The sequence below is a fragment of the Polyangiaceae bacterium genome, assembly GCA_016715885.1.
Taxonomy (GTDB): Bacteria; Myxococcota_A; Polyangia; order Polyangiales; family Polyangiaceae; genus Polyangium.
Genome location: JADJXL010000002.1, coordinates 57,672 through 115,342, shown reverse-complemented (window position 1 = coordinate 115,342; position 57,671 = coordinate 57,672). Strand labels below are relative to the sequence as shown.

Annotated in this window: 49 protein-coding genes and 2 pseudogenes (2 of these 51 cut by a window edge); 28 read left to right on the top strand and 23 right to left on the bottom strand. The window is 61.0% G+C overall.

Features of this window, described 5'->3' with window-relative positions; genetic code table 11:
• The 12 genes from IPM54_03920 to IPM54_03865 form a co-directional block, all read right to left on the bottom strand.
• Positions 1–1,325 carry the beginning of a hypothetical protein gene (locus tag IPM54_03920; protein ID MBK9258961.1) on the bottom strand. The gene continues 2,383 nt to the left of window position 1, outside the view, so only the first 1,325 of its 3,708 coding nucleotides appear in the window; the start codon lies at positions 1,323–1,325; its stop codon lies beyond the left edge, outside the window.
• A 946-nt stretch (positions 1,326–2,271) separates the two neighbouring features.
• Positions 2,272–2,781, bottom strand: a complete 510-nt coding sequence (locus IPM54_03915; GenBank protein ID MBK9258960.1) for a hypothetical protein — start codon at positions 2,779–2,781, stop codon at positions 2,272–2,274.
• A 57-nt stretch (positions 2,782–2,838) separates the two neighbouring features.
• Entirely contained in the window at positions 2,839–4,719 is a 1,881-nt protein-coding gene (locus IPM54_03910; protein ID MBK9258959.1) for a hypothetical protein, read from the bottom strand.
• Positions 4,697–6,136, bottom strand: a complete 1,440-nt coding sequence (locus IPM54_03905) for an alkaline phosphatase family protein (GenBank protein ID MBK9258958.1) — start codon at positions 6,134–6,136, stop codon at positions 4,697–4,699. The genes IPM54_03910 and IPM54_03905 overlap by 23 nt, the downstream gene beginning before the upstream one ends.
• A gap of 43 nt (positions 6,137–6,179) precedes the next feature.
• Positions 6,180–8,486, bottom strand: coding sequence for a transglycosylase SLT domain-containing protein (locus IPM54_03900; protein MBK9258957.1), 2,307 nt, complete (start codon positions 8,484–8,486; stop codon positions 6,180–6,182).
• Between the two features lie 60 nt (positions 8,487–8,546).
• Complete coding sequence (gene cheB, locus IPM54_03895; protein ID MBK9258956.1) at positions 8,547–9,677, bottom strand: chemotaxis-specific protein-glutamate methyltransferase CheB; 1,131 nt, start codon at positions 9,675–9,677, stop codon at positions 8,547–8,549.
• A 4-nt stretch (positions 9,678–9,681) separates the two neighbouring features.
• On the bottom strand, positions 9,682–10,599 hold the full coding sequence (locus IPM54_03890; GenBank protein MBK9258955.1) for a protein-glutamate O-methyltransferase CheR: 918 nt from the start codon (positions 10,597–10,599) through the stop codon (positions 9,682–9,684).
• Positions 10,599–12,821 (bottom strand): HEAT repeat domain-containing protein, encoded by a 2,223-nt coding sequence (locus tag IPM54_03885; GenBank protein MBK9258954.1) that lies wholly within the window; start codon positions 12,819–12,821, stop codon positions 10,599–10,601. The genes IPM54_03890 and IPM54_03885 overlap by 1 nt, the downstream gene beginning before the upstream one ends.
• 10 nt (positions 12,822–12,831) lie before the next feature.
• Positions 12,832–13,266 (bottom strand): purine-binding chemotaxis protein CheW, encoded by a 435-nt coding sequence (locus IPM54_03880; GenBank protein ID MBK9258953.1) that lies wholly within the window; start codon positions 13,264–13,266, stop codon positions 12,832–12,834.
• A gap of 91 nt (positions 13,267–13,357) precedes the next feature.
• Complete coding sequence (locus IPM54_03875; protein ID MBK9258952.1) at positions 13,358–13,897, bottom strand: chemotaxis protein CheW; 540 nt, start codon at positions 13,895–13,897, stop codon at positions 13,358–13,360.
• Between the two features lie 22 nt (positions 13,898–13,919).
• Entirely contained in the window at positions 13,920–16,304 is a 2,385-nt protein-coding gene (locus tag IPM54_03870) for a chemotaxis protein CheA (GenBank protein ID MBK9258951.1), read from the bottom strand.
• The gene (locus IPM54_03865; GenBank protein MBK9258950.1) at positions 16,301–16,747 is read right to left on the bottom strand and encodes a response regulator; all 447 of its coding nucleotides are present in this window, start codon (positions 16,745–16,747) and stop codon (positions 16,301–16,303) included. Before IPM54_03865 ends, IPM54_03870 begins: the two co-directional genes overlap by 4 nt.
• 48 nt (positions 16,748–16,795) lie before the next feature.
• Here IPM54_03865 and IPM54_03860 point away from each other — a divergent pair, with 48 nt between their 5' ends.
• The gene (locus tag IPM54_03860) at positions 16,796–18,025 is read left to right on the top strand and encodes a VWA domain-containing protein (GenBank protein MBK9258949.1); all 1,230 of its coding nucleotides are present in this window, start codon (positions 16,796–16,798) and stop codon (positions 18,023–18,025) included.
• A gap of 79 nt (positions 18,026–18,104) precedes the next feature.
• Here the strand turns inward: IPM54_03860 and IPM54_03855 are convergent, their stop codons facing one another.
• Positions 18,105–19,226 (bottom strand): 23S rRNA (adenine(2503)-C(2))-methyltransferase RlmN, encoded by a 1,122-nt coding sequence (locus IPM54_03855; protein MBK9258948.1) that lies wholly within the window; start codon positions 19,224–19,226, stop codon positions 18,105–18,107.
• Positions 19,227–19,366: 140 nt separating this feature from the next.
• Here IPM54_03855 and IPM54_03850 point away from each other — a divergent pair, with 140 nt between their 5' ends.
• The 10 genes from IPM54_03850 to IPM54_03805 all read left to right on the top strand — a co-directional run bounded on the left by IPM54_03850 (position 19,367) and on the right by IPM54_03805 (position 30,152).
• On the top strand, positions 19,367–21,007 hold the full coding sequence (locus IPM54_03850; protein MBK9258947.1) for a hypothetical protein: 1,641 nt from the start codon (positions 19,367–19,369) through the stop codon (positions 21,005–21,007).
• Between the two features lie 192 nt (positions 21,008–21,199).
• Positions 21,200–22,057, top strand: a complete 858-nt coding sequence (locus IPM54_03845; protein MBK9258946.1) for a hypothetical protein — start codon at positions 21,200–21,202, stop codon at positions 22,055–22,057.
• 66 nt (positions 22,058–22,123) lie between these two features.
• Positions 22,124–22,972, top strand: coding sequence for an SDR family oxidoreductase (locus IPM54_03840; GenBank protein ID MBK9258945.1), 849 nt, complete (start codon positions 22,124–22,126; stop codon positions 22,970–22,972).
• 3 nt (positions 22,973–22,975) lie between these two features.
• Positions 22,976–23,275, top strand: a complete 300-nt coding sequence (locus tag IPM54_03835) for a hypothetical protein (protein MBK9258944.1) — start codon at positions 22,976–22,978, stop codon at positions 23,273–23,275.
• A 110-nt stretch (positions 23,276–23,385) separates the two neighbouring features.
• The gene (mtnA, locus tag IPM54_03830) at positions 23,386–24,378 is read left to right on the top strand and encodes an S-methyl-5-thioribose-1-phosphate isomerase (GenBank protein ID MBK9258943.1); all 993 of its coding nucleotides are present in this window, start codon (positions 23,386–23,388) and stop codon (positions 24,376–24,378) included.
• Between the two features lie 18 nt (positions 24,379–24,396).
• The gene (gene lipA, locus IPM54_03825) at positions 24,397–25,488 is read left to right on the top strand and encodes a lipoyl synthase (protein ID MBK9258942.1); all 1,092 of its coding nucleotides are present in this window, start codon (positions 24,397–24,399) and stop codon (positions 25,486–25,488) included.
• 98 nt (positions 25,489–25,586) lie between these two features.
• Complete coding sequence (locus tag IPM54_03820) at positions 25,587–26,153, top strand: hypothetical protein (GenBank protein MBK9258941.1); 567 nt, start codon at positions 25,587–25,589, stop codon at positions 26,151–26,153.
• 303 nt (positions 26,154–26,456) lie between these two features.
• Positions 26,457–27,647, top strand: a complete 1,191-nt coding sequence (locus tag IPM54_03815; protein ID MBK9258940.1) for a thiamine pyrophosphate-dependent dehydrogenase E1 component subunit alpha — start codon at positions 26,457–26,459, stop codon at positions 27,645–27,647.
• Positions 27,648–27,695: 48 nt separating this feature from the next.
• Entirely contained in the window at positions 27,696–28,670 is a 975-nt protein-coding gene (locus tag IPM54_03810; GenBank protein ID MBK9258939.1) for an alpha-ketoacid dehydrogenase subunit beta, read from the top strand.
• Positions 28,671–28,673: 3 nt separating this feature from the next.
• Positions 28,674–30,152: a 2-oxo acid dehydrogenase subunit E2 gene (locus tag IPM54_03805; protein ID MBK9258938.1), complete on the top strand. Its 1,479-nt coding sequence runs from the start codon at positions 28,674–28,676 to the stop codon at positions 30,150–30,152.
• Here the strand turns inward: IPM54_03805 and IPM54_03800 are convergent.
• On the bottom strand, positions 30,138–30,587 hold the full coding sequence (locus IPM54_03800) for an STAS/SEC14 domain-containing protein (protein MBK9258937.1): 450 nt from the start codon (positions 30,585–30,587) through the stop codon (positions 30,138–30,140). The genes IPM54_03805 and IPM54_03800 overlap by 15 nt on opposite strands.
• Before the next feature lie 277 nt (positions 30,588–30,864).
• On the opposite strand from IPM54_03800, the gene IPM54_03795 reads away from it, so the two are divergent.
• The 5 genes from IPM54_03795 to IPM54_03775 all read left to right on the top strand — a co-directional run bounded on the left by IPM54_03795 (position 30,865) and on the right by IPM54_03775 (position 37,814).
• Positions 30,865–31,986, top strand: a complete 1,122-nt coding sequence (locus IPM54_03795; GenBank protein ID MBK9258936.1) for a cytochrome-c peroxidase — start codon at positions 30,865–30,867, stop codon at positions 31,984–31,986.
• 547 nt (positions 31,987–32,533) lie between these two features.
• Positions 32,534–33,680, top strand: a protein-coding gene (gene prfB / locus IPM54_03790; protein MBK9258935.1) for a peptide chain release factor 2 whose coding sequence is annotated in 2 segments (ribosomal slippage) — positions 32,534–32,602 and positions 32,604–33,680 — 1,146 coding nt in all. Because the reading frame shifts where the segments join, the coding sequence is not laid out codon by codon here.
• Positions 33,677–35,323, top strand: coding sequence for a lysine--tRNA ligase (gene lysS, locus IPM54_03785; protein MBK9258934.1), 1,647 nt, complete (start codon positions 33,677–33,679; stop codon positions 35,321–35,323). Before prfB ends, lysS begins: the two co-directional genes overlap by 4 nt.
• 116 nt (positions 35,324–35,439) lie before the next feature.
• Complete coding sequence (locus tag IPM54_03780; GenBank protein ID MBK9258933.1) at positions 35,440–37,017, top strand: ABC transporter permease; 1,578 nt, start codon at positions 35,440–35,442, stop codon at positions 37,015–37,017.
• 5 nt (positions 37,018–37,022) lie between these two features.
• Entirely contained in the window at positions 37,023–37,814 is a 792-nt protein-coding gene (locus IPM54_03775; protein ID MBK9258932.1) for an ABC transporter ATP-binding protein, read from the top strand.
• On the opposite strand, the gene IPM54_03770 is transcribed toward IPM54_03775, so the two are convergent.
• The 7 genes and pseudogenes from IPM54_03770 to ftsH all read right to left on the bottom strand — a co-directional run bounded on the left by IPM54_03770 (position 37,811) and on the right by ftsH (position 47,256).
• Positions 37,811–38,230 (bottom strand): hypothetical protein, encoded by a 420-nt coding sequence (locus tag IPM54_03770; GenBank protein ID MBK9258931.1) that lies wholly within the window; start codon positions 38,228–38,230, stop codon positions 37,811–37,813. The two genes, IPM54_03775 and IPM54_03770, sit on opposite strands and share 4 nt — an antisense overlap.
• Positions 38,227–39,399, bottom strand: coding sequence for a hypothetical protein (locus IPM54_03765; protein ID MBK9258930.1), 1,173 nt, complete (start codon positions 39,397–39,399; stop codon positions 38,227–38,229). The genes IPM54_03770 and IPM54_03765 overlap by 4 nt, the downstream gene beginning before the upstream one ends.
• Positions 39,400–39,480: 81 nt before the next feature.
• Entirely contained in the window at positions 39,481–40,608 is a 1,128-nt protein-coding gene (locus IPM54_03760; GenBank protein ID MBK9258929.1) for a DUF481 domain-containing protein, read from the bottom strand.
• Between the two features lie 293 nt (positions 40,609–40,901).
• Entirely contained in the window at positions 40,902–42,125 is a 1,224-nt protein-coding gene (locus tag IPM54_03755) for a hypothetical protein (GenBank protein MBK9258928.1), read from the bottom strand.
• A 72-nt stretch (positions 42,126–42,197) separates the two neighbouring features.
• Positions 42,198–44,201: a GMC family oxidoreductase gene (locus IPM54_03750; protein MBK9258927.1), complete on the bottom strand. Its 2,004-nt coding sequence runs from the start codon at positions 44,199–44,201 to the stop codon at positions 42,198–42,200.
• A 101-nt stretch (positions 44,202–44,302) separates the two neighbouring features.
• Positions 44,303–45,336 (bottom strand): annotated as a pseudogene (locus tag IPM54_03745) (arginine N-succinyltransferase).
• A gap of 93 nt (positions 45,337–45,429) precedes the next feature.
• The gene (gene ftsH, locus IPM54_03740) at positions 45,430–47,256 is read right to left on the bottom strand and encodes an ATP-dependent zinc metalloprotease FtsH (protein MBK9258926.1); all 1,827 of its coding nucleotides are present in this window, start codon (positions 47,254–47,256) and stop codon (positions 45,430–45,432) included.
• Positions 47,257–47,400: 144 nt separating this feature from the next.
• Here ftsH and IPM54_03735 point away from each other — a divergent pair, with 144 nt between their 5' ends.
• From IPM54_03735 to IPM54_03725, 3 genes are all read left to right on the top strand, one after another.
• Positions 47,401–47,931, top strand: coding sequence for a hypothetical protein (locus IPM54_03735; protein MBK9258925.1), 531 nt, complete (start codon positions 47,401–47,403; stop codon positions 47,929–47,931).
• A 62-nt stretch (positions 47,932–47,993) separates the two neighbouring features.
• Complete coding sequence (locus tag IPM54_03730) at positions 47,994–48,248, top strand: hypothetical protein (GenBank protein MBK9258924.1); 255 nt, start codon at positions 47,994–47,996, stop codon at positions 48,246–48,248.
• Complete coding sequence (locus IPM54_03725; protein ID MBK9258923.1) at positions 48,245–48,913, top strand: sigma-70 family RNA polymerase sigma factor; 669 nt, start codon at positions 48,245–48,247, stop codon at positions 48,911–48,913. The genes IPM54_03730 and IPM54_03725 overlap by 4 nt, the downstream gene beginning before the upstream one ends.
• Here the strand turns inward: IPM54_03725 and IPM54_03720 are convergent.
• A complete protein-coding gene (locus IPM54_03720; GenBank protein MBK9258922.1) occupies positions 48,897–49,310 on the bottom strand; it encodes a hypothetical protein in 414 nt (137 codons plus the stop codon). The genes IPM54_03725 and IPM54_03720 overlap by 17 nt on opposite strands.
• Positions 49,311–49,438: 128 nt before the next feature.
• Here IPM54_03720 and IPM54_03715 point away from each other — a divergent pair.
• From IPM54_03715 to IPM54_03675, 9 genes and pseudogenes are all read left to right on the top strand, one after another.
• Positions 49,439–50,202, top strand: a pseudogene (locus IPM54_03715) (SDR family oxidoreductase).
• Between the two features lie 127 nt (positions 50,203–50,329).
• Positions 50,330–50,566, top strand: coding sequence for a (2Fe-2S)-binding protein (locus IPM54_03710; GenBank protein ID MBK9258921.1), 237 nt, complete (start codon positions 50,330–50,332; stop codon positions 50,564–50,566).
• A 169-nt stretch (positions 50,567–50,735) separates the two neighbouring features.
• Positions 50,736–51,221, top strand: a complete 486-nt coding sequence (bfr, locus tag IPM54_03705; GenBank protein ID MBK9258920.1) for a bacterioferritin — start codon at positions 50,736–50,738, stop codon at positions 51,219–51,221.
• 203 nt (positions 51,222–51,424) lie between these two features.
• Entirely contained in the window at positions 51,425–52,774 is a 1,350-nt protein-coding gene (locus IPM54_03700; GenBank protein MBK9258919.1) for a sigma-54-dependent Fis family transcriptional regulator, read from the top strand.
• Positions 52,775–53,217: 443 nt separating this feature from the next.
• On the top strand, positions 53,218–53,595 hold the full coding sequence (locus IPM54_03695) for a response regulator (GenBank protein MBK9258918.1): 378 nt from the start codon (positions 53,218–53,220) through the stop codon (positions 53,593–53,595).
• 10 nt (positions 53,596–53,605) lie between these two features.
• Positions 53,606–54,691, top strand: coding sequence for a tRNA preQ1(34) S-adenosylmethionine ribosyltransferase-isomerase QueA (queA, locus tag IPM54_03690; protein MBK9258917.1), 1,086 nt, complete (start codon positions 53,606–53,608; stop codon positions 54,689–54,691).
• Positions 54,688–55,830 (top strand): tRNA guanosine(34) transglycosylase Tgt, encoded by a 1,143-nt coding sequence (gene tgt / locus IPM54_03685; protein ID MBK9258916.1) that lies wholly within the window; start codon positions 54,688–54,690, stop codon positions 55,828–55,830. The genes queA and tgt overlap by 4 nt, the downstream gene beginning before the upstream one ends.
• Before the next feature lie 20 nt (positions 55,831–55,850).
• Complete coding sequence (locus IPM54_03680) at positions 55,851–56,762, top strand: AgmX/PglI C-terminal domain-containing protein (GenBank protein ID MBK9258915.1); 912 nt, start codon at positions 55,851–55,853, stop codon at positions 56,760–56,762.
• A gap of 71 nt (positions 56,763–56,833) precedes the next feature.
• Positions 56,834–57,241 (top strand): cobalamin B12-binding domain-containing protein, encoded by a 408-nt coding sequence (locus IPM54_03675; GenBank protein MBK9258914.1) that lies wholly within the window; start codon positions 56,834–56,836, stop codon positions 57,239–57,241.
• Positions 57,242–57,399: 158 nt separating this feature from the next.
• Here IPM54_03675 and IPM54_03670 read toward each other — a convergent pair whose 3' ends face one another.
• On the bottom strand, positions 57,400–57,671 hold the 3' portion of the coding sequence (locus IPM54_03670) for a hypothetical protein (protein ID MBK9258913.1). It continues 229 nt past the right edge of the window; only the last 272 of its 501 coding nucleotides appear in the window; its start codon lies beyond the right edge, outside the window; it ends in the stop codon at positions 57,400–57,402.

The following is a 57,671-nucleotide window of genomic DNA, read 5'->3' as shown; positions in this document are numbered from 1 at the left end:
GTCCACACGCCCCCCGTGCGTGAAAAAATGTAGGCAGCACCGGCCCGATCGGCCTTGTCGTCGTCACCATGGGCTCCGATCAATGCGGTATCGCCAAAAAGCGCGACGGAAACGCCGAATATGTCGCCGGGGGCGATGTCGTTGGAAACGAGTTTTGCTTGAGGCACTGGGTCCCAAACCGTGCCATTTCGGACGTACACGTATGCTGCGCCCGACGGGAGTCGCGGTGGCCCATATATCCCGAACTCCATGTCGTTGGGCGCACTGACGATCGCGGTATCGCCGAACAATGCCACGGAATAGCCGAACCATTCGCGCTCTTCCCCGTCGCCGGCCGGTGGCAAGAGCTTGGCCTGCTGCGTCCAAACGCCGTTGTTCCGAACGTAAACATAGGCCGAACCAGCCTCGAACCCCATTTCGCTGCTCTTTGGCGCACCAATGAGCACGGTTTCGCCCGAAAACGCCAAACCATAGCCGAATTGTCCGCCAGGCACGTTGTCAGGCGTGGGGATTTTCTGTTGCAATATCGCAATCAAGGGATCGACGTTCAATGGATACGTCGCGCCGTGGTCGTCCACATGAATGGCGATCGCGCCCGACTTTACGGTCATCCACGCGGGCAAGGTTTTACCATCCGCATCGCTCACATACAGGTGCGACATGACGAGCACGGTTTTTCCGTCGACCCCGACGAGCTTGATCGTTTCACCACGGCTATCCGCGTCGTCGAGCTCCGGACGAAGATCCCCGCCCGTCATCATTTGAATGACTTTCGGCCCCTGGCAATTCGGTGCCTGGTCGAGGACAAACCCTTGCTCGATACCGAACGGCCCATTCAAATACCATTCTTGAATTTCTGGCCGCGAAAAACGAATTCGATTCCCTTCCGCGTCGACCGTGGGTTCGGCAAGTGAAACCAGCGCGTCTTCGCAACCGACAGCCGTCGTTCGGAGAGAAAAGGACCACGATGCATCGGGAGGCGAGAGATCGATACCGCCACTGTTCATCGCCCCTTCGAACCTGTGAACAGGGTTCGTTATGCGAAACTCACCCGCTCCGATGCTCCGCGCCGCATAACTTTCCGGAGCACCTTCTTGAATGCTGCGAATGTGCGCTGCTTGAAGCTCAGGAGGAATCTGCTTGGGTGACCGCAATACGGGACGGGGCAAAAACGGAGGCGCCGCAGACGTCTGCGATTCTTCGTCCCATTCCTCCGAAACCCAGTCGGGACTCTCCGCCCCACACGCCGCAATGGACGCCATTGCCGAAAACGCCAACGTCCAACGAAGAAAGCTTCGGCCTTCTAACCTTGTACGTCGAATCATGAGTCACCTCGCCGAAAATAACTGAATACCAAGGGAAAAGTGATCAAGACGACTCATCCTTTCCAAAGGTTCAGCATAGAGGTCGATGCAGTGCGTTGAAACGGGGACGCGATGTGACAAGTCACGGTAACAGATGAGTTGCAGGAGGCGCGAAGAAAATTCATTCGAAGTTGCCTGGATCCGTCGATTTCTTCAAACCCGCGGAAAATCCGCGAAAAATTGGGCCTCTGCCTTTCGCCCCGCATCCGACGACGACCAAGGTAGATTTCAGTTCTACGAGATCTCAAGATTGCAAGCAAAACCGGACGTGCACGTTTGTGCGGTAATTCGAGATTCCGGTCGCCGCTGAAAGCAATGCCACAGTTGGTACTCATTGACCCTCGACACATACCCTTCTCAATGCCGCCTGCTCGTATCCACCCATGCCGCGTGTGAACCGGCTTCTGCACATGCAAAAAGCGCCGACGGATCCCGTTCGATGGCTGCCGCCGACCGCCCACCATCGTTCGGCTCGATTCCTTAACTGCTCCATGCCTGTTCACTCGACCAGCCAGGGAGCACAAAAGCGCCCCCAAACCCCAGCCCAGGAGCAAATTCAGGCTCTTGCAGCGGGTGAAAACGGCTTCCCCGCAAACCCAGGCCCTGAATGAAAAATTGTTTCACCGTGGGCATTGTCCCCCGGAGAACCCCTCGAGGACCAAATTTTCGACGTCGCATTTCGCGAAAACACTTCGCCACCGCAGAAACCATCGATGTCAAAACCAATCCGAACGCCCCGCCGAGGGACGTCGAATCGTTTGCTGGTTCACGTAAAATGCATCACGCCGTGAATGGCCCGCCGGACGGCTCATGAACAAAATCGCACGCGACACGGCGCCCTGAAAGAAGCGGGGAGTGGCAACTTCTTCGTCGCAAAACGCGCGAACATGCGCGTGCCAATGCAGAATCAATCTTCGTCGTCAACGTCCTCGACGACTTTGCCGTCGCGAAGCACACATGCGACGTCGAACCCGTCGTCCTCGAACGCCTCCGCAACATCGTCCATCGACGCTCGCTCGTGAAATCCAAACTCGATGGCGTCGGTCGAACCAAGCACCATCTGCAGCGCATCGCTTTCGGCCGCGGCAAATGAACGCAACACATCCATGATGGATCGCGACAAAGCAGGGGGCACGGGCCTTTCAGGGTGCTTGTCGAAAAGCGTCATGAAGTCGGCATCGTCCTGAATCATGAACCAGACGGGCCGATCGCCATGCTTGCGAAGTAGCGCCGGATCACCAAACCCTTTGAGATCCGACAAACGCCCGAGAACCACGCAAGGAACGTCTTCGCCTTCGTCGCCTTCGTCGTCCAGCTCTTCGCCTTCGGCATCGCCGAGCGGCGCGTCGTCATCGTCGAGGATCACTCGTGATTTGTCAGGTTTTGCAGGGCCCATGAGCTCTTCGATGAATGCCACAAGTGCGAAGGTTCGTCGAGACGATAACACCCTCGAGCTCGCTCTTGGTCGCCGAAGCTAGGGCACGGGCAATCGTTTGACGACCAACTTGTCGGGCGGTGTTGCGTCGACGAGCGCGACGCGCATGAATTCGAGCAGGACACGCTTTTCGTCCACGGATAGGCTCAGCTTGCGTACGTCGGGATCTTGGTTCGGCACGGACAAACCGAGCCCTCGACCACCACCTCGATCGTAGAAGTCGACGACTTGTTCGAGCGTGCGGTACGCGCCGTGATGAAAGTAGGGAGCCGTGCGCACGACGTTGCGCACCGTGGGCGTTTTGAAAGCATGTTCGTCCGCGGCGCGATGCGTCACGGATCCGCGGCCGAGATCAGGATCGATCGTCGTCGCGTCTGGAGCCGTGGGAACGCCGAGCACCGCGAAGATCGGCACGGCAAAGTCGCGCGGACGCGAACCTCCGAACAGCGGCGGCACATGACAACGTGCACAACGACCCTTGCCTGCGAAGACGTCGAAGCCCGCGCGAGAAGCGGACGACAAGGCGCCTTCTTCACCGCGAGCGAAGCGATCGATGTCCGCATCGGTCGGGACAAACGCGCGAGCTTGAAAGGCCGAAAGCGCGCGCGCAACGACGTCCGGCGTCACCTTCGGCGCCGCGACGGCCGCGAAGAGCGGACGCAGCTCGTCGGCTCGCTCGAGGACGCGGACGATTTCGTCATCGGACAAACCCATCTCGGCCTTGGCATGGATGACGCCAAGCGCTTGACGTTCAGCGGTGAGCACTCGGCCGTCCCACAAATACGCGGCCTGCAAGGAACCATAAAGGAGCGTGGGCGTGTGGCGCAGTTTTACCGATGGATCCAACGATTGGGGTCGAGCAACCGCATCGGACAAACCTTTTTCGGGGACATGACACGTTGCGCACGCCCTCACGCCACCCGTCGAAAGTCGTTTGTCGAAAAATAACGCGCGCCCCAATGCCACCCATGCATCGGCCAATGCATCGTCACCCACATTGCGGAGAGGAACGGTAAAGGCAGATACGGGTTCGTCGATTTCATTGGGCGTCGCGCTCACGCGCGGGCGATACGGAAGTTTTACCGAAAGCCCGGCGCTCGTTGCCAAGCGACGCAGCGCGACGCCGAGTTTGCCCGTCATCAGGACAAACGATGCGCGATCTTCGAATACGCCCGGCGAAACTGCATCGTCCAATCGTTTTCGCAAGGGCGCAATCTGCAACGTGACGGCGGCCAACGTTTCGGCGGTTTTTCCCGCAGCCGACGCCGCCAAAATGTCGGCACCACGTTCGATGAAATCGAGTGTTCCGAGGCAATCCGCAAGAACCGCGGGCAAACCATCGGGAAGACCGGGGTTCGCTTCGGCCGCGAGCAAGCCAAGGTCATACGCCGCGGTCGACAATCCCTGAGCGACGATCGATGGCGAAAACGCGATGGTCTTCGAGGTTTCGACAAACAGTCGCAAAGGGGCGCCCAGGGTATCGAGCGCTTCGCGTGCTGCTTTTGGATCGGTTTGCACGAGCGCCGCGTCGAGCCGAGAAAGAGCGCCCCCGGCTTCATCGACGGATCGCAATGGACCGAAGATGACTTCGCCGGCAAGCATTTCCCGGCGGCGCCAAAGAGGAGCCCCGGCGGCGAGCGCCCTGCGAAAAGCGAGGTAATCGCGGTCGTCCGGAGAAACGGTGTCTTTCGACAAACGGGCAATGAGCGATGAATGCGCGTCGAGTGCTCGGCGGGCGGGATCACCTGCCAATGGCGCAAAGGGTAAAACGGGCAGAGGGGTAGCGTTCGCGAATGAGCTGGACGAGCGTGGTGCAGATGCCCCAGCATCCGGTGCAGAAGCATCGGGCGAAGCGCTACGGCAACCGGATGCAACGAGCGCGAGCCCGAAGAGCAGATTACGGATCGAAGAGGGCTTCACACGCATCGAGTTTGGCTTGATCGACCGCGGGCGGGAGCGCAATCGTGGGCGGTGTGGCATGAGGCGGGTTTTCGAAGTCGAACATTTCCCACGGTGCTTCGGCATTGGCATCACGATTCGACAAAGCAGGCATTTGGAACCGCGCTTCGATGAAGCGAACGATCGACGTGTGGTCGTACGTGCGATGATCTACGTAATGCTTTTTGGCGTAGGGTGAAACGACGATGAACGGAACGCGCACGCCGAGCATGTCGAATTTGGCGTCGGTATCACCGGGCTCGAGATCCGGAGCGATATCGTCAGGCGGGCATGCTTTGGGCGGCGCAACGTGATCGTAGAACCCACCGTGCTCGTCGTACGTCAAGAAAAACGCCGACTTGCTCCATTGCGGGCTCTTGGTGAGTGCATCCACGACGGTTGCGACAAACTGTTCTCCGAACATGGGAATGGCCGGTGGATGCTCGTCGTTCTGATCATACCCTTCGCGCGCGATGCCTGGATCGACGAAGGCGACGGACGGTAGCGTACCCGCAGCAGCATCCGCGAGGTAATCGGCGAACGTGCCGAAGCGTTCCGGGAGCTCCTGCCTGAACTTGATGAATTTGTCGGTTAAAACGCCAAGTCCCGGTGACGTCGAATAGTAGATTTTCCAGGATACTTGACGCTGCTCCAAATAGTCGAAGAGCGTATTACCCGACGTCACGATGGTATTGTGCGCTGCTCCAAAAGAGGATGCCGCATAAAGATACATGCGGTTCGGCCACGTGGGACCAGCCATGGACGAGAAGTATCGGTCGCCAATGGCGAATTCATTGGCGAGCCAATAATAAAACGGCAAGTCCTCCGATGTGTAATAGCTGAGCGCTCGTTTGCCAGAACGATACGCTTCGTTCATGTTTGCGCCCGCAGGAAGCTCGTGCCACCCGTCGTTGGTCGCAAAAAACCCGTCCATTTGGCCGCCATTGATTTGTTCGTGCGTGCCGGTCCATTCGTGATTGGTATCGACCAAACACAAATCGGTGTCACGGAACGGAGCCACGGGCATCCCATTGGCATCGGGATTGGTGTAAGTTTCCGGCGCGACGTCGGCATCGGGTTGACCATATTCTGGGAGCTTTTGGAAATAATGGTCGAACGAGCGATTCTCCATCATGACCACGACAATGTGGTCGATGGGAATCTCTTTGCCGTAAGGTCGCGATTCGCCCTGCGTCTCCGCCGGAAGCGCTCCTGCCGTGTACGTACATGCAGCTCGCGCCGTTTCCGCTTCGGTATCCGCGGGCGGAACGACGTCACGATTCCATTCGGCCGGCCCAGGAAGCACTTCGGGCGGTGCTTGCTTTTCATCGGGCACCGTACAGCCAAGGGTTTGCCAAGTGGAAAGAAGCGCAAGGAGAAGAAGCTCGGGCCGACGCATGAAAGCATCATGCCCACGAATGGCCGAGCTGGCTAGTGGAAAGTTAGTTGGGTCGAGCGGGAGGCGAGGGCGCGTCTTTCGGCTCTTTCTCGTCCTTGGTGTCTTTCGCCAATACCGTGGGACCCGCTTCCTGCGACGATTCGCTCGATGCAGATGCTTCGGGAGCATCGTCTTTCGGCTTGGCGGACGCAGCTTCATCGCCATCCGCAGGCGCTGAAGGATCCCCTTCGGCGAGGACCACCGGAAGCGGCCGGTCGGGCTTTTCCTCGATCGGTTCGGGCTCGGCCGGAGGCAGCGCTTTCGGCGCGGTGGGCTTCGGGGCCGCAACGTACACGACCACTTTGTCACCCGCCGAGAGCGAGCTGGAGCGTGATCGATGATTGATGCGTTCGAGCATTCCCAAACTGAGCCCAAACCGCTTCGACAAACCTCGCCAGGTATCCCCCTGCGCAATGGCGACTTCAATGCGCTTGCGACCTTTGAGGCTCTCGAAATGTTCGAAAAATTCCGGCGAACCGACCGCAAGCACGCGCGCATTTTCTTCTTCCGTGACGAGCGCATGCGAAAACGTTGCCGCTTTCGGAACGAACGCTTGCAGAACCATTCCATCATGAAGTGCAGCCGAAATGTCGATTGCATTCCAGCGGCAAAGATCCGCGAGCGAAACGGATAATGCGAGGGCGACGTCACGCGGCGTATCGCCGGCGACGACGCGATAAAAAATACGCCGGCGATCCGGATACGTAAATGTTTCGGCCGGAACGACGACGACCGGCTTGGCTTCGGGCGTTTCCGGGCGAGTCGCCGCACCTCGAGCATTGGCAGGGACGAGCAGCACGGTGCCCGGACGAACCTGCTCGCCAGGCCGGAAACCATTGAGCGACAAGATGGAGCTGCGCGTGGTATGCCACGCCGACGCAATGTCCTCGACCGATTCGCCCCACCTCACGACGTGACGATCGAGCTTGTCCTCGCGTTGGGCGAGCGCCGTGACCGCTTTGGCGGTAGAAGGCCCCGTGCCCGGAGGAACTCGGACGACATATGCCGCACTGCTTTCGGTGCCCGCAGGGAGAGGCGGCGTGCGACCAATGGGATATTGTGGATTGAGCGCTTCGACGGCGTCGATATCGGCTCCTGCAGCATTGGCGACGACCTTGAGCGAAACTCCGGCGCCAACGATAACCTTGTCGAACGTGGCGGCTGGATCGAGCTCGACACCATCGCAACCGAATACGGCGCAGTTTTTCGCGACGATCGCCATGGCGAGAATCTTGGGCACGTACAGGGCAGTTTCGAGCGGCAAACCTGCTTCGAGACGACCGAGCTCCCAAAAGTCGTTGGTGCCATATTTGCGAATGGCGGCCAAGAGCCCACCGTACCCCATGTTGTACGCGGCAAGAGCAAGCTCCCAATTGCCGAAACGCTTGTGCAAATCGGAAAGGTATCGCGCCGCTGCAATGGTGCTGCGCTCCGGATCGAGCCTTTCATCGACCCAGCGATCGACGGTGAGGCCATAAATGTGCGCTGCCCCCGGCATGAATTGCCAAAGACCCGCCGCGCCCACGGGCGAATGAATGGTGGGATCGAAACCACTCTCCACGAGCGCCAGCCACAGCACATCCTCGGGAACGCCTTGTTCACGCAGCGTGCGCCGAACGAATGCCCCATAACGACCACTCTTTTTCACCCAGCCCGCAACCATCGATCGACCACGCGGGTTCGTTTTGTAAAACTCGAGGTAACGAATGACGCGAACGTCCCAGCGCACGGGAATGTCCGGAAGCTGCAGCTTGCGAAGCCAGGTGAGGTCACTCGAAGGCGCTGCAGCAGCAAGCAGCGGCGGCAGCGGAGCCTGCGGGGGCAGCCCCGATGCTACGAGGAGCGGCGCGTCGCGATGAAGGCGCAAAGGTTCTTCGGAAGGCCAAGGCGATCCTGCGCCCGGCGCCGCAGAAAAAAGGGCCAGGTCGACCTCGCGAAGCGCTCGCAGCTCGGGCGATTCCTCCACGGAATTGTGCGGTGTCGTCGCAACGCCGGCAATCACGCGCCGTGCATGTTCGTTCGGAGCACCCGGTTCGCCGGGCTTGCGCGTTTGCGGGGGGGAATGCTTGGCAGCGGGTTTTGCCGCGGTCGGTTTGTGCGCGGGTTTGCGCGCCGCAGGCTTGCTCGAAGCAGGTTTCTGCGCAGGCTTTGGTTTTGCGGGGCGCTTGACCGCAGCCCTCGGTTTACTCGCCGGCTTGGAAGCCGTTGCGGCGGGCTTTTTCGCTTGAGCCAACACGGGACAAGCCGCGAGCACCGACGCGACAAGGACGCTGGCGAAGGCAAAAACTCGTGCGGAAGTCAAAAAGCGCATGGCCCTATGGCGATGATCTCACATGCGCCGGGGCCTTGGTCAACTTTCTGGATGGGGTTTTTACTGAAGCTGTGCGATGTAATCCGCGATCTGCGGCAGAGGAAGGCTTTCGTTGACGATGCCCGCGCGCACGGCTGCTCGCGGCATGCCGTAAACGACCGCCGTTTCTTCGCTCTCGGCGATGACCGTGCCTCCACCAGCTCGAATGGCGCGCGCGCCCGCAACCCCGTCGTCGCCCATGCCCGTGAGAATGACGCCGTATGCGCGCGTCCCGAGCGGACCAAGGCTGCGCAAAAGCCGATCGGCGCTGGGGATGTATCGATCGTGCTGCGAAGGCTGCGTGACGCGCAAACGAACTTCGTTCCACCCAATGCCGCTCGGGTTGGGGCTGATGACGACCTCCATGCACATTTTGCCAGGACAAATGAAGGCTCGACGCGCCGTCACGAGATCACCGTCTTTGGCTTCCGTCACGTGCAAAGCACTCTTGCGATCCAGGCGTTCGGCGAAGGTTTTCGTGAACTTGTCCGGCATGTGCTGCGCAATCACGATGGCACCAGGATACTTGTCGGGGACGCGACTGATGATATCGAGCAGCGCGGTCGGTCCTCCCGTGGACGAACCAATGCCGACGATGAAACGCGCCGCAATGTTCGGCGGCGGGCGAAGCGCTGGTGCATCGGGTACCAGGGGCGCTTGCGGAACGGGCGGCGGCGGAACGGGGGTCGGCGGCGGAAACGCGGGCCTCGGCGACTGAGGAACGGTATTGGCAAGCGGCGCCGAGAGCGGGCGCAAATACCGGACGAGAAGCACTTTTTGCAGGATCTCGCGGCGCAGAGCGGCATCGGATGCAGCCGTGCCCGTAGGTTTGGCGACGAAGTCGACCGCACCGAGCTCGAGCGCTTTGAAGACGTTGTCCTTGTGGCTATAGGACGAGACGACAATGACGGGCATGGGCTGCTTGACCATCAAGATGCGGAGGAAGGTAAACCCATCCATTTTGGGCATCTCGAGGTCGAGGGTGATGACGTCGGGTTTGAGCGCGAGAGCAAGGCGCAGCGCCTCTTCACCATCAGCCGCTTTGGCAATGACCTCGATTTCGTCACTACCCTCGAGAATGTCGGCGATATTTCGGCGATTGGCCGGAGAATCGTCCACGACGAGAACTCGGAGCGAACCCGTTTTGACCACGGTATTACCCTTGCCTCTGGGAAAGTGTGCTCATGGTGCTCCGAATGCCGGCATTCTGCATCGCACCGAAGCGCGAAGCCGACAGAGGTTTGCGATAGACGAGATCCTCACGCAAGTGAACGAGCTCGAATGCCGTCGTCACGTTGAGAAGCGACTCGGAATGGCCGAGAAGCAAATATCCGCCCGGTACAAGACGATCATACAACATGTCGATCACCCGACGACGCGACGCGTCGTCAAAATAAATGAGAACGTTGCGACAAAGAACGATGTCGACGCGCCCGACGACGGAAGCTTTTACGGGGTCGAGCAAGTTCAAGTGACCGAAGTGACACCAAGGTCGAAATTCTTCGGTGACGTGCAACCCGTCGGGCCGTTCGACGAAATATTTTCGTTTGAGGTGCGTGGGAATGGTGCGAAATGACGCTGGACCATAAACGCCGCGACGCGCGTGAGCGATGCATTTTCGCGAAATGTCGCTTCCGAAGATGCGCACGTCCGTTCCTCCGGACAAACCGGCTTCGCAGACGGACATGGCGATCGAATAAACTTCTTCGCCCGTCGAGCACCCAGCGCTCCAAATGTTGATGTTCGTGCGACAAACGGGGGGTTTTTGCAAGAGCGGAATGATTTCGTTCTGCAATGCGGACAATTGATAATCTTCGCGGTAAAAATACGTTTCATTGATCGTGACGAGATCGATGGCTTCGTCGAGCTCGGCTCGGCCTTGATCCGAAGAGCGCAAGAGCTGATGATATTCGCCAAATGAATGTAGGCCGTGAAGGCTCAAACGTTCGCGCAAACGCCGCTCGATGACCGGGCGCTGCTCGGGTGTGAGCACGATTCCGCAATGACGATTGATGAGATCGCGGAGCAACCGGAACTCGTCCGAAGCAAGGCGAATCTCGTCGGCAAAACGCATCACGATTCGCTCACGCTCCTTTCTCCGCGAAAGCGAATGGAGGAAAGAGCGCCTTCGAGCGTGCTCTTCAAATTCAAATCGCGCTCGGCGGACGTGCGCTGCGCCAATCGCTCGCGTAGAGCTGGATTGTCGCTACCAGCCAGGATTTCAGCCGCAAGTGAACGGACATCGAGCGATGGGTGATCAAGACACGCGAAGATTTCGTTTCCCAAAGGTCCGGTGGTTTCGAGCTTCAAAATGGCTGCCTTGACAACCGCATCGTCTGGATGGCGCAGCGCAGCCGAAAGCGCTGATTGACGACCTGGCGTGCCTCGAGGCAATTGCCCAATGGATTCGACGGCAGCAATGGCAACGATTCCATCGGCTTCGCGAGCAAGAGGCGCAAGAACGGATAGAATCGCCGTTGCCGCTCGGCCCGATGCAGCGTCTTTCGCATCGAGCGTCAAGTCCTCACCAACGGAGCGAATGGCCGTGGCAAGAAGCTCGGCATCCGTCGAGCGAGTCACGATGTCGATGGCGGCACGCAGTGACGATGGCTCCGCATCAGGGTCGCTCGAATCGCGAAAACAAGCCTTGCGTCCGACGAATCCCAGCGCCCTTGCCGCGGCGATTTGCACTTCGCGCACATCGTCGGTGAGCGCAAGCGAGATCCCGCGCACTGCAGGCTCGCCGCCCATTTCGGCCATGGCTTCGATGGCTGTACGGCGCGTGCGCGGCTGTTCGGCTGCTGCAGAGCGTGTGAGCAGAGCCATATCGGACGACGACGAAGGCCGCGTCGAAGCGCGAGGAAGCGCAGCGAGAGCGCCGATGATCACGGCGGCCCTGATGGCATCGTCGGCGTGACCCTGGAATGCGCGTTCCGCAAGCGCATCGGCAATGCGGCGCGCTCTCGCAGGGTGACGGCTCGTCAAAGTGGACAGAGCAGCTTCCGCGGCATGGGCAATGGGCTTCGACGACGACGTGACAAACCGTGCCGCAAGCTCGAGGTCGTGCTCGCTACCGAGCCTGGACAATGCGCACAAGGCGCTGGTCGTGACGCGCCGATCGCCTTCTTCCGCAGCCGAGCGCAATGCATCGACGAGCGCAGTCGCGGACGATTCGGGAGCGTCCGACGAATGCGCAATGGCCGCGGCAGCTTCGATGAGTGCCGCACGTACGTCAGGAGAAAACTTCGGTGACCCAGATGGGGGCGCAATGCATGCAATCAGCTCGGGCAGTGCCTTGGGGCCAAGCACGCGCAGCGCGCGATCCGAAAGTTCGCTGAGAAGCTCGTCTTCCAGTGCATGCGCGGCCGCATCGACGACACCCGGCGCTGCCGCAATTGCAGCGAGCAGCAGTGCATGGCCGCGATGTTGCGATTCGACGGCCGCCGAGCTCGCGACCCGTACGAGCCGCTCGCGGAGCGCCGGCCCTTGGTCAGCGAGCGCCGCGGCGATGCGCGGCAGGAGGGGGCCTTCGGCAAGCCGTGCAAGCGCCGCCATGGCCAGCATGAAGACGTGACCACGCGCCCCGTGCAAGGTGCGTGCAATGACTGCCGGTGCGCGCGGATCCTCGGCCATCGCTGCCGCAGTGAGAGCCGCCGTGCGCAACGTCGGGTGTTCGACGAGCGGTTCGAGGCGATCCCACGGAACGACGGCGCCGAGTGCATTGAGGCCTTCGAGGGCCGCGAGTTGGCAAAAGGGGTCGTTGCCTTCGAGGTTCTGCAGAAGCAGCCTTTGCGCTTCGACTGGAACGAGTGGACCAAGGCGCGAGATGGCTTCGACGGCGCCTTGACGCACGTTGCTATCGGGGTCGCGCATGGCACGAGCAAGGATGCCGAGCGCCTGCGGATCGCGCGTCGCACCGAGCGCTTGCACGACGAGCTTGCGGCCATCGGCATCGAGCTGTCCAAGTGCGGCCGAGAGCGGCCCCGTGGCGGACGCGCCGCAACTGGCCAAGACGTCGACGGCGGCATTGCGCAAGCCAACGTTGTCTCCGGGGTCGAAGAGGCGAATCATCGCGCTGACGAGCGACGGTGCCGGGACAAACGCTCGAGCTGCCAGCGTTGCCTCTTTGCGCACACGCCAATCGGCATCACCGAGCGCACGGACGAGGAGCGGAAGCGCATCATGAATGAAGAGGTCGGCGAGCAGCGACGTGGCCTGCCGGCGTTCTTCCGCGTCCGACGCATCGAGAGCGGCGGCAACGAGGTCGAGCGAAACGGCAGCGTCCGGGGTCGTCAAGGCAAACTCCTCAACCGTCGTAGGGAGGCAGAATGTCGGCGATGTCGTCGACGATCTCGGTGAATCGTTTGACATCGAGCACGAAGACGAGCGACCCGTTGTGATTGGTTACGCCGGCGATGCCGCGTAGATCACGTCCCGAGCCAAGAGAAGGCGTGGCTCGGACATCGTCCGTGTTTGTCCCGAAAACCCCCGGAACGGAATCGACGACGAGCCCAACCAAGCGATCGCGGGCGTTGACGAGAATCCAGCGCGTCGAGCGGCTCGGCGGGGACGGCGGCAATCCGAATCGAGCACGCAAATCGAGGATGGGAACGACATCACCGCGGTAGTCGGCTACGCCGGAGATTTCGGGCGGCGTATGCGGAAGCGGCGTGACCGGCAGCGGGTTGACGATCTGGTGCACATGGCCGATGCCGACGGCGTAGTGCACGTCGCCGACGATGAATTCCACGAGGCTCGTATGAGGATCGGCTCGATGTGTGTGGCCATATTGTGACATGAGAGCCTCGAATCGTTCTACAAAGACAAACCAATCAAGTCGCCAAAATGATCTTGAGATCGAGCAGGATGATGACGCGCGCGACTTGTTTCGCAGCAGCGACTCGCTTGCCCACGCGATTGGCGCTGGGTCCTTCGACGGACGCGGGACGGACGATGCCTGAGATGTATCCCGCCACTTCGCCGCCGAACGCGGTTGTCGTGGGCTCGATCTCGTTGTCTGCCAAGTCGTACGTTTGCAGCACTTCGTCGACGTAGAGCCCGAGCAGCTCGATCCCCATGGGGTTTGTCGTGAGAATCCGGGCCTTGTTGGTCTCGGGTCGCTCGGCAAGATGCAGCCGACGGCGGAGATCGATGACCGTAATGAGCTGCCCGCGGTTGCTGATGATGCCCATGATGGACGGATGGGCGCGAGGCACGGGCGTCAGCGGCTTACGCTCGAGGATTTCGCGAATGAGCGACAGTGGCGCGCCGTAGATGTCGTCGGCGAGGCGGAAGGCGAGGTACTTCGTGAGCGGGCCGCGATCGTGGTTCTTACCGCGCTTGGCAGCACCCGCGGCCGGCATCATCGGCATTATGCCGCCGCGTCGAGCGAGGTTAGAAGCCATGAGGTCCTCCGTGCGCCAAGGCAGCTCCTTTGTGCGCAAACATTTCTTCGATGAGCGACGCCGCATCCAGCACGAGTGCAATCCGCTGATCGGCCAATTGGGTTGCTCCCGTAAAACCGGCGACGTTCTTGAGACTCGGGCCAAGCCCCTTGATGACGACGTTTTGTGGACGAACCAAATGATCGACGACGAGGCCCAGGCGCCTTGCACCGATGGAGATCACCACGACGTAATTGCGCTTCTTGCGACGTCCGGAGGATGATTGTATCGGCACGGGTGAATTTCTCGCCGGGCGATACGGAAACGCGCTCGTGGCGTCGTGCCGCAAAGAATCGCTCCTGAGCGGCGGTAGACGCGGCGTTGAAAACTCTGGCGAGCTCAGGGACGGAGCATCGAATGCACCGGCGTTCGCGTCCGGTTCCTGTGGTTTCGCAAGGCCAAAAAGCCGTGCAAGATTACACAGTTGGAGCGTTGCGGAGCCGCGCCACGTCACCGCTTCGCGCCCATCGATGATACGCACCGATTCACTGTCGAGCTGCCCGACGTCTTGCACGTTCGCGAGCGGAATCGCGAATTGCTGATCGGCGACTTTGACGATCAAAGCGTTGATGATCGCCTGCGTGATCGGCAACGTCACCGTGAACTTGGTGTTGATGCCCGGTTCGCTCTGCACGTCGATGACGCCGCCCAGCTTCGAGATGTTCGTCTTGACGACATCCATGCCGACGCCACGACCGCTGATCTCGCTCACGGTCGCTTTCGTGGACAGCCCCGGAACGAAGATGAGATTGAGGATCTCGCGCCGGCTCATCGTGCGCGCTTCCTCTTGCGTCACGACACCTTTCGCAATGGCCTTTTCGAGCAGGCGATCGGTATCGATGCCCTGACCGTCGTCTTCGATCTCGATGACGACGTGGTTGCCCTTCTGAAACGCGTTGATGGCGATCGTTCCGACGACGGGCTTGTTCGCCGCTTCGCGGTCTTTCGGCAGCTCGATGCCGTGATCGATCGCGTTGCGCATCATGTGCATGAGCGGGTCGCTCAGCTCTTCGATCGTCAGCTTGTCGACCTCGGTCTCCTTGCCGGTGATGACGGGGTTGACCTGCTTGCCGGCTTCACGGCTGATTTGCCGCGCGATGCGTTGAAGTTTGTCGAAGACCTGACTGAGCGGCACCATGCGGACCTTGAGGATGCCGTCTCGGAGTTTGTCCACGTTGCGCAGAAAATCGCGCTGCAGTCGCCGCAATTTGCTGCGATCTTCGCGTGACGCCTGCCCATCGCGCATCTTCGCAATCTCTTGCTCGAGCTCGGTGCGCACGATGGAGAGCTCGCCGACGTAGGTCATCAAGTCGTCGAGCTTCTGGATGTCGACGCGCACGGTCTGCGCCACACTCTTGATCGTCCCGAGCTCCTGGGCCTTGGCCGACTGGATGCCCGGCGGCATGATCTCGATGCGCGGCTCGATGCGCGGCGCGTAGGGCAGGTGCGCCCCCGTCAGATCGAGGTCGACGTGCGGCACGTGCACTGGCGGAATCGGCGTGGGCCTCGATGCCGACGCACTGACCGGCGGTGGCGCCGGCGTCGGCGGAACGTGCGCCTGCGGAGGCGGCATCGACACGGGCGCCGCCGCTGAACCCGACACACGCGGCAGCTCCTCCACTTCGACCGAGAGATGCGCAAGCGCCGCTCGAAGCGTCTCGCTCGTGGCTCGTGACGCCATCAAAATGTCGAGCCCGAGAAAGTCGATGTCGTCCCCGACACCTGCCGGCAGGTACGTGATGATCTCGCCGTGCGGTTTCGCCGTCGCCTTGAGCTCTTCGAGGCCTTGATCGATCGTGGCGACCTGAAACCGCACACGGAGCCAATAAAGCGTGTTTCCTTGCGAGATGTTCGTCCGAAGCCGATGCTCTTCGAATTCGGTGAGCACAGCGAGCAGGCTCGGATCGATCATCGGCCCACCGCTCGTCACGCCATGTTGCGCCGAGTCTCGATTGAGCTGAGCGATCAGCTTGTCGAACTCGGGCATCGGCTGATCGCGGCCTTCTTTTTCGGCCTGCAGAATCCGCCCGTAGAGCTGCACGGACGCGAAGAGCACATCGAGAACGTTCGGCGTCAGGTCGATCTTGCCGAGGCGCAGGTCGTCGAGCATCGACTCGAGATCGTGCGAGAGCGTGGCCATGCGTGTCGCACCGAAGAGCCCTGCCAAGCCCTTGATCGTGTGCACGGCACGAAAAACTTCTTTGATGAGATCAGGGTCGATGTGCCCGGACTTCTGGCCTTCATCGAGCGCGAGCAGATCACGGCCGAGTCCTTCGACGATCTCTTGCGCTTCGGAAAAGAACTCCTCTCGGGCGCGATCGCCATCGTTCATCACTGTGATCCCTCGCTACTGGCCATCGATTGCGCCTTGCTGCAATCCACCTTGGATGGTCCGATGCTCGCCGTGATCGCCTGATGAAGTGCTTCGACGGTGAAAGGTTTTCCCAGGAACGCGTTGGCTCCGAGAGCCAAGCCTCGCGCTCGATCTTTTTCGGATGACTGCGTCGAGATGAGGATCGTACACACCGTGCGATAACGTTCGTTTTCCCGCATGAATCGGACGAGCTCGAGGCCGTTGATGTCGGGCATGTTGATGTCCGTGATGACGAGATCGAAGTGGCCGCGTGGCAAAAGCCGCAGCGCGTCGAACCCGCTGGACGCCTCGACGACCTCGACGTCCTCCGCCGCTGCATCGAACAACTCGGGCGACCCCTCGAGGGCCGCGCGAATGAACGCCCGGAACGCGGAGGAGTCCTCGACGACCAGGATGCGAGCCATGGCTGCGCAGCGTAGCGGAAACGCCACTCGAGCTGGACAATTTCTACCATGCAAGACGCCGGAAGGTTGTCGTGTGGAGCCGTCGGATCACCCTTCGACGCACCGACTGCTGCCCTCGAATTGACAGCGCGCGTTCCCTACTGCCCTAATGCCGGTGTGAACGACATACACCCCTTCCCTTCCCGCCACTCGCTCGAATCCAAAGACGGCCCGGCCCCTGGGCGCCGTGCGCGCCGGTCATCACGCCCTGCTCGGGCCCTGATCTTCGCCGCCGTCGCGTTTTTTGCGTGGTTCGTCGTCGGTTGCGGAGGCCTCAACGTCCGGCTCATCAACGCCGCTCAGAAAAAGCCGAACAACGTCTGGATGTTCTTCACGGTCGACGCCGGTAAAGACAAACCCGTCGGAGGCCTCGTCGCAGAAGACTTCGAAATCTCCGAAGACGATTCGGTCGTGTCGGTCTTCGAAAGCAAGCAAATCATTCAAAATCCCGAAGTTGCCGCCGTCATGTACACGATGCTGCTCGTCGACATGAGCGGCAGCATCACGGAATCCGGTCAAGCAGACGCCTTGGTCGACGCCGCCAAGTCGTTCGCCGATCGCGTCGGCAAGTCGCAAAAAGTCGGCGTGTACGCCTTCGATGGATCTCCCCAAATCCACTCGGTCGTGCCCTTTACCGAAGCTCAAGGCTCGGTCGAAGGTGGCCTCGAGGGGCTACGCAAATTCAAGCCCAAGGATCCTTCGACAAACCTCCATGGCGCCGTCGTCGAAGGTCTCCGGACGCTCAAGAAGGAGCTCGACAGGGACAAGCGCCCGCTGAAGTTCGGAACGCTCGTGGTCTTCTCCGATGGCGCTGATCGCGCAAATCGCGTCACGCGCGACGAGATGAAAGCGGAGATGGACAAGGACGAGTACGAAAACTACGAGATGTTTGCGATCGGCGTCGGAGCCGAGAAGGAAATTGGCCAGGCCAAGCTCGAGGAAGTCGGTCGCAACGGCACCGAAACCGCAACCGACAGGGCCAAGGTCAAGGAAACCTTCGATCGCATGGCTGCGCGTCTCGAAGCGCACATGAAACGCTTCTACCTCCTGTCGTACTGCACTCCGGCTCGCAAAGGCACGCACCGCGTCACGATCAAGGCGACGAGCAAGCGCGATCCGGAAGGCTCGGGTTCGGTCGAGTACGAGTTCAATTCCGATGGCTTCGGGCCGCCCCCCGATTGCGATCCGAAAACGCCCCCCGCATTCGACATCAAGTCGCCTGGCGAAAAAGACAAATAACACACCGCGGATTTGCGCCTCACCCCTCTCCGCTTCGCGGAGAGGGGGAATGCGGACAAACCCCCCCTTCAATACGCTCTTACGTATTCAAAACGGTCAATCGCCGCGCGCCGGCTAGTTGCCCGCACGCACCACCCACATCTCGACCTCGAGGCCTGCGCACGAGCGTCGTCACTCGATGCGCAGAAAGTCTTGCGACGAAAGCATCCAAGCGTTCCGGCGAAGGTGGGCGCAAGGCTGGATCTGGGCCGGGATTGCAAGGAATCACGTTGACCCGACACCGAATGCCTTTCGTCCATTCCGCAACGAGATCCGCATCCTCCGGCGCGTCGTTGAACCGATCGAACAATACGTACTCAAACAATACTCGACGCCCACGAGGCAAGTGTCGGAGCAATGCCTCACGCAAGACTGCCAGCGGAAACCGCACGTTCACGGGCATGATGACGCGCCGGCGTTCATCGTCCGGCGCGTTGAGGCTCACTGCGAGCTCGGCGCGCGAGCCGGCAAAAAACGTCGGGAGTTTGTCCACGACGCCGACCGTGCTCACGGTCACGCGCGATGGCGCAAACGCAAATGCGCGTTCATCCGTGAGCAATTCGAGCGCTCGGAGGACTTCGCCAAGGTTGTCGAATGGTTCGCCCATGCCCATGAAGACGAGGTTCGAGAGCGTGGGTTTGTCTTTCTGTAATGCCCACAAACCTCGGGCAATGCGCACTTGATCGACAATCTCGCCTGTCGATAGTTGTCGCGAAAGTCCGAGACGCCCCGTTTCGCAGAACGAACAAGCTCGCGCGCAACCCACTTGGCTCGACACGCAGAGCGTCGTGCGTGCAGGGCCCGGAATCAGCACCGACTCGACGAGCGCTCCATCGCGAGCTCGGAAAAGAAGCCGAATGGTTCCGTCTTCTGCGGGCGCTTCATGTTCCACGTCGAGCGACGGGGTGGGATCCATCGCCAAGAGCGTTTCGTGGGCCCATGCGCCGATGCCGAGCGCGCTGAACGTGTCCGCGTTCCACGCCGGTGCGCCGATTTTTGCGAAGACGTGACGCACGACCTTGCCCGCCGTCGCCCGCGCGGTCGACGCAGCACCGCCTGCTGTGATCAGTCGCTCGGCAAGCGATTGCGCGTCGTGCGATGCCACGAGCGTTTCGTCGCGCCGCGCGCGGCTCGTTCGTTCCGGCTTGGGGGCCGCGTCCACGACAGCCCTTTAGCCCATGTCGCGTGCGTCTGCGACCGTAACCGTTGTAGCCCCTAATACTGCAAGACTTCCCGAGATGCCGCGACTCGTCGTTCCGACGTTTCGGCTCTACGTGACGCTAGGGTAGAGTGCGAGAGCCCATGCGGAATCCGGCGTCACGTTCGCTCACGTTCCAGCGAGTCCCGTTCGTCCTCGTCGCGCTCGCGTCTTTCGTCGTCGCGCCGCTTGCGCACGCGGCAGCTCCGAAAGACGCGCAGCTCGAAAAAGCCATCCAGACGGCGATGGACGTCGATTTTCTCGAGACAAACTTCGACAAAGCGGAGAAGAGGTTACGCGCCGCCATCGATGCTTGTGGCGCGGACAAGTGCACGCCGGAGCTGAAAGCACGGGGGCTCATGTCGCTCGGCATCGTGCTCGCCGGGGGCAAGAAGCAACTCGAGGATGCGCGTGAAGCGTTCGCCGAAGCATTGACGATCGACAAGAACGCCAAGCCGGCCGAGGAGATGCGTTCGAGCGAAGTGAACTACGCGTATGGGGAAGCGCGCAAGCAACTGAAGCTCGACGGACCTGCGGGTGCTCCTGCTCCGGCCGGGCGAGGTTTGTCGCACACGCCACCGGTCGAACAACGTTTGAGCACGCCGCTGCCGCTGTATGTGGAGCTGGTTCCGGAACTTTTGGAAGACGCCAAGAAGACCACGGTGACGTACTTGGCTCCTGGTGCGGCCGATTGGAAAACGCTGCTATTGAAGCGCGTGGGGGAACAGGGTTTCGGCATCAACGTCCCGTGCACCGACATCAAGGCCGAAGGTGATTTCAAGTATCACATCACGGTGACCGATGCGGACGGAGCGATCATCACGGGCGTTGGATCTCGCACCGAGCCGCTCGTGACGAAGATCAAGCAACGCATCGACGGAAATCCGCCGAGCTGGCCAGGGTTTGCCCCACCGGAGATGTGCGTCGCGGTGGAGTCGGGTCCGAAGCAGTGCCTCGACGACAACCAGTGCAACGCTGGGTTTGTCTGTCAGAACGGCGAATGTGCACCGAAGTCCGACGGGAGCGACGACAAACCCAAAGGGCCGAAGAGAAACTACGTGTCGTTGATGGTTGGCACGGACATCTCGATTTTTTCGGGCGAAAATGTCTGCACGTTCGATTCCCAGCAAAACGCGAACTACGTCTGCGTGCGTGATGACGGAAGCCGGTATCTCGGGGTGCCCACGCCGAACATCGCCAACAACGTCAACGCGGGTTTTTCACTTGGAACGATTCGCTTGGTGGCCGGCTACGACCGCTTGATCCTGGACAACATCATGGCCGGGGCGCGTGTTGGTTTTGCTTTCCGTACGGCGAGCGCCGAGGGTGCCAATTTTTTACCCGTGCACCTCGAAGTCCGCGGAAGCTACTTCATCGGAAAGAAGCCCTTCGAGCACATTGGGGTGCGGCCGTTCGTCTTTGCCTCGGGGGGTTTGGCGCAGATCGACTCCGGGGTCGACGTCGAGGTGCTCGAGGACGGGACTGCATGCGGCGCTGCCGATCCCCACAACGTGGACAGTCCGTGCACGACGGTGACGGACGCCGACTACGGCAAGCCCGAAAAACGGGTGCAAAAGATCACGGCGATCAAGCAAGCAGGCCAAGGCTTCGTTTCGCTCGGCGGCGGCGTTCAGTACGCCCCCATCGAGCGCGTCTCGCTCAACGTCGGCTTGCGCATGAGCCTCACGATTCCCGTGGTCACGTTCGTGCTCACGCCCGAAGTCGGTGCCACAGTCGCGTTCTGATACCGGGACTGGATCTGGACGCTCGCTACGCGGGCGTGGGACGCCCGCTACGCGAGGTTTGTCACGATGGGGGACTCGCGCCTCACCCCCTAACCCCCTCTCCCCTCGCGCCTGCGGCGCGGCGGAGAGGGGGAACGACTGCTCCGCCCCCATACCCCCCCGGATTTGCCTCATTCCATTTGAAGAACCGTCGTGAAGAAACAGAACCTTACCGATAGCCCGGACAAACCGAGCCGCCTCGAAACCGCCATCGACGAAGCGATCGCGACAGGCTCGCTCACGTCGCTACTCGACGTCTTGGAACGCCGATCGAACTTGCCAGGAACACGGCCGAACCTGGAGTTTGCCCGCGCCACGGGAATCGCCATCGCCGCACGTCGAGGGCGTGCCGATGCGCTCGTGCGGGCGCTGCTTTCGCTGACGGGCGAGTACCAGCTCATCGTGTGTGCGCAGGTGCTCGCGCAACGTGCGCTTGCAGGCATCGATGCACGCAGCGCCATGCAGAAGCTGCACGATCTTGCCGATGAACCGCGACATCTCGTGCGCCTCGGCGTCATCGCGGCCGTGCGCGACATCATCGCAGCACGTGGCGACGATGCGCTTGCCGAGCTTTCCTCGTGGACGGATGGCTACCTTCACGCGCACGTGGTGCTCGAAGCGCTTGCGGATCGTCAGGTGCTCGACAAGTTGCAATCACCCGCGAGGCTGCTCGAGCGGCTGGACGAAGCGTTTGTCTTGGCGGATGTTTCGCCACGCGCGGCCGAACGAACGCAAGGTTTGCGCTCGCTTCGGGAGGGTCTTCCGGCGCAGGTCGCGGTGATGGCTGGACGGTTTGGCGAAGTGATCGACTGGGTGTCTGGAAAAACCGTCATGCAGCGGCCGGAGACGCGCGAGGTCGTGCGCAACGTCATTTCGGCGCTTCGGAAGGCAAACTTGAAGAATGCCGAGGCGTTACGGCTCCTCGGTGCGCTCGATGCGACGGCAAAACCTCCGCGCAATCCCGATCGGATCGTCGCGGGCACGCGCAAGCGCAGCAAGGGGCGCGAGTGACACGCTGAAGATTGCTCGCGCGTGAATTCAGTACCCGGCCCGTAAGGCGTGCAGTATGAGCCTTCCATGCGGCTACAAGGCAGGGTCGTTTTCATCACGGGAGCTTCGCGTGGCATTGGTCGAGCGGTTGCTTTGGCATGCGCGCGCGAAGGGGCGGACATCGTCATCGCAGCCAAAACGGACGTCGAGACAAACCCTCGACTGCCGGGCACGATTCACAGCGTAGCGAGCGAGGTGGAGGCGCTCGGGCGAAAGGCGCTTCCATTGAAGCTCGACGTGCGCGATGGCGAGGCGTGCGAAGCTGCGGTGGCGCAAGCGATTCGGCACTTCGGTCGCCTCGATGTGCTCGTGAACAACGCCGGAGCGCTCTGGTGGGCGGACGTGACGGGCACGCCGCTGAAGAAGTTCGACTTGGTGATGGGCGTGAACGTGCGCGCGACGTTTGCGCTCTCGCACGCTGCGCTGCCGCAGATGATCGAGCAAAAGTGGGGGCACATCGTGACGATGTCGCCGCCGGTCGAAGCCAACGCATGCGCGCATCACGGTGCGTATGCGGTGTCGAAGTTCGGCATGACGATGATTGCGCTCGCGATCGCCGAAGAAGCCAAAGCGCACAACGTCACGGCCAATGCGCTCTGGCCTGCAACGGCGGTCGAAAGCTACGCGACGATCAACTTCGGCATGGGTGGTCCCGAGGTTTGGCGCAAAGCGGACATTCTTGCGGATGCGACGCTCGCGCTCATCACGAAGGAACCGTCCGCTCGGCCGGGTCGTGCGTGGATCGATGAAGATGTCCTCCGCGCGGACGGCGTGACGGATTTTTCCAAGTACCAGTGCGCACCTGGTCACGAGCCTCCACACATCCCGTTCTCGGGCCTTCCTCCGATGACCGAGACGACCGACAAGAGGAAGTGAGCCATGGGCACGTCGGACGACGACGAACGTGGCGAACCCTTGGGTCAGTCGTTTTCGATCGATCCCACGCGTGAGATCTCGAGCGTGATGGACGAGCTCGAGGATCTTTTGAAAAACGGTGATGTCGTGTCGGCGCTGTCGAACAAGAATATCAACGCGAGCCTGGCGCTGACGGCGATCGACGGACTGCGAGCGTATCTGGAAGGGCGCAAAGAGCAGGCGGCAGACGATCTGGGCACCGTGGCGGAAGAAATTCGTGCGCGGCTGGATCTTGCACGTACGGGTTCTAAAGAGACGAACTGACCAGGAGAATCATCGTGACCGGTACTGTGCCGCCCTGGCATCCGGGACAAACTCTTTCGGGCGCAAACTATTCCGCGGTCGAGCTCGCTGAGACGAACGATCGCATCTTCATGCTCGATCAGCGTGAGCTGCCCACGCGCGAGGTGTACGTCACGCTGACGACGGTGGAGCAAGTTGCCGATGCGATCCGAACGATGGTCGTGCGAGGCGCTCCGGCCATTGGCATTTCGGCAGCGTACGGGATGGTGCTCGCGGCACGGGCGCTTCGGGACAAACCTACGGACATGTACGTTGCCGGCATGCTCGCGGCGGCGCGGCTGCTGGCGGCGGCGCGTCCTACGGCGGTGAACCTTTCGTGGGCGGCCAAGCGCATGTTTTCCGCGGCGGAAACGCAGCAACTGGATCCCATCGAGGCGCGTTTGTCCTACCTGGCCATGCTCGCGCGTCACATTCACGAAAAGGATGTCGATGCGTGCAAGCGTATGGGCCGCATCGGTGCCGCTCGCTTTCCCGAGGACTGCACGATCCTCACGCACTGCAACGCCGGAGCTCTCGCCACGGGCGGATACGGCACGGCGCTCGGGGTCGTTCGTGCGGTGAAAGAAGCGGGCAAACGAGTACGCGTGTTGGCGGACGAAACGCGTCCTTACTTGCAAGGTGCGCGGTTGACGGCGTGGGAGCTTGCAGCCGATGGCATCGCGGTCGAGGTCATCACGGATTCGATGGCAGGCTATTTCATGCGTCGCGGCGAGATCACGGGCGTCGTCGTCGGCGCTGATCGCATCGCGAAAAACGGGGATGTCGCGAACAAGATCGGCACGTACGGCCTCGCTTGTCTCGCCAAACATCACGGCATTCCGTTCTACGTCGCAGCGCCTTGGACCACGGTGGATCTCGCCACGGAAACGGGCGACGCGATCATCATCGAAGAGCGCAGTCGAGACGAGGTTGCGCGCGTTGGATCGACCGTGCTCGTGCCGCCGAACGTGCCCGTCAGGCATCCGGCGTTCGACGTCACCCCCGCATCGCTCGTGACGGCGATCTTCACCGAGCGGGGCGAGCACGTACCTTCCGAGATCGCGCTTGCCGCCCGCCCGCACTAGGGTCACACGAAAGGCATCATGTCCTCGGTCGCTCCCGCTCGTTTTGCTCCCAAACCCGAATGGCTCAAGGTTCGTGCGCCGGGCGGCGACACCTACCACCACTTGAAGCAAACGTTCCGGCAGCTCGATTTGCACACGGTGTGCGAAGAGGCGCGGTGTCCGAACGTGGGCGAGTGTTGGCGCGAGGGAACCGCGACGGTGATGCTGCTGGGGGACGTGTGCACGCGCGGCTGCCGATTTTGCGCGGTGACGAGCGGCGATCCGCGCGGTTTCGTCGATACGCGCGAACCCGAGCACGTAGCGAAAGCGATTGCCCGTTTGTCTTTGCAGTACGTCGTGATGACGATGGTCAACCGCGACGATTTGCTGGACGGCGGAGCGGATCACGTCGGCCGAACGGTTCGGCGGCTCAAGGAGCTTCGGCCCGACATTCTCGTCGAGACGCTCGTGGGGGATTTTTCAGGGCACATGTCGTCGGTCGACGTGGTGGTCGAATCGGGCATCGACGTCTTTGCGCACAACATCGAAACGATTCGGCGACTCACGCGCACCGTGCGTGATGCGCGATCGAGCTACGATCAGTCCCTGGCGGTGCTCGATAAGGCGAAGAAGCAAGCCCAAGCGCGCGGTTTGTCCGGCCAATTGACGAAGAGCTCCATCATGGTGGGCGTGGGTGAAACGGACGACGAAGTCATCGAGTCGATGCGTGATTTGCGATCGGTCGGGGTCGACGTGGTGACCGTGGGTCAATATTTGCGGCCGACGCCGAAGCATCTCGAGGTGCAGCGGTTCGTCCCTCCGGAAACGTTTGCTTTGTACGAACGCGAAGCGCTCGCGATGGGGTTTGTCTACGCAGCGAGCGGGCCTTTGGTGCGTTCGAGCTACCGGGCGGCGGAGGTCTTCTTGCGAGGGATCCTGCGATCGAGTGGTGGGCACGGCGCCGATGCGGATGGCGTGCAGATGGCGCTCGATGCACGGATGGACGTGGCTCGTCGGGAGGCTCAGCGGGTGGCGGCCGAGATGGGGGAAGAAACGGTGCCGCCGCTTCCGATTCCCGACGAACGCGGTGCGTCGGGGCTCGTTCCTGTGTCGTCGCTCGTACGCCGGTAAACGGGTCTTTTCGCGTCCTTGGGAGCGGTCGAGCATCCGAGCTTGGAAACGTGACGAGTTCGTGTGAAAAGGGAGTTGCCTGAAGGAAGAGAGCTTGCATGAGCGTCCCGGACAAAGCCTTCATCGATCACGTCAAACGCTGCATTGGCCGACCTGGGCCGAATGCTCCGAAGGGCGTGCAGGTTTCGATCTTCGCGCAGGCCGCGCGTCTGAGCTTCACTCAAGCGATCAACGACGCGGTCACGGCTCCGACGGGGTTCGATCCTGCAGCGGCGGCGCTTTTCGAGGGTGCGGTCGAGAGCGCGTATCTCGTGGCCACGTGTGACGGTGCGCTCGATCCGACGGAGGACGCGGTGCTGCGCGCGGTGATTGGTGCTGGGGGTCCGGTTTCCGACAAGCAGGTGGATGGTTTGCTCTTGGGCCTTGCGCGCGCAGTGGCGCTCGATGGAGCAGGCGAACGTTTGTCGCGCCTTTCGTACATGGTTTCCAAGTCGGCGCATCAGCACGAAATTTTGCGTGTCGCGGCGCTCGTTGCGCGAGCGTCGGGTGGGGTTCGTCCTGCCGAACGAGCGGTACTCGACAAGATTGCGCAGGGGTTCTCGCTTCCGCAGAGCGCAGTCGACGCAGCCGTTGCCGAAGCCGAATCGGCGGTTGGGTCGCGGTAGCCTCACCCCCTGACCCCCTCTCCACAAGTGGAGAGGGGGAAATAACTTTCTTGTGCAATCAAATTTGTTTCGACATCGACGAATCGGGACGATTTGATTGTTGCCGCTGCCCCGATAGACGCTCTTCCTCCCCCTCTCCCTTTTAGGGAGAGGGGGTCGGGGGGTGAGGTCATGCTCCCCCTCTCCGCCGCGCCAAAGGCGCGTGGGGAGAGGGGGTCGGGGGGTGAGGCCGGCACGACGCACCGTGTTGTAAAATGGCCACTGGCAATGCGCGGGTCCTTTGACTACGGTCCGGGCGCGATCATGAGCACTGCCATCTACCCTGCATCGAACCACGCGGCGCCCACTCCGGCGCACGACGGTGGCGCATCGCTAACTGCCGCGCGCCATCCCGATGATGTGCGCGCGCCCGATGTCGTCCGAGTCATCCGTGATGATGGATCGCTCGATCCTGCACACGACCCCGGGCTTCGAGTCGACGAGGTGGTTTTCCTCTACCGCGCGATGCTTCGCGCCCGACTTCTCGATGAACGACTCGTCCTCCTGCAACGTCAAGGTCGGATCGGGTTTCACATCGGTTGTCTTGGCGAAGAGGCCTGCATTCTCGGCAGTGCCTATGCCTTGCGAGAAAACGATTGGATCTTCCCCTGTTACCGCGAGTTTGCCGCGGCACTTTTGCGGGGAATGCCGCTGCAGCGCTACGTCGACAACATGTTCGGCAACGCCAACGACCCTGTGAAGGGTCGGCAAATGCCCGACCACATTAGCTGGCGCAAAGGCAAGTTTGGCTCGGTCAGCTCACCCATCGGCACGCAGATCACGCAAGCCGTCGGGTTTGCCTGGGCCGCGAAACTCCGTCGCGAAGACCTCGTCACGCTCGTCTACTTCGGTGACGGCGCGACGAGCTCCAACGAGTTCCACAACGGCATGAACTTCGGCGGTGTGTTCAAGACACCCGTGGTTTTCCTTTGTCGAAACAACGGCTGGGCGATCAGCGTGCCGACGGAGAGGCAAACGGGCAGCCAAACGTTTGCGCAAAAAGGCATCGCGTACGGCATCCCCGGCGTTCGCGTCGATGGCAACGACTTGTTTGCCATGGTCAAAGTCACGCGTGACGCAGTTGCAAGAGCTGCGCGTGGTGAAGGCCCCACGATCATCGAAGCGCTGACGTATCGGCTTTCGGGTCATTCCACGAGCGACGATCCCAAGGCGTATCGGCCGGAAGCGGGTCTCGAGCCGTGGCGGAAACTCGATCCGATTCCGCGCGTTCGTCAGCACCTTCTGCGACTCGGCGCATTGACGACCTCGGAGGACGCGCAGATCGAAGCCGAGGTAGATGCCGAGCTCAAGGCAGCGATCGTGGTTGCCGAAAAGACGCCGACTCCGCCGCTCGAGTCGCTCTTCGAGGATGTATTCGCCGAGCTTCCTTGGCATCTCGTCGAGCAGCGCGACGAGCTATTGCGAGGACCTCGAGCCAAAGGCCACGGCCACTGAAGCTTTCAAGACCCGTCTGCAATCGAAGTCTCACGGAGAGAATGCACGATGCCTCAGATGAACATGGTCCAGGCCATCAACGACGCCCTTCGCCACGAGATGCGGCGAGACAATCGCGTCGTCGTTCTTGGCGAGGATGTTGGCAAAGTTGGCGGCGTCTTTCGCGTCACGCAGGGGCTGTTCGACGAATTCGGTGACGACCGAGTGATCGATACGCCTCTGTCGGAGGGCGGCATCATTGGTACGGCAATCGGCATGGCCTTGTATGGCCTCGTGCCCGTTCCCGAAATCCAATTTTCCGACTTCATCTTTCCCGCCTACGATCAAATCGTTTCGGAGCTGGCGAAATACAGGTATCGCTCCGGCGGAGAATACCCGGCCAAACTCGTGATTCGCACGCCCGTCGGCGGCGGCATTCGCGGCGGCCATTACCACTCGCAACACCCCGAGTCGCAGTTCATTCACGTCGCGGGACTGAAAGTGGTTTGTCCGTCCAATCCCGCGGATGCCAAGGGCCTGCTCCTTTCCTCCATTCGCGACCCCGATCCGGTTCTTTTCTTCGAACCCAAGCGCATTTATCGCGCTGCCAAGGGTGACGTGCCCGAAGGTGATTACGCCGTGCCGCTCGGCAAGGCCAATGTGGTGCGCGAAGGCAAGAACGTGACCGTGGTCGTTTGGGGCGCGATGCTGTACGAAGCGCTCGAAGCGGCAAATCAAGCCTCGGCGCAAGGCATCGAGACCGAGGTCGTCGATTTGCGTACGCTCTGGCCGCTCGACATCGATACCATCATCCAATCGGTCAAGAAAACCGGCCGCCTCGTCGTGGTGCACGAAGCTCCGAAGAGCTGCGGATTGGGATCGGAAATCGTGTCGCTCGTCAATGAAAAGGCATTCCTCCACTTGGAGGCTCCGCCGAAGCGCGTCACGGGATACGATACGCCGTTCCCGTACACGCTCGAGATGGAGTATCTGCCGCTCGCTCACCGCATCTTGCCGGCAATCGTCGAGACCGCGAGGTATTGAGAGATGGCACGCTTCGAGTTCAAGCTTCCCGATATCGGCGAAGGGGTCACCGAGGGCGAAATCGTCAAATGGCTCGTGACGCCAGACGAAATCGTCAAAGAAGACCAGCCGATGGTCGAGGTGATGACGGACAAGGCCACGGTGACCATTACGTCACCCAAGGCGGGCAAAATCGTCGAAACGCGGGGCAAAGAAGGTCAAGTCGTCGCGGTGCATTCGGTGCTCGTGGTCTTCGACCTCGATGCTACCGCAGCCGCACCGGCTCCCACGGCGCATACGCTTGCGCCCGCGGCTCCAACCGCAGTGGCTGCGAAGAACGAAGGGCCCGCGGCGACGGCCGTGGGGGACATTCGCGAAGATTTGCCGGGCATGAATCTGATGCCGAAAGCGGCAGCGGCTCCGGCAACTCCGACCAATGGCGTCGCAAAAGACGTCGTGCCCGCATATTACAATGAAAAGCCATTGGCGACGCCCGCCACGCGAAAACTCGCGCGTGATCTGGGTATCGACCTTCGGCGCGTTCCCCCGACGGGACCTTATGGACGCGTGACCAAGGACGACGTGCGGGCAACGGCCGCAGGTTCGGCTGCAGCGCCCATGAGTATCCCTCCGTCGACTGTTGCCGCGCCGGTCGATACGCCCGCGCCGATGGCCATGGGCGTCCGTCCCACCGGCGGAGCGCCTCCGCCTGTTGCGCAGCCCGAGCCTCCGCCCGTCGCTTCGGCGGCCAAGGCCCCGGCTCCAATGCGCGTTCCACCTCCGCCAAAGGGCGAGGAAGCGCTCGAGGAGCGAGTGCCGCTGAAAGGCGTGCGCAAGCGCATTTTCGAGCAAATGGGCCGGTCGAAGCATACGGCCGCGCATTTCACGTTCGTCGAAGAATGCGACGTGACGGCATTGAAGGATTTGCGCGCGCGCCTGAAGCCTGCCGCGGACAAAGCGGGCGTCAAGCTGAGTTTCCTGCCATTTTTCGTGAAAGCGGTCGTAGCGGCGCTGAAGAAGCACCCGTCGCTCAACGGTGCATTCGACGAAGGCACGCAAGAAATCGTGACGCGCAAGTATTACGACATCGGCATTGCATCGGCGACCGAAGCGGGGCTGATGGTACCGGTCGTTCGTCGCGCCGATCGCAAGAGCATTCTCGACATTGCGCGAGACATTCAGCGATTGGCGGACGATACCAAAGCGGGCAAGGTCAAAGCCGAGGATCTTGGCGGGTCGACGTTCACGATTACGTCGCTCGGGGCGCAAGGTGGGTTATTTGCGACGCCCATATTGAATTTCCCCGAAGTTGCGATTCTGGGAATTCACCAGATGAAGCAAAAGCCCGTGGTGCGGGACGGTCAAATCGTCATTGGCGACGTGATGCTGATGAGCTTGTCCTTTGATCACCGCATCATCGATGGTCACATCGGCGCGGCCTTCGCGTACGAGATCATCGGGTATCTCGAAAATCCGGACAGGTTGTTTCTAGAGATGGCGTGACGCTTCATTCGCCGCGTGTCTTTTCGCGCGCGCCGTTTCGAGAAAACGGCGCGCCTCGGCCTCCTTCTCGAACGTCTGCAATTCGAAGTCGAACGCTTTCGGAACGATGAGCTTGCCTGCGCGCATCACCGTCAGGATGAGCACGCGCACGGGGAAGCTCCCGCCGTAATAAGCAACGGCATAAAACGGATAAGGACGACTGGGACGCGCGAAATGCGCTCGACTTCCCGAGTCGAAATCCGCAAGCCCGTCGAGATCGACGAGCGCCGCGAGCAGCCCAAACCGATCCCCAGCCTCGAGCACGCACGCTTGGATGCGTTTGGCTTCCTCGACGCTCACGCGACCGGAAAACAATACCTGCAGAATGCCATTCTCAACGCGAATGACGTGCTTACCGATCTCATCGTTGGAAAAAGGAAGAGCTTTTACGTCCACGCTGGGAAGCTAGCACAACGATCATTCGCTCGCGTCGCTCACCGCTCGTGCCATTCAAAAGTTTCGTCGGGCATGTCTCCGCATAGCGTAGCAACCAGATTGCATCATTACGTACCGTCGCATGATGATGCTCGCCGCGCGGCCTAGGAACAGCTCGCGCGCCCTTTCCCCACCCACCTAGTTGACGCCCCCCACCCGGATCGCCTAAGAGGATGCCCACGCTGGAGCGTTCCGTTCGCCCGCCCATTGGGCAACGCTCCGAGGAGACTCGTCACCGATGCGCCTTCGTCTCTTCTTGTCCCTCAGTTTGATCTCCGCAGGTTTGCTCGCCGGTTCCACGGGTTGTGGCGAGCGCGAAGCGACTCCCCTGCCCTTCCAGCAAAAGAAGAAGGGCGCCGACGCCAAACAGGCCGCCACGTCGCTCGCGGACCTCGACATGGCCGACGCCAAGAAAACCTTCGGCACGCTTCCGGCCAAGTTCGAGACCGAGACAAACCCCATCACCGACGCCAAAGTTGCCCTCGGACGGATGCTCTTCTTCGACGCGCGTTTGTCGAAGAACCAAGACATTTCCTGCAACTCTTGCCACGACCTCGAGAAGTTCGGCGTCGACGGGACCAAAGTGTCAAAAGGACACAAAGGTCAGCTTGGCGGACGAAACGCGCCCACCGTCTACAACGCCGGCGCGCTCGCTTCGCAGTTCTGGGATGGCCGCGCTGAAACGCTCGAAGATCAGGCCAAGGGCCCCATCTTGAACCCCATCGAGATGGCCATGAAGGACGAACAGAGCGTCGTCGACTTGCTCGCGTCGATGGAAGGGTACGAAAAAGCCTTCGAGGCCGCGTTTCCCGATGTCGATGAGAAAGAGCGCATCAGCTACGACAACATGGCCAAGGCGATCGGCGCGTTCGAGCGAGGGCTCGTGACGCCTTCGCGCTTCGACAAGTACCTCGGCGGCGACAAAACCGCGCTTTCCGACCAGGAACGAGCTGGTTTGTCCAAGTTCGTCCAAAACGGCTGCACCACGTGTCACAGCGGCACGGCGCTCGGTGGATCGACGTTCCAGAAGCTCGGGCTCGTCAAGCCTTACCCGAACCAGAAGGATCCCGGTCGTTTCGAGGTCACCAAGAAGGAAGAAGACCGCATGGTTTTCCGCGTCCCGAGCTTGCGCAACGTCGCCGAGACGGGTCCGTGGTTCCACGATGGGGCTTACGACAGGCTCGAGACGGCCATTCAGGCGATGGCGTATCACCAGCTCGGCAAAGAGCTGCCCGATCAGGATGCCAAGGACATCGCGGTGTTCTTGCGAGCGCTCACGGGCGAGATTCCCAAGGACTACATCAAGAAGCCCGAGCTGCCTGCGAACGGCGAAAAGACGCCTGGGCCGGATCCGTCCTGACAAACCCTCCGTCATCCCCAAAGCTGCGCGCAGCGCGGTCGACTCGGCTGTGCTGCGCGGCTTCTTGCTCGGCGTGGGCAAGACGTGCTTCTCGCGTCGTCAGCTTCGAAAAAAAGCGCCGCGTTGTGACCCCAGGGCACTTGTCCAACACCTTGTTGGACAAGTGTGTCGGCTTCGGCAATTGGCCAACAGCTTGTTGACCAATTGCGTCGGTTTCGAACCACGCTTCGGCAAACGCCGGCATATATTCGAGATTCGAGCGCACCTTGCTCCCAACATCTCCTCCAACTTCGTGTTGTCCTCGCTCGCCTGAGGCGCGTCAACATGCGAGTGCGTCCGGTAAACCGCTTTTTAGATGGCGTGTGTATGTGTCGAGCCAATGCCGCCCATGCTTACGTCGAGCACGCCCGTTTGCTCGCACGTGCTCCCGCAAGCACCCGCTTCATGGTTACGATGACCGACGCGACACGTGCTCGGGGCCCGCGCCATCCGTCCCGTCAAAACCCACCTGGCACACGCGGCCGAAATCGAATAGATAGCCGCCACCATGCTGAGCGAAACGCGCGAAACGATCCTGGACCTCGAAAGGCGCTTTGAGGCGCTAAGGGGGCATCTTTGACGTCCCCAAGCTCGAACGCCTCTTGGCAGAACTGACTCAAAAAACGCTCGCACCAGGCTTTTGGAACGACCAAACCAAGGCTCAAGCCACGCTTCGTAAACGCGCCGACGTCGAGCAAAAGCTCGAGCTCGCGCAGAAGCTCGGGCGAGAAATCGCCGACTTGAAAGAGTACTTGGAGATGGCTGCCGCGGAAAATGACGACGCGGCCATTGCGGACTGCGACAAACAAGCTGCCGAGATCGCCAGGCGCCTGCGCCAAGTGGAGCTCGACAGGATGCTCGCAGGACCGGCGGATCAGTCCGCGGCCATCGTGAGCATTCATCCGGGCGCGGGTGGTACGGACGCGAAGGATTGGGCCGCGATGCTCTTGCGCATGTACCTGCGTTGGGCGGAACGTCGCGGATACAAGACCGAGATGATCGACTACCAAGATGGCGACGAAGCGGGCATCGATGCCGCATCGTTCACCGTCACGGGGCCGGCGGCGTACGGCTATATGCGCAGCGAAGCGGGCGTGCATCGGCTCGTGCGCATGAGTCCATTCAACGCGGATCACACGCGACAAACAGCGTTTGCCGCCGTGGAAGTGACGCCCGACGTGGGCGACGACATCGACATCCAAGTGAACGAGAAGGACATCGAGATCACGACGATGCGGGCGGGCGGCAAAGGTGGCCAGAACGTGAACAAGGTCGAAACGGCCGTGCGTTTGCGGTACTTGCCCGACCCGACGATCAACATCGTTTGTCGTGCCGAACGAAGCCAGCATCAGAACCGCGCGATGGCGATGAAGATGCTGAAAGCGAAATTGTACGAACGAGAGCTCGCTCGGCGCGATGCGGAAAACGCCGCATACAACGCGAGCAAGAGCAGCATCAACTTCGGCAGCCAGATTCGCAACTACGTGCTCGCTCCGTACCGTTTGGTGAAGGATGTCCGAACGGGAACGGAAATGAGCAACGTCGACGCGGTGCTCGATGGGGAGCTCGATTCGTTCATCGAGTCCTACTTGCTCGCGGCGGCGGGCGGGACGCTCAAGAAGGGCGGCCAAGTGGTGGCGGAGGACGACGCGTGAGCAAAGACAAACCGGCAGCCGTAGCAGCAGGTCAGCATCCGGAAGAAGTGCTGATCGCAGTGCGTAAAGAGAAGGCGACGAAGGTTCGCGCTCGAGGGGAAAATCCGTTCGCGAACGACGTGACGTCGGGCGAGCCGCTCGTGCCGCTTGCCGAAGCTCGCGCAGGGCAGGATCACGCGAAAAACGCGGGCGGCAGGCACGACGCGGACAAGGTGAAGCCGGACGCGGTGCGCGTTGCGGGACGCGTGCTTTTCATGCGGCAGATGGGTGGCGTCACGTTCGTGCGGCTGCGCGATCGCACGGGCGAGCTGCAACTGTACTGCGATGAATCACAGCTCGGAGCGGACTACCAACGCCTTGCCGAAGAGATCGACCTTGGCGACTTCGTCGAAGCGCACGGGACGATGATGGCCACGCAGAAGGGCGAGCTGTCGGTCTTCACGAAGGGATTTCGGCTGCTGACGAAGGCGTATCGGCCGCTGCCGACGAAGACGAGCTTCAAGGACGTCGAGTCGCGTTACCGCATGCGGTACGTGGATCTCGTGGCGAACCGCGAGGTTGCGAGCGTCTTTCGCGCGCGGACGCTGGTCATCTCGGCGCTGCGGCGCTTCTTCGACGAACGCGGGTTTGTCGAAGTGGAAACGCCGACGATGCACACGATCATCGGCGGAGCTGCGGCGAAACCGTTCACGACGCACCACAACACGCTCGACATGAACTTGTTCATGCGCATCGCGCCCGAGCTTTACTTGAAGCGGCTCGTCGTGGGCGGATTCGAACGCGTCTACGAGATCGCTCGTTGTTACCGCAACGAAGGTTTGTCCACGCGGCACAACCCGGAGTTCTCGATGCTCGAGTACTACCAGGCGTACGCGACGTACGACACGCTGATGGACCAGACCGAAGCGATGTTGCGTTTCGCCGATGCAGCGCTTGCTGCGGCGATGCCCGAAGAACACAAGACGTGGGCGGCCGCGCGTTCGTGGACGTTCGAACGGTTTGTCCGCGTGCCGATGAGCCAAGCGATCGCGCATGCGCTGGAGCGATCCGGGCTTCCGCCGGAGGCTGCAACGACGGTGGATGCGGACGATGCGCCGATCAAGGTGTGGGCGAAAGCGGCCAAAGAAAAGAAGCGCGAGATTGACTGGGCAAACTTTCGTTCGGGCATGAAGAAGTGTGATTCGGCGGGTGAACGCGTGTTTTGCGCGTACGAATACCTGGCCGAGCCGTTTTTGACGGCGGATTACCGCAGCGAAGACGGGTCGAAGAGTTTGCCCGTGTTCATCGTCGACTATCCGTTCGAAGTTTCGCCGCTCGCGCGGAAGAAAGACGCGGATGGAACGTTGGTAGACCGGTTCGAGCTGTTCGTGGACGGGCGCGAGCTTTGTAATGCGTTCAGCGAGTTGAACGATCCGGAAGACCAGGACGCTCGGTTTCGGGCGCAGGTGGAGAAGAAGGCGCGCGGGGCGGAGGAAACGATGGACTACGACGCAGATTACGTTCGGGCGCTCGAGTTCGGGATGCCGCCGACCGCGGGCTTTGGGATGGGCGTGGATCGGCTGGCCATGCTGCTCACGGGTGCGTCGTCGATTCGTGACGTGATTCTATTTCCCCTTCTCCGGCCCGAGGCGAGCGAGCATTGAACGACAAAGCATCGCTCGTGGCGTTCGAGGTTGCGGTCGTTTTGGCGACCGTATTCGTCGGTTTTCGCGCGGCTCGGAACATCAAGGCGAATAGGCCAGGCGCAGCGGCTTGGGGAATGATCACGGTCATTCTCGGATTGGCAACGGCCGTGCTCGCCTTTTTCGCGTCGCGCATGACCCGTGATCGATTTGATCCTTTTCGGCTGAAGGACGAAATTATCGGATTCGCAGCGCTCGGCGTCAGCGTCTTTTTTCTATTGGGCGTGCTGAGTGCCCTTTTGCCCGTGCTGCTGGATGCTCTCGAGCGGCGGACGTTCACGTCGTACGTAGGTGCACGTCACGTGCGCGCGACGAAAAGCGGATTTTTGACCGTCATCAGTGTGCTCAGCATGGCGGGCGTGGGCGTGAGCTCGTGCGCGTTGTGCTCCGTGACGAGCGTCATGGGCGGGTTTGGCGCGGATCTGAAGCGCAAGATCTTGGGCAACAACGCGCATATCGTCATCGATGCTGGCCAGCCGCGTGGTTTCGACAATTGGGAAACGAAGCTCGATGCCGTGCGCCTTGCGATAGCCTCACAAGACGCTGCGGCAACGCCGGTCGTGACGGGCGATGCCATGGGTTCGTCAGCCTCGAATACGGCGGGAGTGCTCGTGAGAGGCATCGACACGAATACGATTGCGACGGTCATCGACATCAAGCAAAACATCGAGGTTGGTAGTTTCGAATATTTGGATGATCCGGACAAACTCGCCGACTTGCCGCCGGATACGGTGATTGGCCGTGGACCCGGGGGCGAACCTTATTTGAAAGGCCCCGATCCGCGGCTTGCGCCGGACTTGGATCCCGCCCTCAGAGCAGCCCTGCGCCGGGACGACATGAAAGCATATCCCGGCGTCATCATTGGCAAAGAGCTCGCCAAGAGCCTGCACGTGCTGGTGGGCGATGAAATTACGCTCCTGTCCCCGATAGGAGACCTCGGGCCGATGGGCGTGATGCCGAGGACGCGACGTTTCCGCGTGGCAGCGATTTTTTATAGCGGGATGTACGAATACGACGCAGCATTCGCGTACGTCAAGCTCGATGTAGCCCAGGCATTTTTCGACATGGGCGAAAACATCAGTCAAATCGACATTCGCGTACCGGATCCAGAACACGTGGCGGACGTGACGCCGACGGTGAAAACGGCGGCTGCGGATTTCAAGACGGCAAAAGGTGATCCGCTGCGGGTGCGCGACTGGATCGAAATGAACAAGAACTTGTTCAGCGCGCTCAAGCTCGAAAAAATCGCGACGTTCATCATTCTATCGATTGCGATTGCGGTCGCGAGCTTCTGCATCGTGTGCACGCTGTTGCTCATGGTGACGGAGAAAGGCAAAGAGATTGCCATTCTGAAAGCACTCGGCGCATCGGATGGCGCGATCATGCGCATCTTCATGCTCGAGGGCGTCATCATCGGCGGCATTGGCACCGTGTTCGGCGTCGCAACGGCGCTGGCTGCGTGTACGGGTCTGGGACGATTTGGCGTCCGACTGGATCCGGAAGTGTACTACATCGATCGGCTACCCGTGACCGTGAACGGGGCCGATTACGCGATCGTCGCGCTTGCGGCGTTCCTCATTTGCAGCATTGCCACCATCTACCCGGCTCGTGCGGCGTCCAAGTTGTCGCCTGTCGACGGGCTCCGTTACGAGTAAGCGTCATGGCCGAGCCGCTCGTCGTCATTGAAAAACTGCACAAGTCGTTCGTGCACCTGGGTCGCAAGCTGGATGTGCTTCGCGGCATCGATTTGGTGATCAACCAGGGAGAAATCGTAGCCATTGTCGGGCCTTCGGGCGCTGGCAAGAGCACGTTGCTTCATTGCATCGGGACGCTGGATTTGCCCTCGAGCGGCAATCTTCGTTTGGGCCAGGAAGAGCTCGTGGGACTACCGAGCGCGAGGCTCGCACAAATCCGCAATCGCATGATTGGGTTCGTCTTTCAGTTCCACCACTTGCTGCCCGAATTCAATGCGCTCGAAAACGTGATGATGCCGGGTTTGATTCAAGGCAAGAGTCGGCGAGAAATGGAAGGACCGGCGACGCGGCTCTTGGAAGAAGTCGGGCTGAAGCACCGCGTGACGCACAGGCCGGGGGAATTGTCGGGCGGCGAGCAGCAACGCGTGGCGCTCGCAAGGGCGCTCGTGCTGTCACCCAAGCTGTTATTGGCGGACGAACCGACGGGAAACTTGGATTCGGCGACGTCCGTGGCCATGCACGACCTGTTTTTCGCAGTAAACCAGAAGCACGGCACGACCATCGTCGTCGTGACGCACAATCCGACGTTTGCCGCATCGATGCCGCGCATGGTGACCGTGGTGGACGGCAAGGTGGAAAAGGACGAATGGCGAGCGGTGCCGGGTAGCAACGAGGAAAAAGCCGAAAGCACCAGCGACGGCAGTGAAGCCGAAGAGAAAGCCGCAATCAGCCCGCGGCCCGCGGTGGAACCGGTTTAGGCGCGCTTCCTTCGCAGCTCGTCGAACCACGCTTGCGCGTCATCCATCGTCGAAACGAACTTGATGGGAAAGTTGAAGTGCTTCGGCGCCACGAGCTTGCCTGCCCTGAGGATCATCTTCGCCACGGTGCGCGTAGAAAAGCTCGCGCCAATGACGGCGAGCGCCGCGTAGGGGTACAGGCGGCCAGGATTGATGACACGTTTGCGCCCACTTTCTGTGGCCCGAGTAAACTCGCTCAAGTCGTAGACGCTATAGAGCAGGCCACCGGTGCTTTCGCCATGTGAAAAGACGAAATCGAAATAAGGGTCGACATGAGCTCCCTTGAACTCGCCCCGCATGACGAAGTGAATTTGATCCGGCGGGACAAACCGAAACTCATGCGTACCAACGAACAATTCGGTTTTGACGTCGTTCATAACCCGAGCTCCGTGGCCACTCGTTTGCTCGCTTGTGGCGCATTGACGGGATTGGCAAAAGGGAACGTGACGAATATGCCGTCCCGATTGCTCGTACGAGCGCCGTCTTGGTAAACGAGTGCAAAAAACGCGGGTTCGTCGAGGCGTGCCGTGAGCGTGGAGATCGTGCCGAAGTCTTTGCCAAAAGGCATGAATTCAGTGCCTTTGCTTCCGACGAGCTTGCCCATCGCATGCAAAAGCGACGTCGCAGCTTTGCCCGCATCGCGCCCGAAAAACCACGCTCCCACGTCGCGCGCACCAATGTGCGCGCAATGCGCATAAAGAGCTCCCCAATCGGCATTCGTGTCCTTGACGAGTTGTTCGCCGATCGAAATGAATTCGTGACGCTTGTCGATATCGAAAAACGGTCGCGCATACCCGTCACCAAAGACGATGGTCGCCTCGGTCCGCGGTGCAACGGCAGCACCCGCGACAACCTCGGCTTTGCCATCCAAGATCTGCGCAAACACTGACTTTTCGCCCCAATTCACTTTGCCCGCATCCACGACCTTCGCGAGCGCCGGGTGCGCCGATATGGGATCGCCCTCTTTTCGCGACAACCACAATTCGACCGTCCAGCCTTCGAGCGGCATGGCCGTCCACGCACCGCCGCGCCACATCATCGCCCGCGCAGCATCACACGCTCGTCCAAGGCGAGCCGTACGTTGCGCCACGGTTTCGCTCGCAGGATCCGGCGGCGGCGGTGGAGGTGGCTCTTTGCGGGTCAACACGACAATCGTGACGAGCACGCCAATGGCAAGCACCAGGGCGCCAATGATTTTCACTCGCGCAGAACCCGCCAATTCTTTTGCTTTTTCGGCGAACGGCACGAGCCATGAGGGAAGCGCGAACGGAAGTACGTTGGATTTCGACGGATCCTTACCGTCTCCACCGCTCCGAAGATGCATGAAGCGCATCGCGAGCAAGTTCGCCTTACGCTGGCGAATGTTCACCGGCAACATCGACCATTGCTGGAGATCTGCAGCAGCGTCGACCCAAATGCGCTCCGCATCACGCGTCGCCACCTCGAGTCCGTTGTCCTTTTCCAGCACGACTGCGCGAACGCCTTGTTGCGCAAGCGCATCGGCCACCATGTCGGCGAGCGACAATTCCTCGAGGGATCTCGTCATGGGGGGCGCGAGTGTACCACGCGGGCAGAAAATGAATAGATCTCGCCCGTCTCTTTTCGGATCAATCGCTCGCCGGTCGATTCAGGGCTGCGGCTGCGGAGTTGCTGCGTCGCCGCCACTCGGAGCTGGAGTTGCTGGCGGCGTTGCGGGGGCTGCGTCTGGCGTGGTGGTCGTGGTGCCTGCGGCATCCGGCGTTTGCGGCGCTGCGGGCGTCTCGGGCGCGGCAGGTGTTGCGGGAGCCTTCGGATCGGCTGGAGCGGCACCGGGCTTCGCTTCAGGACATGGCGGGCACTTGGGCTCCTCTTTCTTGGGCTTTTCCGCCGTTTGTGCCCAGCCGTAAATGAGGCTCAGCGTGGTGGTCGTGTCGAGCTGCTCGCGGCCGGGAATGGGCAATCGATCGTACGCCGCATTGAAGCCCAGGCCGAGCGAAAACCCTTTGAAGAGTTTCGCTGCGAGCACCGCATTGAAGTTGAAGCGCGAGTTCATATCGCCAAGGTCGGTCGTAATGAACGATTGCAGGTATTCGAGTCCCGTCGAGAAGGTTACGTCTTCGGTGAATGCACGGCGAAAACCGGCGAATACGCGAGCCGAATGATCGATACGAGTCGGATCGAGGAGCACGCCCGTAGGATTGCCGTCTCCATCGAGCTCCCTCCGCCCTGCCTCGGTACGAACGTCATATTGGAAATCGTAACCAGCTTCGGCCCAAAGCGCGGTTTTGGCGCTCTTGACGAAAATGTATTTGACGCCCGGGTCCAGATTGAGGCGAAAGGCCAATCCCTGAAACCTGTCGTATCGACCGGTCCCGATGAGAAAGATGGATACGCTGTCGCCAAAGTAGCGATCGTACCGTATGCGCCCTTGCACGTTTTCGGCGCTGGTCACCATCGGATCGTTGGGGCTCGGAGCGGCTTCGCCATAGTTGCCCAGAACGGATGCGCCAAACCCGTTGTTTCCGCGCCGCATGTCGAAAGCTCCGTTGAGCGTCAGCGCGATGGTGCGCGAGTTGCCGCTCGTAAAAAGCCCGCCTGCCGACACGGTCACGGCTGTGGAATCTGCCTTTGGTTTGTCGATCGTGGGGGCATCCGCAGGACCCGAGGGACCGGACGCGAGCGCCTCGGCGTCGGGAGGCGGCGTGCCCGTTTGGGCGTGCGCCGTCGCTGCCGCAAAAACGATGAGCAAACTCGAGGTGAACGCCGAAATACGCATGGATCTCCCTATTTATTCAGGTCTGAAAGGGTTGGGACAACGGTTGCTCGTCGTGCAAGTCCCGCACGTCAGGACAACAGCCGGTTCCCCAAAAAACCGCCCTGCTTTGTTGGGCGCACCTTATAGAGTCGAGAAATAGCCGACGCAACGTATTTTTGTCGGCCGGGCTCGATTCGTGTTCGACAGGGGCGAACGAAAGAGTCGCAGGGATGGGAGCGAAACGGACGCTCACGGTCCGCGATGCTCAACATGAATACGTGTTTACGGAGAAATGACGTGCCGACGCAAAAGGCTCACTTTGCCGCGCAGGCGTCGATTTGCGTTTTGCAATCCACCATCGGGTTGCCGCTCGTGATGATGCATTGAACCACGTCGCTCATTTCTCGTGAAACGGCGGGATCCGAGCCCGTCACGCATTGCGTGAAACCCTCGAGGTTGAAGTTCGGCCCGAAGTTTTGTTGGATGCAACCGAGCGTTTGTGCACAGGTGGCCGAGCCATCGCCCACCCATTCTGCACCGAGGTTGCCCGTTTCCAAGGGCTTGGTCACGTCGAGCGAACAATGAGCCGTCGCGGGGTCTGCGGGGTAATACGATCCGATGAGCATACACATTTCATCGGTGGAACGTGGCCCCTGATAAACGTCTCGCGCTTCCGCATTCTTGTAGTCACACGCGTAATCGATCCACGTGCCTGCTTTCAGCGAAAGGCCCCCGTCGAAGTCTTTCACGGGAACGTCGGCCCACTGCTCGTTCGTGTAGAAAGGCGTGCCCCCAACCTCGAGCGCTTCGTATCCCGTTCCGCGAGCGTGCATGTGCGATTGCACGTTCTGAATGGTGATGTCCTTGTGGACTTGGCAGCGCATGCGCGCGCGCGACGACCCCATTTGCGGGACGTGAATGAACGCGTTGTACATGAAAAGAATATCCCCTTCCTGTTTTACCTCGGATTCGGGGATGGTATGGAGGTTGATGCGGACTTCGGGCTCCAGCACCTCCGAAGTTGCATTCACGTAATGGGCATTCATGAGCAATACGGCACCGGCCTTCACGGGCATCGCAACCCCCTCGGGAAAACGCACGATGGACGTGCCGTCGGCATTCTGAGAGCCTCCCACGAGCTTCGTGACGCTCCAGCCATTCGTTGCACCATCCGAGCAATCGAATACGCCGGTCGTGTCGACGACGGTGCCATTTTCTTTCTTGGTGGGGATTTCGGTGTAGGTCGTTTCGTAGAGCAAGAAGTGGTGACTGCCTTTGGTGTAGCGAACTTCGTCTCGATTGACGAACAACGCTTCGGCCGGCGCCTTGACGAATTGACACCATTCGCCTTCCACGCCGGGCGCGATGGTCGCCTTCATCGATAGCTGAATGCCTTGACCCTCGGGCGGCGGCGCGAGCAGCTCGTCAACCGGTGTGCCGGGGTTTGGGCTGTCCGCGGGACCACACCCAGCCAAAGCCGGCAACAGAACGAGAAAGCCTGTGAGTATACGTTGGGCAAGCAAGGGGCGTCGTTGCATGCCGGACGTAGTAGCGTTCAGGAATTACAAGTCAAGGCGCAAAACGTGCCTGCAAACGCGGCTATGATTGACTCAAGACCCGAGCCGCGCATCCACAATTTCTGCCGCCCGTAGCGCCATCGCCATGATCGTCATTTGCGGGTTCACGCCCAGCGACGACGGAATCGCGCTCCCATCGCATACGTAAAGCGATTCGACATCGTGCGCTTCGTGATCCGGGCCCAGGCACGAGCGGCTTGGATCGGTGCCAATGCGACACGTCCCCAGCGGGTGAAATGCCGCCATTTCCATATCCCCTGCATGGATGCGACTCGCTCGCAGACGTGCCAAGTCCTCTTTCGTCGACACTTCGTCGTGCCCCGCGACGAATGGGAATACGCGACGCGCCCCCGCCGCTTGATACACTTCGCAAAGAATCTCCACCCCACGCTGCATGCGCCGCGTGTCTTCTTCATTCAATCGATAAAGCAATAGGGGGCGTCCGTTCGGACCTCGTCGCACCGACCCACGACTCTTTTCTTGAATCATGAATCCAAACGTCGCCATATATGGATACTTCTCCATCATCTCCATGAAGCGGTGCCCCGTCCATGGAACGCCCAGCGCCGAAACGTCGAATGGTAGCGATCCTCCCTCGAACAATAGCCCTTCCTCGGCAAAATGATCAATCGTGTACGATTGCGGAATGCCCTTCCATTGCTCGACGGGTTCGTCGAAGAGCGCCATGACCTTCGTCGCCGGATGAATGGATAGATTTTTCCCGAGCATACCCGATGACAAACAAGCGCGGCTTTGCTCGAGCAATAGCGGCGTCATCATCGTCCCTCCCGCGACGATGACCGCATCCGCTTTCACTCGAATACGCGGGCGCTTGTCGCCCAAGCTCGGATCGCCCACCGCTGCCGTCACGCCCCGCGCCCGACCTGCAACGATATCGACGAAATCCACGCGAGCCGCCGTGATGAGCTGCGCGCCCTTGTTCAGCGCCGCCGGCACGTAACTCACGTCCGTCGAACGTTTTGCCCCCGTGGGACAACCAAAACAACAAATCCCTTGCCCATCGCATGCCGGCGCATTTCGCGACAAAGCCTGGTGCCCAAGTCCCAAATGCTCCGCACCACGCGCAATGATGCCCGCAATCGATCCAAGATGCAGCGAATTGGCCGGGGCTACCCCGAGCATCGCTTCGACACGCTCGTAATAGGGCGATAGCCCCTCGGACGAAAACACCTGCGGCAAACCATGTCGGTAACGCCAATAAGCGAACGTCCGCTCCGGCGCTCGATAACACGTGCCCGAATTGATGACCGTCGTACCACCAACGGCTCGTCCCGCAAAAACAGGAATGTTGACATTGCCGAGCGCAATCGTCGTTCCCTGCTCCCGGTACAGCTTCTTGTATGCAGTCGACGTCTTCCCATCGAAGCTCGAACGCCGGTGATAGTCCCCCTCCTCCAGCATCAATACGGCTCGTCCGCGCGATGCCAATTCGTACGCCGCCGCAGCCCCTCCCGCGCCCGTTCCGACGACGACGACCTCACACTCGAAATCTTGATTTTCGGTGATTTCACGCCCGTTCGTGACCTGCGCCATCCACCGCGGCTGCTCGTCCCGCACCACGGGCAAACCATATTGACACCCCACGTGCCGAAACATCTCCGGCCGCTCGAAATGCTGCTGCTTGAGCGGCGTCACGATCGCGCGCAAAAGATTCCGCTTCGCAGGCTGCGACGACCCCTCCCACTGACGCATCACCGCCATTCGCTTGTCGAGCGACAGCGCGGAAAAACCACAGAAATGCGTGGGAAGCGTCCCCAATTCGAACGCCCACAGCGCCGCCCGAATCACCCCCACAGGCTCGGCCGATAACCCCCCAAGCCAACGATTGACCGCCTCGGCAGCCGGCCTCCCTGCCCCATCGAGCAGCTTGCCCGGAGGCATCGCCGCCTCGGCAACGGCCGTGAGCATCGCGACTTCTCGCGCAGAAAACGGCCCCGAACGATCTTCTGGCAAAGCAGAGTCCGTACGAAGCCTCGATCCAGAACCGACCGGTAGGGTTTCGAGCCGAACTGTCATGCTGCCTCCAAAAAGCTTGGCGCTCTACGAGCGTACCAAATGTTCTGTAGCCAAAGAACTTACAGAACACAAGGGCGTCGGCAAGGAATTTACGGCACTGGCTACTCGATTGGCAGCACGATTACAGGGGACGAATGATGGAGTGACAAGGCTTCCCAGGTTTCGTCGTCGACGGCGACGCCGCGTGCACCGTCGTCACGCACGGGAGCGAGGATGGCCTTGAAGAACGGGGCTCGTTCATTTCGATCGCAATGATCGCCTTCGAATCCGTCGGCAGCGGAGAAAACGGCCGGTCCGCCCGCGTTCGCCGCGTATTGGCAATGAGCGAAATTTCGTCCATGCGCGCGGTGAAGTGTGGCCCTCCGTCGAATGGATCGACTCGGTCGGCGTAACGAAACCCAATCCGGCGCAAGAGCTTCTCGACGCCGCGCGTTTGCGTACCCGTCTTGCCAATGACCTTTTGCGCTTCTTCCGACATGAGCGTCGCGTAAATCACGCCCTCGGGAAAAAGCCCCTTGATGAACTCCTTGTTCTTCTTCGACAACCGATCCGCCTCGGCGTACGAGAGCCCCGTAAAACGCCTTCCGAGCGCTTCCCAGAGGTGGCTCGTTCCGTCCGGTTCGAGCGGCGGGAGAAGCTCGGCAAGCACTTCGGATTGAAACCATGGGCGGTGCGCGGCCATGTACAAGAAGCGTACGTACGAGATGAACGTGCCGAGCCTGTCGGATGCACGGCGATATTCGGGCATGATCACCAGGCCTCCGATCTCCGTCGGCCCGTCGTACGAATATCCGATGCGCAGGAGCGTGTGATAAAAGTGCCGGTCGATCGTGGCCGCGTAACGCTCTTCATCGATCACGTCGAAGTAGATGTAGGGCGCTCCTCGCCGGCCGAGCTGCGAGACGATCATCGACGTGCCGATGATCTCGTCCTTGGCCCGATCGATGAGCACGAAGACGTACTGGCGCAGCCGCGGATCCTTGATCTCGGCCGTGAAGCTCTTGTGCGAAAGACTCACGATTTCGTGGATTTCGTCACGGTCGTTCGGCAGGTTGACGGAGTTCAAGTGGCGCGCGACGCTGAGCAGTTGCTCTTCGTCACCAAGGACGGCGGCGCGTATCTCGAAAGGGACCATCGGGGCAGAGCCTACGTGCACTTCCGCGTTCTGGCCACGATTCGGGCAGATCCGACCGGGGCGAGATGCCTCCAGCATCTCGCCTGATGCCTTTTATGCCGTTGTTTTCGCGGGTTCGGCCGGCACAGTAGACGGCGTATCGTGGAGCAGCGACCGCACTTGTTCGCCCGACAGCGTCTCCACTTCGAGCAAACGCCGCGCGATCCGCTCGAGCGCTTCGGCGTGCTCCTGCAAAAGCGCCTTGCAACGAAGCTCGGCGTCGAGCAGCAGCCGGCTCACCTCGGCGTCGAGCACGCGAGCGGTCTCTTCGCTGTAGTCATGCGCCCGATCAGTCCACGTTGCACGCTGCGGATTGAACGACAGCAGTCCCATGCAATCGCCGCCCATGCCAAATTCGCGCACCATCCGACGCGCAATGTCGGTCGCGTTCACCAGGTCGTCTTGCGCGCCGGTCGAGACGTCGCCGAACGTGCGTTGTTCGGCAACACGCCCGCCAAGGAGCACCACGAGCCGATCCTGAATTTCCTGTCGGCTCATGATGTATCGATCTTCGCGCGGCTGCTGAAGGGTGTACCCGAGCGCTCCAACACCGCGAGGAACGATCGAAACCTTGCGCACGGGGTCCTGCGTGGAGAGCACTTCGGCAGCAATGGCGTGCCCGGCCTCGTGGTACGCAACGACCACGCGTTCGCGAGTGCCGAGCCTTCGGCCGCGACGTTCGAGCCCTGCGAGCACCCGTTCGATGGCTTCGTCGAGGTCCACGCGACCGATGGCGTTCGCATGCCTTCGCGCTGCAAGGAGCGCCGCTTCGTTGATCACGTTGGCGAGATCCGCGCCAACCAGGCCCGTCGTTTGCGCGGCGGTGTCATCGAGGTTCACGTCGGGCCCCAGCACCACTTTTTTCGCATGCACTTCGAGGATTTCGCGACGTTCGCCTAGATCCGGACGATCGACGTAGACGCGCCTATCGAATCGGCCTGCGCGCGTGAGGGCCGGATCGAGGATCTCTGGACGGTTTGTCGCGGCAACGATGATCAAACCCGACGTGCTGTCGAAGCCGTCCATTTCCGTGAGGAGCTGGTTCAACGTCTGTTCTCGCTCGTCGTTTCCACCTATCGGCCCGGCGGCTCCGCGGGTTTTTCCTACCGCATCGAGCTCGTCGATGAACACGATCGCAGCAGGTTTTTCCCTTGCTTGAGCAAACAGGTCACGCACGCGAGCGGCACCGACGCCCACGAACATCTCGACGAACTCCGACCCGCAGATGCTGAAGAAGGGCACGTTCGCTTCCCCTGCAACGGCCCTGGCGAGCAGGGTTTTTCCGGTCCCTGGCGGTCCCACGAGCAGCACACCCTTCGGCACGCGTCCGCCAAGACGCCGAAAACGCTCGGGCGCCTTGAGAAACTCGACCAGCTCGGTCAGCTCCTCTTTCGCCTCGTAGCTGCCTGCAACGTCGCGAAACGTCACGGCAACCCCTTTGTCCACGTAGAGGCGCGCCTTGTGTTTGCCGAAGTTCAGCGCGGGATGAGTGACGTTCGGTGTGGGGGCTTTTCGCGAGAAAGACAGCATGAAGATGAGCAGCGCCCCGATGGGAAGCGCCCACAAGGCCAAGACGGGCAGCGACAAACCCCCGTCGGCGACCCTTGTGTAGGGAACGTCCTTCTCGTCGAGCGTTGCGAGCAATTCCGCTTCAGCACCCTCGATGCGCCCCGTGCGAAACGTTTGCGACGTGGCCATCGATGGGGTCGGTGCCGTGTGACCAATGTAGGCATCCCCCTTGATTTCAACCTCGGTGAGCACGCCTTGCTCGGCCATTTCGCGAAACCGCGCGTAGGGAATTCGCTCGTCACCGCCGTCGAGCGAGCCGATCAAGAGCGCCGTCCCCACAATGAGCAGGATGTAGATCCAGAGCGATCGCATGACCTTTTCCGCCCCCTCGGAAAGAGCTTGCATGGTTTCTGCCAACGCTCGGCGTGCGCTCTCGTCCAGCCAAGATCCGTCGTGTGACCGACCGATTCACGAAGATGGACATGCGAGAAAAACCGATCAACGCTTCGTACTGACATGAACGTTCGCCCATTCTTCTTTGCGTCCATTGCGACCGCCTTCGTCGTGCTCGCCGGCTGCGGTACATCGTCCAATCCCGAGGGCGTGAACTCGCCGGACGATGTCTCTTCGAGCTCGAACGATGCGACTCCGTCCGACTCGACGCCGAACGACACGGCCAAGGCGGACGAGCCTGCGAACGACACGAAAGAGATGCCTCATGGGGCGAAGTCGATGAACGACGGGAACTCGGTTCCGGACGACTACTCGCTCACCGATCGGGACTGCATCGAGCTGGCGAAGCAATACGAGACGGTCCAGAAGGCCGATCAGATGGCGGCGCTCGATCCCAGGCTGACGAGTGCTCAGAAGCAGCAGGCCGAGAAGGCGATCACGGACGCCATCAAGAAGCTCGGCGAGAGCTGGGAGAACGGATGTCGATCGAGCTTGGTGGGCGGGGTCGTCGATCGAAATCGCCTGAAATGCGCGATGGAATCGAAGACCGTGAAGGGCTTCGACGAATGCATCAACGGCGAGCCTCCCAAGTAAAACGGAGGGTTCGTCGGGTGCACATGGTTTTTCCGGAAAGCCTGTGATAGTTTTTCCAGGCCATGCATCCTCTCCTCGATGATCCGTGGGTCAAAGCGCGGATCGACGCGGCCGTAGCGCCTTACCAAAAACTGCTTTCTCCAGAAGATCTGGATTTCATGCGGGACGAGCTTGCTGAACTGCTCGTTCGAGACGAACGCGCAGCTCGAGCGCTCCGGCGTGCGCGGCCGCGCGACGTCGATGCGAGTGGTGAGGCGTTCGTGGGTCGCATCGATGGAGCGCCAGTGAATGGTCGTGGCCGAGCGGTGGGCGAGTGAATCCCGAGGCGCTGCAGATTTACCACCAGAGCTTGCCGCTTCTCGATCAGGTTTCGAAGTGGATGACGCGACGTTTGGGGCACGCGATTCCGATCGACGAAGTGCGTGCGCATGCGCACGACGGTTTGGTCGAAGCGGTGCAGAGCTTCGATCCGGCGCGTTCTTCACCATCGACGTATTTGGCGCGCAAGATGCGCTGGGCGATCCTCGACGGCGTTCGTCGGGAGCTCCGTTTGAAACGGTTGCTCTCCCGCGTCACGGCGCTCATCGCATCCGAGCGTTTGTCGCTCGAGGACGAGGCTAGCCCGGACGAACCAGGTTCGACCGAGGAAGAGCATCTCGAAGCGCTCGACGGGATCCTGCGCAAGCACGCGGCTGCGTTGATGATTGGCCTATCCGTCGGTGGTGCGGGTTCGAGCGACGAGGACGACACGCCCGAGGAACACACCGCGCGGGCGCAGCAACTCCACGCCGTTCGTTCGGCGATCACCAAGCTTCCGGATCGCGAAAGGCAAATCCTCGAACGGCATTATTTCGAGGGTGAAGAGTTCGACGCGATCGCGCAGGATCTCGGCATCAGCAAGAGCTGGGCGAGTCGCCTGCATGCGCACGCGATCGAGAAGCTCGGGACGATGTTTCGCGAAGTGGTTAGCGTCGAGCCTTGAGGTAGGGGGCTTTTTCTTCGTCGGAGACGGGTTCGACGACGAGGACGCGGTGGTCGCGTTTGATGAAGTGCACCATGCGCACGAGGATGTGGTCGAGCGCGACCTTCACGTCCTTGCGGCGGAATTTCCACAGATTCGCGGCGTCTTGGAACGTGGCGACCTTCGGGTCGTAGGCGATCATGTGGTACTCGGGGCCGGCAGGATCCGGGTAATCGTCTGCGTGGACGATTTTGTATAGGCGCACGCCGCCGCTCGATTCCACCGCTGCCACGACCGCTCCATCGACGAGATCTTTGCCGTTGGGGTCGGACGAAGCGGGAACCGGTGCGTCGCGGTTGCATCCTGTCGCGGCACCGGCCAGGCCGATACAAAGAGCCATCAGCGCAAAGCAACGCATGGGAAGCGGGATATCACCGCTCGTGGCGAGCGCAAGTCATGTGTGCGCGCGTCTTCCCGCAGTCGCTTTTGCCGTGTAGAAGCCGAGCCACTACGGCGGCCATAGCGGAGCCGCTTCGGAGGAACACCATGCGACTCGAAGATACCAAGTTCATCGTCACCGGCGGGGCCTCCGGCCTTGGTCGTCACTACGCGTTTCGCCTTGCCGAAGCGGGTGGTCAGGTCGTCGCGGGCGATGTGAACGAAGAAGCGCTCGCCTCGCTTGCCGAGGAGGCCAAGGGGCTCCGGGGCAAACTCCATGTCCGGCGCCTCGATGTGGCAAACGAAGCGGACGTCGCAGCGTTCGTCGACTTTGCACACGGCGCGATGGGCGGCCTGAACGGTCTCGTCAACAACGCGGGCATTCTTCGCGATGGACTGCTCGTCAAACGCGATCGCACGACTGGGGCGATCACCAAGATGACCGCGCAGCAGTGGCAAGCCGTCATCGACGTGAACCTGACGGGCGCCACGTTCATCGCGCGAGACGTTGCTGCGAAGATGGCGGAAACCGGGCAAAAAGGCGTCATCGTGAACATCAGCTCGATCGCGAGACACGGCAATCGCGGGCAATCGAACTACACGGCGGCAAAGCGGCACTTGCGGCGAACACGCAGACTTGGTCGATGGAGCTTGCGCCGTTTGGCATTCGCGTCGGATGCGTCGCACCGGGCATGGTGGAGACGCCCATGACGCAAGGCATGAACCAGAAGGCACGTGATGCGCTCGTGACGCGCATTCCGGTCGGCCGCATCGGGGTTCCCGAGGACATTTGGCTCGCGGTCAAGTTCGTCATCGAGTGCGACTACTTCACGGGCCGCACCATCGACGTCGACGGCGGACTCGCGATGTAATCCAGCCTGCGAGCGCGCAGCCTCTGCACGGCATCAAACGGCTCAGATCCTGCACCCGGTTGACGAAAACGAATTTGAAAGCTATTCTCAATAGCAGTTCGGCACTCGAAACCAGGTAGGGCGACTGATGTACGTCTGCATTTGCATGGCAGTGACGGAACAGGACATCCGGGACGCAGCGGCGTCTGGATTGTGTACGCCAATGGAAGTGATGGAGAAGACAGGTGCCGGCACACGTTGTGGCACTTGCCGACCGACCATCGCGACGCTCATCGACGGCAAGGCATCCACCGAGGCATCGGCGGGCCCTTCGACGACGCGTCGGTTCAGGACGTACTCGGCAGGAGCGCTCCGTTCTGCCTAATTCCCGCAAACCCGATCGGTTTGTGGTTTTTCCCGCCCGACGATCGCTCGCGCAAATTCTTTCGAACTTCCCTCCCCGACCGAGCCCCTTTTTGAGTAGCGTGCTAGCCGGTTCGACGCTGACATGCGTCAGCGCATGAGCGCACGATTTCTCTGAGGCAAGGTGTTCGATGAAGGGCAATAAAGACGTCATCAACGCGCTGAACGAAGTACTCGCGGCCGAGCTCGTAGCGATCAACCAGTACTTCATGCACGCCAAGATGTGCGAAAACTGGGGCTATCTGGCACTTGCTGCGCAGAACCGAACCGAATCGATCGACGAGATGCGCCATGCCGAAACGCTCGTGCAACGTATCCTGTTCCTCGAGGGTTTGCCCAACCTACAGCGCCTCGACAAACTCACCATCGGCCAAACCGTTCCCGAACAGCTCCAGGCCGACCTCAACCTCGAATACAACGCGGTCGCTCGCCTCAGCAGCGGCATCGTTCTGTGCCGGGAAAAGGGTGATTCGGCGAGCGAGGAGCTCCTGAAGACCATCCTCAAGGCCGAAGAGATGCACATCGACTTCCTCGAAACGCAGCTCGGGCTCATCAAGCAGCTTGGCGAGGCGCTCTACTTGTCTCGTCAGCTCTCCATTGGTGCGCCGGCAGCCTGAGAGCGCGTCGTCTCCCTCTGTTCGCGCTCGGCGTAACGAGGCAAGATGTTGGCAGGCTGCGGAATGATCTGCTGCGCGCCCCAAGTTGTCGATCGACATCGCTCGAAATACCAACGCATTTCTCGCTCGGTTGCCCTAGCTTCGGGGCGCTCGCGACGATACTTCCACAGGCCGCTGGCGATAGGTGAAGCTCGGGGGAGATGATGGCAAAGATTCTGGTCGTCGATGATCAGCGCAACATGCGCACGACGCTGGCATTGATGTTGCGCAGCGCCGGCTACGAGGTCGACGAAGCGAGTGACGGCAAAGAAGGCGGCGATCGCGGAGCCAAAGGTGCTTACGACTTGGTCCTGACCGACCTGCGCATGGGCGCAAGCGACGGCATCGCCGTGCTCCGCGCCGTCAAGGAGTTGCATGCCACCACCGAAGTCATCGTGATGACCGCGTACGGCACCATCGAGAGTGCCGTCGAAGCCATGCGTCTCGGCGCCTTCGACTACATCCAGAAGCCTTTCACCGAGCAGGAGTTGCTGGTGAAAGTCGAGCGAGCCATCGCGAGCCGAAGGCTCACGAACCAAGTGTCGCTCTTCGCGACCGAGTTTCGTGAACGCTACAAGTTCGAGAACATCATTGGCCGATCACAGGCCATCCGCGAGGTGCTCTCGCGCATCGTCAAGGTTGCTCCGACCGACGCCACGGTGCTCATCACGGGCGAAAGCGGCACCGGCAAGGAGCTCGTCGCCAAGGCGGTCCATGCCAATTCCAAGCGCGCCGAACGCCCGTTCGTCCCGGTGAACTGCGCGGCCATCAGCGAAACGCTGCTCGAGAGCGAGCTGTTCGGGCATGCGCGAGGTTCGTTCACGGGCGCCGTCGCAGCTCGCAAGGGCCTCTTCGAAGAAGCCGACGGTGGAACGTTTTTCTTCGACGAGATCGCGGAAACGCCCCTCACGTTTCAAGCCAAACTCTTGCGCGCCATCCAAGAGAACGAGATCCGCCGGGTTGGGGAAAACAAACCCATCCGCATCGACGTACGGATCATCGCTGCGACAAACCAGGATCTGCTCACCGCCGTCGCAGAAAAGCGCTTCCGTCAAGACCTCTACTACCGCCTCAACGTCGCGCGTTTCATGCTGCCCCCACTCCGCGAGCGGCGCGAAGACATCCCGCTTTTGTTCCAGTTCTTCCTCGACAAGTACAACCGCAAGATGAACACGCGGGCGCACGTAGGCGATGGCGTCATCGAAGCGCTCGTGCAGTACGACTTCCCGGGTAACATCCGCGAGCTTGAGAACCTCGTCGAACAAGCCGTGGCTCTTTCGGGCGGCGGCGTCATCACGCTGGACGACATCGGCATCGCGCCGCCCGCGGCCCCCAATGCGCAACCGGCGGCCGGCAAAGCGCTCTCCGACGTGGTCGATGCCGCCGAACGTCTCGCCATCGAAAACGCTCTCCGCGACTGCGAGGGCAGCCGCGAAAAAGCAGCCGACGCGCTCGGCATCAGCGCCACCACGCTTTGGCGCAAGATGACGCGGCTCAATATTACGTACCCGTAGCCTCACCCCCTGGCCCCCTCTCCACACGGTGGAGAGGGGGAAATGACCTCACCCCCTGGCCCCCTCTCCACACGGTGGAGAGGGGGAACCACACGTTTGTGACGTTCTTCCCCCCTCTCCCTTCTAGGGAGAGGGGGCTGGGGGGTGAGGTTTGTCTCCCCCTCTCCCTTCTAGGGAGAGGGGGCTGGGGGGTGAGGTTTGTCTCCCCCTCTCCCTTCTAGGGAGAGGGGGCTGGGGGGTGAGGCAGGCCCTTGCACATTTGCACGACGGACGTGCGTCGTTTGTTGCCTTGTTGCAACAATCACGATAGTCGTTTTCCAGCCATGCCGCATTGCGGCGCGAAATCATGAGGTTTTTCCTTCATGGAACGCACGTTGCCTGAAAGAACCTCGTTCTCTCGCGCTGCCCACGCTTCTGCAACTCCCTCGAAGGAACCTTCCTGTATGGTCCGCGTACTGATCGTCGACGATGAGGAAAATCAGCGAAAGGTGTTGGGGATCGGCCTCAAAGTCGAAGGATTCGAGGTTTTCGGTGCTGCATCGGGCGACGATGCGCTGCGCCTGCTCGCCACCACGCGCATCGACGTAGCGCTCGTGGACCTGATGATCCCCGGCATGAACGGCCTGGAAGTCTCGCGTCAGATCGTCCGCCGTTACCCCAACATGCGCGTCTACCTCGCAAGCGCCTACCACCTGTCGGCACGTCAAATGGAGCGGGCCGATTGCGGCGCCTCTGGCTTCATTCCCAAACCCTACAAACTTGCCGATCTCTGCAACGTCTTGCACGCCAAACCCGCGGCACCCGCCCAAGCAACGTGCTAGCAGGGCGGCCGTGCGCCGCGACCTGTTCGACTACGAATTACCCCCCGAGCTCGTTGCTTCGCATCCATCCGCCGACCGCGACGCAGCTCGCCTGCTCGTCGTTGGTCCGGACAATCTCGAACATCACACCATTCGCAATTTGCCCGACCTGCTCCCCGAAGGATCGCTCGTCGTCGTCAACGATACGCGCGTCCTCCGCGCCAGACTGCTCGGACAAAAGCTCTCGAGTGGCGGGAAAGTCGAGATCTTCCTCGTTCGCAAGCTCGGCAAGGCGACCGTTTCGCATGACGAACGTTCCTACGAAGCCGAAACGTGGCAAGCGCTCGGCAAGTCCTCCAAACCCTTGCGCCCAGGCGCTCTCGTCGCGTTCGGCGAAGACGGAGCTTTGCTCGCTCGCATCGGTGAACGCGCTGCAGATGGCACCCTCGACGTTGCCCTGTTTTCCCTGACGAACCTCACCATTGCCGATGCCATCGACCTGGTGGGACACGTCCCGCTTCCGCCCTACGTCAAACGCAGCGACGAAGCAGAAGATCGCACGCGTTACCAAACCGTGTACGCTCGCGAGCCTGGCGCCGTCGCTGCTCCAACGGCTGGCCTTCACCTCACCGAAACCCTGCTCGATCGCATGCGATCACGCCGCATGGAGATCGCTCGCGTCACCCTGCACGTCGGCCTTGGTACGTTTCAACCCGTCACCGCCGACGACCTCGATGACCACCCCATGCATACGGAAACGTTCTCCGTACCGGCCGAAACCGAACAGGCGATCGCTCGAGCACGCGCACGCGGTGCCGATGTCGTCGCGATCGGTACGACCAGCGTGAGAGCGCTCGAAAGTGCCGCCGATCCGGAGAGGCCCGGGTTCGTCAAGGCCACCCATGGCGACACGCGCCTTCTGATTCAGCCAGGATATCGCTTTCGGATCGTCGATCGTTTGCTCACAAACTTTCACCTCCCCCAGTCGACTCTGTTGGCCCTCGTCGCAGCGTTCAGCGGCCTCGATCGCGTCCTTGCTGCGTACCGCGCGGCCGTCCAGCAGCGATACCGGTTCTTTTCGTACGGAGATGCGATGCTCCTTCGGAGAAGCGAATGACCGAAAATCGAACGCCGGGTTTCTCTTTCAAAACGCTCGCTCGAAGCGGACAAGCCCGGGCCGGTGTTCTCACGACGCCTCACGGCGAAGTCCCCACGCCCACGTTCATGCCCGTCGGCACGCAAGGCAGCGTGAAGACGTTGCGTCCGCAAGAAGTCGCGGCGACCGGCGCGCGCATCGTCCTTGGAAACACGTATCACTTGTGGCTTCGCCCCGGCCCTGACGTCATCGCGGAAATGGGGGGCCTACACAAGTTCACGCGCTGGCCTCACGCGATGCTCACCGACTCCGGCGGCTTTCAAGCGTTCTCGCTCGCCGAACGTCGCAAGACCACCGAAGACGGGTTTGTCTTTCGATCACACCTCGATGGTTCGAAAAAGGAGCTCTCGCCCGAGATCGCCATGCGTGTTCAAGGGCAGCTCGGCGCGGACATCGCCATGCAGCTCGACGTGTGCCCTCCCGGCGATGCTCCCAAGGCCGACGTCGAGCAGGCTTGTCGCACGACCACGCGCTGGGCGCGTCGATGCTTGGCAAGCAAACGACCTGATCAAGCGCTCTTCGGCATCGTCCAAGGGGGCACCGATCCGGCGCTGCGCAAACTGCACGCAGAAGAGCTCGGCGCGATGCCTTTCGATGGATTGGCGCTCGGCGGCTTCTCCGTGGGTGAACCCATCATGCGCATGCACGAAGTGCTCACGGAGGTGGCTCCTTCGCTCGATCCTGATCGTCCTCGCTACTTGATGGGCGTCGGCACGCCTTACGACCTCGTGCGAGCCATCGGTGCGGGCATCGACATGTTCGACTGCGTTTTGCCCACACGTAACGCGCGCAATGGCCAAGCGCTCTTGCGCACGGGCAAGGTCGTCATCAAGCAAGCGCGATACAAGACCGATCCTTTGCCGCTCGATCCAACCTGTTCGTGTCCCACGTGTTCGGAAGGTTATTCGCGCTCGTACTTGCGACACCTCTACTTGGCCGGCGAGATCCTCGTGCTGCGGCTCATCACCGCGCACAACCTGCATCTTTACGGGCAGCTCGTGAGGGAAGCGCGCGAAGCCATTTTGCAGGACCGTTACGCTGAATTTTCGCGTCGCTGGCTATCGGATCTTGCAGGCGGTGAGGCCGAGCCTGCGGAGTAGTCCGCGCGAATTAGGACGTCGTGCGCGAATCGAGTAACCTCGGTTTTTCACGCAGGCCTGCGCGCACGATGAACTCCGAAGGCAAACCCTCCGAGACGTCGCACGACACGCTCGACGACGCATTCTTTTCACGCGATCCCGTCGCGCCATCCGCGCAAGCCGAGAGCGCGCCGAGCGACAGTCCGCCAGCTCCAAAGCCCCGCGGCGCGGACGTTTCGGCATCTGCGGATGACGAGCTGAGTCGCATGCCCGACTTGGCCCCGGACTACGACGAAGATGCCGTCTTGGGGCGCAATCGAGGCCCGGGCGCCTTTGCGGCCGTCCTGGTGCTCGTCGGTGCCGTCGTTGGATCCGTCGCGGGGTACTTCGTCCTGCGTCAAGCGCCGTCCAAGGACGCGCCCACGTCGGCCGCATCGGCATCTGCTTCCGCGGCGAAAGTCGTTGCAACACCAAGCATTTCCGCATCAGAACCGCTCGAGGCGGCGTCCGCTGCACCAAACGCCAAGGCGACGAAAGCGTCGGCAGGAAAAGCGCGCACGGCATCCGCGAAGGGCGCGAGCACGGGCGAATTGGCAGGGTTTGCCGCGCCAAACGTGGGAGGACCTTCTGGCGCATCGGCGCTGGCCAAAGGCGAGCTCAGCGCGGGCGAGATCAGTGGTGTCGTCGAGCGCAATCGGCCGTTGATCAAGCGTCGATGTTGGCAACCCGAGCTCGAGATTCGCAAGGCGATGGGCTTTGCCGGTTCTGCTCGCGTGAATGCATCGTTTACGATTGGGCCATCTGGATCGGTGCAATCTGCGAGCGCTAGTGGTGCGGAGAACGACTATCCGGGACTTTCGAGCTGCATCGCGGCGCGCATACGCGAGTGGAAGTTTCCGCCATCGAACGGCTCGACGCCCGTGAACGTGCCTTTTGTCTTTGCGGCGAATTGACGCCAAGCGGATCACGTGATTTTTCGCGAGCAAACTTTGATTTTCCGTCCGCTGTTCGCTATCGAGACATCATGGCTGGTCGACCTCTCCGCATTCTCGTCGCAAAACCTGGACTCGATGGACACGATCGTGGCGCAAAAGTCGTTGCTCGAGCGCTGCGCGACGCGGGTTACGAAGTCATCTACACGGGCTTGCATCAGACGCCCGACATGATTGCGAACGCTGCGGTGCAGGAGGACGTCGACGCGGTGGGGTTGTCGATCATGAGTGGGGCACATAACACACTCTTTCCGGCGGTCATCGAGGCGCTTCGGGCGCGCAATGCGGATGACGTGGTTGTTTTTGGTGGGGGGATCATTCCGGACGAGGACGTTTCGCGGCTTCAGGCGTCCGGGGTCAAGGGAGTGTTCACGCCGGGCACGCCGCTGAAGTCGATCATCGATTGGATTCAGACGAACGTGGTGGCGCGGGCGAGTTAAAGCGCCGATCAATTTGGAATAAGTTCAAATCGCGGGGTATGGGGGGAGCGTCGGCCCCCCCATCGTAAACGAGCCTGCCGAAGTGGGTGAGCTTGGCCTGGAACTAAATTGCTCGCGCGTATCGGCTTGTCAGGGAGGGCGTTTTTCAGGGCAATCGATTACCCATTCGATTCAGGTGGGATTGATTCGGTGGATTGTTCGTTCTTTTTGCGCGTCTTCAATGCTTTTCGAGCGGGTTCCGACCGATAACGAATGGTCTTCTCGAAAAGCGCCAAGAGCTCCGGTTTCTTTTGGCGACGAGCGGTTTCTTCGGCCTTGGCGGCAATGGCTCCGATGTCGTCTTCGCGATTGTTCACCATTTTCCCGCGCGTTTCGCGCACGACTTCGAGCAACTTCTCGAGCAATCGTTCCTTGATACGCAGTTTGTCGA

Excerpts from the sequence above, each read along its gene's own strand:
- IPM54_03675 (MBK9258914.1), top strand. The coding sequence starts at position 56,834 with ATGGCTGGTCGACCTCTCCGCATTCTCGTCGCAAAACCTGGACTCGAT.
- bfr (MBK9258920.1), top strand. The coding sequence starts at position 50,736 with ATGAAGGGCAATAAAGACGTCATCAACGCGCTGAACGAAGTACTCGCG.
- IPM54_03700 (MBK9258919.1), top strand. The coding sequence starts at position 51,425 with ATGGCAAAGATTCTGGTCGTCGATGATCAGCGCAACATGCGCACGACG.
- IPM54_03720 (MBK9258922.1), bottom strand. The coding sequence starts at position 49,310 with ATGCGTTGCTTTGCGCTGATGGCTCTTTGTATCGGCCTGGCCGGTGCC.
- IPM54_03850 (MBK9258947.1), top strand. The coding sequence starts at position 19,367 with ATGCGGAATCCGGCGTCACGTTCGCTCACGTTCCAGCGAGTCCCGTTC.
- mtnA (MBK9258943.1), top strand. The coding sequence starts at position 23,386 with ATGCTCGATCAGCGTGAGCTGCCCACGCGCGAGGTGTACGTCACGCTG.
- IPM54_03810 (MBK9258939.1), top strand. The coding sequence starts at position 27,696 with ATGCCTCAGATGAACATGGTCCAGGCCATCAACGACGCCCTTCGCCAC.
- IPM54_03695 (MBK9258918.1), top strand. The coding sequence starts at position 53,218 with ATGGTCCGCGTACTGATCGTCGACGATGAGGAAAATCAGCGAAAGGTG.
- IPM54_03890 (MBK9258955.1), bottom strand. The coding sequence starts at position 10,599 with ATGCGTTTTGCCGACGAGATTCGCCTTGCTTCGGACGAGTTCCGGTTG.
- IPM54_03730 (MBK9258924.1), top strand. The coding sequence starts at position 47,994 with ATGCATCCTCTCCTCGATGATCCGTGGGTCAAAGCGCGGATCGACGCG.
- IPM54_03815 (MBK9258940.1), top strand. The coding sequence starts at position 26,457 with ATGAGCACTGCCATCTACCCTGCATCGAACCACGCGGCGCCCACTCCG.
- ftsH (MBK9258926.1), bottom strand. The coding sequence starts at position 47,256 with ATGCGATCGCTCTGGATCTACATCCTGCTCATTGTGGGGACGGCGCTC.
- IPM54_03865 (MBK9258950.1), bottom strand. The coding sequence starts at position 16,747 with ATGGCTCGCATCCTGGTCGTCGAGGACTCCTCCGCGTTCCGGGCGTTC.
- IPM54_03710 (MBK9258921.1), top strand. The coding sequence starts at position 50,330 with ATGTACGTCTGCATTTGCATGGCAGTGACGGAACAGGACATCCGGGAC.
- IPM54_03765 (MBK9258930.1), bottom strand. The coding sequence starts at position 39,399 with ATGACGAGATCCCTCGAGGAATTGTCGCTCGCCGACATGGTGGCCGAT.
- IPM54_03775 (MBK9258932.1), top strand. The coding sequence starts at position 37,023 with ATGGCCGAGCCGCTCGTCGTCATTGAAAAACTGCACAAGTCGTTCGTG.
- IPM54_03735 (MBK9258925.1), top strand. The coding sequence starts at position 47,401 with ATGAACGTTCGCCCATTCTTCTTTGCGTCCATTGCGACCGCCTTCGTC.
- IPM54_03760 (MBK9258929.1), bottom strand. The coding sequence starts at position 40,608 with ATGCGTATTTCGGCGTTCACCTCGAGTTTGCTCATCGTTTTTGCGGCA.
- IPM54_03805 (MBK9258938.1), top strand. The coding sequence starts at position 28,674 with ATGGCACGCTTCGAGTTCAAGCTTCCCGATATCGGCGAAGGGGTCACC.
- IPM54_03795 (MBK9258936.1), top strand. The coding sequence starts at position 30,865 with ATGCGCCTTCGTCTCTTCTTGTCCCTCAGTTTGATCTCCGCAGGTTTG.
- lipA (MBK9258942.1), top strand. The coding sequence starts at position 24,397 with ATGTCCTCGGTCGCTCCCGCTCGTTTTGCTCCCAAACCCGAATGGCTC.
- IPM54_03820 (MBK9258941.1), top strand. The coding sequence starts at position 25,587 with ATGAGCGTCCCGGACAAAGCCTTCATCGATCACGTCAAACGCTGCATT.
- IPM54_03750 (MBK9258927.1), bottom strand. The coding sequence starts at position 44,201 with ATGACAGTTCGGCTCGAAACCCTACCGGTCGGTTCTGGATCGAGGCTT.
- IPM54_03875 (MBK9258952.1), bottom strand. The coding sequence starts at position 13,897 with ATGCCGATGATGCCGGCCGCGGGTGCTGCCAAGCGCGGTAAGAACCAC.
- IPM54_03835 (MBK9258944.1), top strand. The coding sequence starts at position 22,976 with ATGGGCACGTCGGACGACGACGAACGTGGCGAACCCTTGGGTCAGTCG.
- IPM54_03860 (MBK9258949.1), top strand. The coding sequence starts at position 16,796 with ATGCAAGACGCCGGAAGGTTGTCGTGTGGAGCCGTCGGATCACCCTTC.
- tgt (MBK9258916.1), top strand. The coding sequence starts at position 54,688 with ATGACCGAAAATCGAACGCCGGGTTTCTCTTTCAAAACGCTCGCTCGA.
- IPM54_03780 (MBK9258933.1), top strand. The coding sequence starts at position 35,440 with ATGATCACGGTCATTCTCGGATTGGCAACGGCCGTGCTCGCCTTTTTC.
- IPM54_03840 (MBK9258945.1), top strand. The coding sequence starts at position 22,124 with ATGCGGCTACAAGGCAGGGTCGTTTTCATCACGGGAGCTTCGCGTGGC.
- IPM54_03770 (MBK9258931.1), bottom strand. The coding sequence starts at position 38,230 with ATGAACGACGTCAAAACCGAATTGTTCGTTGGTACGCATGAGTTTCGG.
- IPM54_03755 (MBK9258928.1), bottom strand. The coding sequence starts at position 42,125 with ATGCAACGACGCCCCTTGCTTGCCCAACGTATACTCACAGGCTTTCTC.
- IPM54_03900 (MBK9258957.1), bottom strand. The coding sequence starts at position 8,486 with ATGCGCTTTTTGACTTCCGCACGAGTTTTTGCCTTCGCCAGCGTCCTT.
- IPM54_03905 (MBK9258958.1), bottom strand. The coding sequence starts at position 6,136 with ATGCGTCGGCCCGAGCTTCTTCTCCTTGCGCTTCTTTCCACTTGGCAA.